This window comes from Dinghuibacter silviterrae (assembly GCF_004366355.1).
Classification (GTDB): domain Bacteria; phylum Bacteroidota; class Bacteroidia; order Chitinophagales; family Chitinophagaceae; genus Dinghuibacter; species Dinghuibacter silviterrae.
In genome coordinates this window covers 2586016-2643686 of the sequence record NZ_SODV01000001.1, presented here as the reverse complement: position 1 = coordinate 2643686, position 57671 = coordinate 2586016, and the positions used below count along the sequence as shown (strand labels likewise).

42 protein-coding genes (2 of these 42 only partly in view) are annotated in these 57671 nt (G+C 57.8%); 25 read left to right on the top strand and 17 right to left on the bottom strand.

Going from position 1 to position 57671, the window contains the following annotated elements; translation table 11 throughout:
* The 6 genes from EDB95_RS11595 to EDB95_RS11570 form a co-directional block, all read left to right on the top strand.
* Nucleotides 1-135: the 3' portion of an outer membrane beta-barrel family protein gene (locus EDB95_RS11595; protein WP_133993746.1), read on the top strand. It extends 2037 nt beyond the left edge of the window; the window shows 135 of its 2172 coding nt (coding positions 2038-2172); its start codon lies off the left edge, out of view; its stop codon occupies nucleotides 133-135.
* 63 nt (nucleotides 136-198) lie between these two features.
* The gene (locus EDB95_RS11590) at nucleotides 199-2628 is read left to right on the top strand and encodes a TonB-dependent receptor domain-containing protein (protein WP_133993744.1); all 2430 of its coding nucleotides are present in this window, start codon (nucleotides 199-201) and stop codon (nucleotides 2626-2628) included.
* A 46-nt stretch (nucleotides 2629-2674) separates the two neighbouring features.
* The gene (modA, locus tag EDB95_RS11585; RefSeq protein WP_133993742.1) at nucleotides 2675-3424 is read left to right on the top strand and encodes a molybdate ABC transporter substrate-binding protein; all 750 of its coding nucleotides are present in this window, start codon (nucleotides 2675-2677) and stop codon (nucleotides 3422-3424) included.
* A 5-nt stretch (nucleotides 3425-3429) separates the two neighbouring features.
* A complete protein-coding gene (gene modB, locus EDB95_RS11580) occupies nucleotides 3430-4107 on the top strand; it encodes a molybdate ABC transporter permease subunit (RefSeq protein WP_133993739.1) in 678 nt (225 codons plus the stop codon).
* Complete coding sequence (locus EDB95_RS11575; protein ID WP_133993737.1) at nucleotides 4104-4760, top strand: ABC transporter ATP-binding protein; 657 nt, start codon at nucleotides 4104-4106, stop codon at nucleotides 4758-4760. The genes modB and EDB95_RS11575 overlap by 4 nt, the downstream gene beginning before the upstream one ends.
* Nucleotides 4761-4936: 176 nt before the next feature.
* Nucleotides 4937-7318 carry a bifunctional YncE family protein/alkaline phosphatase family protein gene (locus tag EDB95_RS11570; protein WP_133993735.1) on the top strand — a complete coding sequence of 794 codons (2382 nt, stop codon included), beginning with the start codon at nucleotides 4937-4939 and terminating at the stop codon, nucleotides 7316-7318.
* On the opposite strand, the gene EDB95_RS11565 is transcribed toward EDB95_RS11570, so the two are convergent.
* The 3 genes from EDB95_RS11565 to EDB95_RS11555 all read right to left on the bottom strand — a co-directional run bounded on the left by EDB95_RS11565 (nucleotide 7315) and on the right by EDB95_RS11555 (nucleotide 13624).
* Nucleotides 7315-9591: a glycoside hydrolase family 3 N-terminal domain-containing protein gene (locus EDB95_RS11565; RefSeq protein WP_162852559.1), complete on the bottom strand. Its 2277-nt coding sequence runs from the start codon at nucleotides 9589-9591 to the stop codon at nucleotides 7315-7317. The genes EDB95_RS11570 and EDB95_RS11565 overlap by 4 nt on opposite strands.
* A gap of 122 nt (nucleotides 9592-9713) precedes the next feature.
* Nucleotides 9714-10877: a right-handed parallel beta-helix repeat-containing protein gene (locus EDB95_RS11560; protein WP_133993731.1), complete on the bottom strand. Its 1164-nt coding sequence runs from the start codon at nucleotides 10875-10877 to the stop codon at nucleotides 9714-9716.
* A 14-nt stretch (nucleotides 10878-10891) separates the two neighbouring features.
* Nucleotides 10892-13624, bottom strand: coding sequence for a TonB-dependent receptor (locus EDB95_RS11555; RefSeq protein ID WP_133993729.1), 2733 nt, complete (start codon nucleotides 13622-13624; stop codon nucleotides 10892-10894).
* 282 nt (nucleotides 13625-13906) lie between these two features.
* Between EDB95_RS11555 and EDB95_RS11550 the strand changes: the two genes are divergently transcribed.
* Nucleotides 13907-16327, top strand: coding sequence for an ABC transporter permease (locus EDB95_RS11550; protein WP_162852558.1), 2421 nt, complete (start codon nucleotides 13907-13909; stop codon nucleotides 16325-16327).
* A gap of 94 nt (nucleotides 16328-16421) precedes the next feature.
* Here EDB95_RS11550 and EDB95_RS11545 read toward each other — a convergent pair whose 3' ends face one another.
* Nucleotides 16422-17819: an RtcB family protein gene (locus EDB95_RS11545; RefSeq protein ID WP_133993725.1), complete on the bottom strand. Its 1398-nt coding sequence runs from the start codon at nucleotides 17817-17819 to the stop codon at nucleotides 16422-16424.
* Between the two features lie 10 nt (nucleotides 17820-17829).
* Nucleotides 17830-18903, bottom strand: coding sequence for an AAA family ATPase (locus EDB95_RS11540; RefSeq protein ID WP_133993723.1), 1074 nt, complete (start codon nucleotides 18901-18903; stop codon nucleotides 17830-17832).
* Nucleotides 18904-19156: 253 nt separating this feature from the next.
* Between EDB95_RS11540 and EDB95_RS11535 the strand changes: the two genes are divergently transcribed.
* The 3 genes from EDB95_RS11535 (at nucleotide 19157) to EDB95_RS11525 (ending at nucleotide 21764) form a co-directional block, all read left to right on the top strand.
* Nucleotides 19157-19936 (top strand): DUF2092 domain-containing protein, encoded by a 780-nt coding sequence (locus tag EDB95_RS11535; protein ID WP_162852557.1) that lies wholly within the window; start codon nucleotides 19157-19159, stop codon nucleotides 19934-19936.
* A gap of 27 nt (nucleotides 19937-19963) precedes the next feature.
* Nucleotides 19964-20875, top strand: a complete 912-nt coding sequence (locus EDB95_RS11530; protein WP_133993719.1) for a DUF6515 family protein — start codon at nucleotides 19964-19966, stop codon at nucleotides 20873-20875.
* 79 nt (nucleotides 20876-20954) lie between these two features.
* Nucleotides 20955-21764: a hypothetical protein gene (locus EDB95_RS11525; RefSeq protein ID WP_133993717.1), complete on the top strand. Its 810-nt coding sequence runs from the start codon at nucleotides 20955-20957 to the stop codon at nucleotides 21762-21764.
* On the opposite strand, the gene EDB95_RS11520 is transcribed toward EDB95_RS11525, so the two are convergent.
* The 10 genes from EDB95_RS11520 to EDB95_RS11475 form a co-directional block, all read right to left on the bottom strand.
* The gene (locus EDB95_RS11520) at nucleotides 21761-22825 is read right to left on the bottom strand and encodes a fatty acid desaturase family protein (protein ID WP_133993715.1); all 1065 of its coding nucleotides are present in this window, start codon (nucleotides 22823-22825) and stop codon (nucleotides 21761-21763) included. The two genes, EDB95_RS11525 and EDB95_RS11520, sit on opposite strands and share 4 nt — an antisense overlap.
* 81 nt (nucleotides 22826-22906) lie before the next feature.
* Nucleotides 22907-23863, bottom strand: coding sequence for a family 43 glycosylhydrolase (locus EDB95_RS11515; RefSeq protein ID WP_133993713.1), 957 nt, complete (start codon nucleotides 23861-23863; stop codon nucleotides 22907-22909).
* The gene (locus EDB95_RS11510; protein WP_211352084.1) at nucleotides 23842-25323 is read right to left on the bottom strand and encodes an arabinan endo-1,5-alpha-L-arabinosidase; all 1482 of its coding nucleotides are present in this window, start codon (nucleotides 25321-25323) and stop codon (nucleotides 23842-23844) included. The genes EDB95_RS11515 and EDB95_RS11510 overlap by 22 nt, the downstream gene beginning before the upstream one ends.
* On the bottom strand, nucleotides 25320-26858 hold the full coding sequence (locus tag EDB95_RS11505) for a RagB/SusD family nutrient uptake outer membrane protein (RefSeq protein ID WP_133993709.1): 1539 nt from the start codon (nucleotides 26856-26858) through the stop codon (nucleotides 25320-25322). Before EDB95_RS11505 ends, EDB95_RS11510 begins: the two co-directional genes overlap by 4 nt.
* A gap of 17 nt (nucleotides 26859-26875) precedes the next feature.
* Nucleotides 26876-29959: a SusC/RagA family TonB-linked outer membrane protein gene (locus EDB95_RS11500; RefSeq protein ID WP_162852556.1), complete on the bottom strand. Its 3084-nt coding sequence runs from the start codon at nucleotides 29957-29959 to the stop codon at nucleotides 26876-26878.
* Nucleotides 29960-30030: 71 nt separating this feature from the next.
* Nucleotides 30031-31005, bottom strand: a complete 975-nt coding sequence (locus EDB95_RS11495) for a FecR family protein (RefSeq protein ID WP_133993705.1) — start codon at nucleotides 31003-31005, stop codon at nucleotides 30031-30033.
* 45 nt (nucleotides 31006-31050) lie between these two features.
* Nucleotides 31051-31596 (bottom strand): RNA polymerase sigma-70 factor, encoded by a 546-nt coding sequence (locus EDB95_RS11490; protein ID WP_133993703.1) that lies wholly within the window; start codon nucleotides 31594-31596, stop codon nucleotides 31051-31053.
* Between the two features lie 71 nt (nucleotides 31597-31667).
* Nucleotides 31668-34445 (bottom strand): bifunctional YncE family protein/alkaline phosphatase family protein, encoded by a 2778-nt coding sequence (locus tag EDB95_RS11485; protein WP_211352083.1) that lies wholly within the window; start codon nucleotides 34443-34445, stop codon nucleotides 31668-31670.
* Nucleotides 34446-34495: 50 nt separating this feature from the next.
* On the bottom strand, nucleotides 34496-34786 hold the full coding sequence (locus EDB95_RS11480; RefSeq protein WP_133993701.1) for a chaperone modulator CbpM: 291 nt from the start codon (nucleotides 34784-34786) through the stop codon (nucleotides 34496-34498).
* A 79-nt stretch (nucleotides 34787-34865) separates the two neighbouring features.
* Nucleotides 34866-35852 carry a DnaJ C-terminal domain-containing protein gene (locus EDB95_RS11475; protein WP_133993699.1) on the bottom strand — a complete coding sequence of 329 codons (987 nt, stop codon included), beginning with the start codon at nucleotides 35850-35852 and terminating at the stop codon, nucleotides 34866-34868.
* A 3-nt stretch (nucleotides 35853-35855) separates the two neighbouring features.
* On the opposite strand from EDB95_RS11475, the gene EDB95_RS11470 reads away from it, so the two are divergent.
* On the top strand, nucleotides 35856-36389 hold the full coding sequence (locus EDB95_RS11470) for a hypothetical protein (RefSeq protein WP_133993697.1): 534 nt from the start codon (nucleotides 35856-35858) through the stop codon (nucleotides 36387-36389).
* Nucleotides 36390-36539: 150 nt separating this feature from the next.
* Here EDB95_RS11470 and EDB95_RS11465 read toward each other — a convergent pair whose 3' ends face one another.
* The gene (locus EDB95_RS11465; RefSeq protein WP_133993695.1) at nucleotides 36540-37160 is read right to left on the bottom strand and encodes a hypothetical protein; all 621 of its coding nucleotides are present in this window, start codon (nucleotides 37158-37160) and stop codon (nucleotides 36540-36542) included.
* 28 nt (nucleotides 37161-37188) lie between these two features.
* Here EDB95_RS11465 and EDB95_RS11460 point away from each other — a divergent pair, with 28 nt between their 5' ends.
* Entirely contained in the window at nucleotides 37189-39024 is a 1836-nt protein-coding gene (locus EDB95_RS11460) for an ABC transporter ATP-binding protein (protein WP_133993693.1), read from the top strand.
* A 49-nt stretch (nucleotides 39025-39073) separates the two neighbouring features.
* Here the strand turns inward: EDB95_RS11460 and EDB95_RS11455 are convergent, their stop codons facing one another.
* Complete coding sequence (locus EDB95_RS11455) at nucleotides 39074-41176, bottom strand: glycosyl hydrolase family 18 protein (protein ID WP_133993691.1); 2103 nt, start codon at nucleotides 41174-41176, stop codon at nucleotides 39074-39076.
* 234 nt (nucleotides 41177-41410) lie between these two features.
* Between EDB95_RS11455 and EDB95_RS11450 the strand changes: the two genes are divergently transcribed.
* The 13 genes in view from EDB95_RS11450 to EDB95_RS11395 are tightly spaced (at most 20 nt apart) and all read left to right on the top strand, a layout consistent with a single transcriptional unit that may run on beyond the window.
* Nucleotides 41411-41959 (top strand): DUF4255 domain-containing protein, encoded by a 549-nt coding sequence (locus EDB95_RS11450; RefSeq protein WP_133993688.1) that lies wholly within the window; start codon nucleotides 41411-41413, stop codon nucleotides 41957-41959.
* Nucleotides 41956-42675 (top strand): hypothetical protein, encoded by a 720-nt coding sequence (locus EDB95_RS11445; protein ID WP_133993686.1) that lies wholly within the window; start codon nucleotides 41956-41958, stop codon nucleotides 42673-42675. The genes EDB95_RS11450 and EDB95_RS11445 overlap by 4 nt, the downstream gene beginning before the upstream one ends.
* A gap of 18 nt (nucleotides 42676-42693) precedes the next feature.
* Nucleotides 42694-44199, top strand: a complete 1506-nt coding sequence (locus EDB95_RS11440) for a phage tail sheath family protein (RefSeq protein WP_133993684.1) — start codon at nucleotides 42694-42696, stop codon at nucleotides 44197-44199.
* A gap of 20 nt (nucleotides 44200-44219) precedes the next feature.
* Nucleotides 44220-44675, top strand: coding sequence for a phage tail protein (locus EDB95_RS11435; protein ID WP_133993682.1), 456 nt, complete (start codon nucleotides 44220-44222; stop codon nucleotides 44673-44675).
* A gap of 1 nt (nucleotide 44676) precedes the next feature.
* Nucleotides 44677-45138 carry a phage tail protein gene (locus tag EDB95_RS11430; RefSeq protein ID WP_133993680.1) on the top strand — a complete coding sequence of 154 codons (462 nt, stop codon included), beginning with the start codon at nucleotides 44677-44679 and terminating at the stop codon, nucleotides 45136-45138.
* A gap of 5 nt (nucleotides 45139-45143) precedes the next feature.
* Nucleotides 45144-45308 (top strand): DUF5908 family protein, encoded by a 165-nt coding sequence (locus EDB95_RS27270; RefSeq protein WP_162852555.1) that lies wholly within the window; start codon nucleotides 45144-45146, stop codon nucleotides 45306-45308.
* Nucleotides 45305-45976, top strand: coding sequence for a CIS tube protein (locus EDB95_RS11425; protein WP_133993677.1), 672 nt, complete (start codon nucleotides 45305-45307; stop codon nucleotides 45974-45976). The genes EDB95_RS27270 and EDB95_RS11425 overlap by 4 nt, the downstream gene beginning before the upstream one ends.
* Before the next feature lie 12 nt (nucleotides 45977-45988).
* Nucleotides 45989-47794, top strand: a complete 1806-nt coding sequence (locus EDB95_RS11420) for a phage baseplate assembly protein V (RefSeq protein WP_133993675.1) — start codon at nucleotides 45989-45991, stop codon at nucleotides 47792-47794.
* A gap of 6 nt (nucleotides 47795-47800) precedes the next feature.
* On the top strand, nucleotides 47801-48247 hold the full coding sequence (locus tag EDB95_RS11415; protein ID WP_133993673.1) for a GPW/gp25 family protein: 447 nt from the start codon (nucleotides 47801-47803) through the stop codon (nucleotides 48245-48247).
* Nucleotides 48244-51918 carry a baseplate J/gp47 family protein gene (locus EDB95_RS11410; RefSeq protein WP_133993672.1) on the top strand — a complete coding sequence of 1225 codons (3675 nt, stop codon included), beginning with the start codon at nucleotides 48244-48246 and terminating at the stop codon, nucleotides 51916-51918. The genes EDB95_RS11415 and EDB95_RS11410 overlap by 4 nt, the downstream gene beginning before the upstream one ends.
* Nucleotides 51915-52769 carry a hypothetical protein gene (locus EDB95_RS11405; protein WP_133993671.1) on the top strand — a complete coding sequence of 285 codons (855 nt, stop codon included), beginning with the start codon at nucleotides 51915-51917 and terminating at the stop codon, nucleotides 52767-52769. Before EDB95_RS11410 ends, EDB95_RS11405 begins: the two co-directional genes overlap by 4 nt.
* Nucleotides 52762-55740, top strand: a complete 2979-nt coding sequence (locus EDB95_RS11400; RefSeq protein WP_133993670.1) for a hypothetical protein — start codon at nucleotides 52762-52764, stop codon at nucleotides 55738-55740. Before EDB95_RS11405 ends, EDB95_RS11400 begins: the two co-directional genes overlap by 8 nt.
* A protein-coding gene (locus EDB95_RS11395) for a contractile injection system tape measure protein (protein WP_133993669.1) crosses the window boundary here: on the top strand, nucleotides 55737-57671 show its 5' portion. 1542 nt of this gene lie beyond the right edge of the window; 1935 of the gene's 3477 nt are visible here — the first part of the coding sequence; its start codon is at nucleotides 55737-55739; its stop codon lies beyond the right edge, outside the window. The genes EDB95_RS11400 and EDB95_RS11395 overlap by 4 nt, the downstream gene beginning before the upstream one ends.

Below are 57671 nucleotides of genomic sequence, written 5' to 3'. Positions count from 1 at the left end.
TCCCAATTCAGCGTGTCCGGTTTTTACACCCGTTCGGTGTCGCTGACCGCCACCTACCGGTTTGGGTCCGGGAAAGCCACTCATAGTGACGTACGGTCGAGTGCGGAGGAGGAGCGGCGCCGGGCGGGAGGGTAAAGGGCGCTCCCGGCGCCTCAACTACAAATTGTCGACAGAATGTCCGGCTAATTTGCACCCTTTATGAAGCAACTGTTCACGTTTTTCGTCCTGCTGATCGGTACTCGTGCAGCCATGGCCCAGGACCCTGCTACTCACCTCACCGGGCGTATTGTCGACTCCGTTACCGGGCAACCCCTGGAATACGCCACGATATCCGTCTTCCGTCAAAAAGGCGCCAAACCCGCTACCGGGGCGATCACCGGGAATAAGGGCACGTTTTCCCTGGATGGCCTTGCCCCTGGAAAATATACGCTTACCCTGGAGTGCATCGGGTATGAGACAAAGGTCGTCGGTCCCTTCGACCTGGCCGACAAAACCGCTCTGGGGGACCTGGTGCTTTCCAAAAAGGTGGTCGAGGTACAAGGCGTCACCATCCGGGCCCCGGGGCTTGTCGAAAACAAGCTGGATAAGTTGGTGTATAACGTGGAAAAGGACGTGACTTCGATTGGCGGGGTGGCCACGGATGTCCTCAAAAAGGTACCCATGGTGTCCGTGGACATCGATGGGAACGTGGACATCATGGGCAATTCCAATATACTTTTCCTGATCAATGGAAAACCGTCGAGTATTTTCGGCAACAACCTGGCGGACGCGCTGCAAACCATCCCGGCGAGCCAGATCAAAAGCATAGAAGTGATCACCAGCCCCGGCGCCAAGTATGACGCCGAGGGAACCGGTGGCATCATCAATATCATTCTGAAGGACAACAAACTCAAAGGGATCAACGGAAACATAAGCCTGACGGGCGGGTCCCGGTTGGAAAACGGGTCCTTTAACCTGAACGCCCGGACGGGACATTTCGGGATGAACGCGTTTTTTAGCGGGAATGCACAGCTGGCGTCTACCACGCTCAACTCCTCGACCCGGACGTCGTATGACTCGACCGGCAACGTGATCGGTACCCTGACCCAAAACGGCAGCAGCAGCTTTTACAGAAACGGCTTTGAGTCCGGCGTGGGCGCGGAATGGGACATCAACAAGCGCAATACGCTCAATGCCAGCCTGGGTTTTGACAATTTTGGAAACCACAACAACGGGCCCTATATACAGGGGCAAAACGACACCCTGAGCCTGGTCAACTCGGTCAGCCAGTTCCGGGCGCATTCCGTGGACTGGCAACTGTCGTATAAGAAGACTTTTGCCCGGGATGAACAGGAGCTGGACATTTCCGCGGACGGAAGCGAGGGGAACAACAAGTCATCCTATACACAGTCTCAAAGCCTTCCTTCGGGTGACTCGACCTTTGCGGGGTCCCAGGGGGTCAGCACCGGTCAGGACCATGAGGCCAACCTCCGCGTCGACTATACGCAACCGTTAACCGATAAGATAAAGCTGGAAACCGGCGGCCGGATACAGCTTCGCCGGATCACGAGCAATTCCCCGGTGTATACCTTCGACCCGACCTCTCACCTCTATCCCTACGATACATCCCAGTCCAATTCCCTGACGTACGACCGGCGCGTATACGCCGGGTATGTGTCCATGAACTTTCCCCTTTTCCACTGGCTGGACGTCAAGTCCGGGCTGAGGTATGAGCGCACCGAAACGGATGCCACCTTTTCCCAGGCGCCGGGGACGAACATCCCCGGGTATAATACCTGGGCGCCTTCGATCATCATCAGCCATACTTTTGCCGGCGAACAGACGCTCAAACTGGGATACAGCAAACGGATCGAACGCCCGGGGTACCGCTCCCTCAACCCTTATGTCAACGCCAGCGACCCCAAGAACCTTACCCGGGGGAACCCTTTCCTCCAACCGGAGATTGGCAACAACTTCGACCTCACGTACAGCAAGTCTTTTACCTCCGGTGGAGAACTGAATGTCGCCCTGTTCTACCGGCGGAGCGACCACGACATCCAGCCGTTTATCGTCTACTACCCCAGCTTCGTCCTGGGGGACTCCACGTATACCGATGTATCCGTCAGCACTCCTGAGAATGTCGGTTCCGAAAACAACTATGGCGTGAACATCTTCGGATCCGCACCCATCACAAAAAAACTCAACCTGCGGAGCAACATCTCCTCCTTCTATCGCTACATCACCACGGGAACCCTCGGAGGAGAAGCGATCCGGAGCTTTAACTACCGCATCAACATCAACGCCACTTACCAGGTAGCGCCTACGCTGGTCATGGAGTTCTTTGGCAACTTCAACTCCGCCCGCAACGAAATCCAGGGCCGGTATCCGTCCTTTATCAGCTACAACTTCGCCGCCCGGAAACAATTCTGGAACAAAAAGGCCAGCATCGCCATCACCACCACCAACCCCTTTGAAAAATATGTCAACCAGGCGACGGTGGTCAGCGGCTCGAACTTTACGCTCAACAGCCTCCGGCAGGTGCCCTACCGCTCGTTTGGGTTGAACTTTACGTATAAGTTCGGGAAGCTGGAGTTTAAGAAGGACAAGGAGCAGAATCAGGATAACGGCGGGCAGGACCTGGGGCAGTAACGGGCCCACGCGGGGCTCAGCCCGCGATTTCGTATCTTCGGCGGGTATGATCCTCGCCTTACTCGTTCACGTACTAACGGCCGGTGTCGCGCAGCCGGGCCATCCCGCCGCGCAGCAGCCCGTCCTGGTGGCCGCCGCCGCCGACCTCCGCTACGCCATGGACACCCTGGTGGCCACGTATGAACGCGCCCATCCGGGCGCGCAGATCCAGGTCAGCTATGGTTCCTCCGGAAATTTCTATGAACAGATCCGCAACGGTGGGCCCTTCGACCTGTTTTTTTCCGCCGATATGGACTACGTCCGTCACCTCAAGGACGACGGCAAGGTCTCCGGGGACGTAAGGCGCTACGCGCTCGGGCACCTCGTACTGTGGAGCCTCCGGCTGGATCCTTCCGTCAAAAAGATGGCGCTGCTCACGGACCCCTCGGTGAAAAAGATCGCCATAGCCAACCCGGCCCATGCGCCCTATGGCAAACGCGCCGTGGAAAGCCTCCAATATTACAAAGTGTATGACCAGGTGCAGGACAAACTGGTGATGGGGGAAAACATCTCCCAGACCGCGCAGTTTGCCGCCACGGGGTCCGCGGACGTGGGGCTGATCGCGTTGTCGCTGGCGCTGTCCCCCACGATGAAGGACGGGCATTACTGGGAGGTGCCGGCCGAGAGCCATGGGCTTCTCGAACAGGGGTACGCCCTCCTGGACCATGGCAAAGACAACGCCACAGCCCGAGATTTTGCGGCCTTTATGGAAACGCCGGCCGCCAAGACCGTCTTGAAACGTTTTGGATTTCAATAAACCCCATGATCGATTTCCAACCCTTATGGCTCACCCTGGAACTGGCCCTGATCACGACCGTTATCCTGCTGGTCGTGGGGATCCCCCTGGCATGGTGGCTCGCTACGAGCCGTTTCCGGGGGAGGGCGGTGATCGACGCGGTGGTCAGCCTGCCCCTGGTCCTGCCCCCCACGGTGCTGGGGTTTTACCTGCTCCTGGCCTTTAGTCCCGAGCATGCTTTCGGGCGGGCGTTGGAGCGGTGGTTTGACATACGGCTGGCGTTTACTTTTCCCGGTATCGTACTGGCTTCGCTGGTCTATAGCCTTCCTTTTATGGTGCATCCCATCCGGTCGGGGCTGCGGAACCTTTCGCCTTCGATCAGGGAAGCGGCCTATACGCTGGGGCTTTCACCTTTTGCCACTCTTATCCGGGTGCTTCTCCCTTGCATCCGGGCCTCGGTGCTGACCGGTGTGGTGTTGAGCTTTGCGCATACCATCGGCGAGTTTGGCGTGGTCCTGATGGTCGGGGGCAATATACCGGGGGTGACCAAGGTCGTATCCCTTGCCCTGTATGATGAGGTGCAGTCTCTGAATTATCACGAGGCCAATGTGTATGCGGGCATTCTGCTGGGGTTTTCTTTTCTTGTGCTTCTGGGGGTCTACCTCATACGCCCACCTTTTGATAAAGACGACCTGACTGCATGATCCGGATAAAAGCACATACACCGATCCTGGATCTGTCCCTGGAGGTGGCTTCCCGGAGTCTGGTGGTTCTTTATGGGCCATCCGGGTCCGGCAAGACAACGCTGCTCCGGATGGTCGCCGGGCTGGCACGCTCCGGCTTTTACCTCGAAGTCGACGGCGAAGTCTGGGACGATCCTCTCTTAAAGATCCACCGCCCGCCCCAGCAACGGGGGATTGGTATGGTGTTCCAGGACTACGCCCTTTTCCCGCACCTGAGTGTCCGGGAGAACCTGGCGCTGGCAAATGGATCGGATGCCAAACGAATCGATTACCTGATCGACGCTCTTAATCTGGCGCCGTTAGCGGACCGGAAGCCCGCCCGGCTCTCCGGTGGCCAGCAGCAACGCGCCGCCCTGGCCCGCGCCCTGGCACGACGGCCCCGGTTGCTCCTGCTCGACGAACCGTTGTCGGCCCAGGACGACGTTCTAAGGGCGCGGTTGCAGGGCTTTTTGCTTGACATACACCGGACCGAGGGGCTGACCACCCTTCTTGTTACCCACGACCGGCAGGAAGCGGCGCGGCTGGCCGACACCGTTGTGTCCATGGCGGACGGGCGTGTCACGGGGCAGGGGGCGCCCAGGGAGGTATGGGGGGGACGGGGGGAGATTTATTAAAAATGATTTATTGATGGTAATCAATACTTTAAACACAAAACCAGGGCAATTTCCTCCGTTTTATGACACAAAACCAGGGCAATTTCCTGCGATTTTTGATATAGAATTAGGGTAATTCACGTCGAGTTAATGATAACTTTAGATGGCCATTCTCGTGACTTCGTTACCTTTCTGGCATGAAAATCAGGCTCTTCCTCCTCCTTGCCACAACCGCCGCCGCTACGGCCACCGCCCAAACCCCCGGCCCCGCCGGCCCCCGCACCCTGCTCCCCACCGGCTGGTACCTGAGTCCCGCGGGGACGGCTACGCCCCTGAGCAGCGACCTGCCGCTGAACCTGGCTGTGGCCCCGGACGGGGTGCACGCCGCGGTGACCGACAACGGGAACGGGCGGCAGTGCATCGACCTGCTGGATCTCAAAAGCCGGAAGGTCATCAATACGGTAACGATCGGCAAAGCCTGGCTGGGATTAGCCTACTCGAAGAAGTACCTCTTCGCCTCCGGAGGCAACGACAACATTGTCATCCGCTATACCCAGGACCTAAAAAAACAAGATACCCTGACGCTGGGCCCGCGTAGGACGATGATCAGCCCGACCGGGCTGGCGGTGGATGGGCAAATGCTTTATGTCGTCACCAAAGAGGACGATGCATTGTATGTATGTGACGCGGAAAAACTGCAAACACTAAAGCGGATCGCGTTAAGCGCCGAAGCGTATACCTGTCTGCTCAACCCGCACAAAAACGAACTCTACATCAGCGCCTGGGGTGGGAAAAAGGTCTGGATCTACGACACGAAGGCAGGCATCCTCACAGACTCGGTGGAAACGGAAGACCACCCCAACGACATGGCGCTTAGCAAGGACGGCGCCTGGCTCTACGTGGCCAACGCCAACGCGAATTCGGTGAGCGTCATCGATACAAAAGCGCGGAAAGCGGTCGAGACGCTGAACACAGCCATAGCCCCCGACGCGCCAACCGGGTCCACGACCAACAGCGTGGCCATCGAGGGCAAAACCTTATATGTCGCCAACGCGGACAACAACTACCTGGCGGTCTTTGACGTGTCGGAACCTGGACACAGCCGTTCTCTGGGTTTTATACCGGTGGGCTGGTATCCGACCTGCGTACGGACGTGGAAGGGCGGGCTGCTGGTGACCGACGGCAAAGGGCTGACCTCCATGGCCGATCCGGATGCGCACGGGCCGTATGGGCATGTGCAATCATATAAAACGTCTCACCACGAGACGCAATACATCGGGAGCATGTTTACGGGCGCGGTGTCCTTTATCCCCTGGCCCACGCCGGATCAGATGACAGCATATACACAACAGGTGTATGCCAACACGCCTTACAATAAGGCCATAGAAGCCCAAGCCGATGGGGAAGCCGGTAACCCGGTTCCGCGGAGCGCAAAAGACACGACGCCGATCAAATACGTCTTTTATATCCTCAAGGAAAACCGCACCTACGACCAGGTCCTCGGCGACCTCCCCCAGGGCAACGGGGATACCAGTCTTTGCTTGTTCGGCAGAACCGTCACCCCCAATGCCCACGCACTCTCGGAGGACTTTGTCCTGCTGGACAACTTTTATGTGAACGCGGAGGTCAGCGCGGACGGGCACAACTGGTCGATGGCGGGATATGCCACGGACTTTGTGGAGAAGAACTGGCCGACGAACTACAGCGGCCGGGGCGGTCATTACGACTTCGACGGGAGCCGGCCCGCGGCAAACCCTACCAACGGATTTATCTGGGACTACTGCGCCCGGGCGGGGGTTTCCTTCCGCAACTATGGAGAGTTTGAGGACAACGGTCCCCCCACCCTGCCGGTGCTCAAAGAACCGGCGCACTATTGTAAGGCCTACCCGGGCTGGAACCTGGACATACAAGACATCTACCGGGAAAAAATCTTTGAACACGACTTTGACAGCCTGGTACAGGCGGGCACTGTTCCCCACTTCAACACGATCTACCTGCCCAACGACCATACGAGCGGGATGTATAAGGGGGCTTATACACCGATGGCCCACGTGGCGGACAACGACCTCGCCCTGGGGCAACTGGTGGACCATATATCGCATAGTCCTATTTGGGCGCACGCAGCCATCTTTGTCCTCGAAGACGACGCACAGGACGGACCGGACCATGTGGATGCCCACCGGTCTGTGGCGTATGTGATCAGTCCTTATATCCGCAGGCATACGGTCAACCACACGTTGTACTCCACCGCGGCGATGCTCCGGACGATGGAGCTTATCGTCGGCCTCCCGCCCATGAGCCAGTACGACGCGGCGGCGACGCCCATGTATGGTTGCTTTACGGCTACCCCTGATACGACAGCCTATACCTTCCGGCCGGCGCTCACGGACATCAACGCGCGGAATGCCGCGCGCACGGCGTCTGCGATGCTGTCCGAGGGGTTTGACCTGACGCGGGCCGACGCGGTACCGGACGGACTCCTCAACGAAGTGATCTGGAAGTCCGTGAAGGGGGAGCAAGGGTCCATGCCGGCGCCGAAGCGGAGCGCCTTTGTGCTGGTAGCTAAAGACAACGACTAATCCACCCGTAAGTCCACCTCCTTCCAGTCAACGGAAGACGCGCCGACCATAATCTGAAAGGCCCCCGCATCGACAGCATAATGCATGTCCTTGTTCCAGTAGGCGAGCTTGGTGGCGTCGACCGTGAAGGTGACGGTTTGCGTTTGCCCGGGCTCCAGGTGGATCCGGGAAAAATCCTTGAGTTCCCGGACCGGGCGGGTCACGCTGCTCACCTTTTGGTGAATATAGAGCTGGACCACCTCGTCCCCCGGCACGGCACCCGCATTGGTGACGTCTACACTGACCTGGACGGAGCCGTTCCGCGACATGGCCGCCGAAGAAAGGCGGGGCGCCGAATAGCGAAACGTCGTATAACTCAACCCATACCCGAAGGGATAAAGCGGTTTGTTGGACTCCGTCACATAAGGCATGAATTGGGCGCTGGGTTTGTGGTTGTAGTAAACGGGAAGCTGGCCGACACTCCGGGGGATGCTGATGGTCAGCTTCCCGCTGGGGTTGACGTCCCCGAAAAGAATGGCGGCGGCAGCGTCCCCGGCCTCTTCCCCGGTGAACCAGCCGTCCAGCACCGCACCGGCCCCGGCAGCGATGGCACCGATGGACCGCGGTCTGCCGTGGGCCAGGTACAGGACAACAGGTTTCCCGGTGGCCTCCAGGGCTCTGACCAAAGAATCCTGGTCGGACGGCAGGCCGAGGGTGGAGGCGTCCCCGTAGTGGTGGGGCTCCTCGGCTTCCCTGGTGAACTGTTCGTTTTCGCCAACCGCGCAGATCACGAGGTCGGCCTCCCGGGCTACGGCTACCGCGGAATCGATCATGGCGTAATTATGCTCGTGGCTGGGGAGCACCAGGGTATCGATGTACTGGAAGTTGTTCAGGCTAAGGGTGTCGCCGTTTAGGCTCAGGTCGACGCCTTTGGCATAAGAAACCTGGCCATAACGGTGCCGGATACCGTCCAGTAAGGAGACGTTGTGCGCGGGTGCCCCGGAATAATCCCCGGTATAGTTGGTCGCGGCACAGGGGCCGATGACGGCGATCTTTTTGTACCGGCCCGATGCCAGGGGCAGAAGGCCGTTGTCGTTTTTCAGGAGCACCATGGACTCTTCCGCGGCCTTGAGCGCCAGGGCGCTGCCCTCGGGGCGGCCGATGGCTGCGTTCACGTCGTCCATAGAGAGGGTGATGGAATGGTCGAACAAACCCAGCTTGAATTTCAATGCCAATACATATCCCACCGCTTCGTCAAGATCCTGTGGGGCAACACCCGCCAGACGGGCGTAATTGGTCCCCATCGGCAAATCAACGGTCACGCCGCCTTCGAAGGCCATGCGCGCCGCCTCCGGTCTGTCCGGGGCGACGAGGTGTTTTTGGTACAACTGATCGATCCCCCACCAATCCGAGACCACCACGCCCCCAAAACCCCATTCTTTCCGGAGCACGTCTTTGAGCAGCCAGGAATTGGCATGACAGGGCACACCGTCGACCTCCACGTATGCGGCCATGATGCCTGCGGGGTGCGCCCTGCCGATCGCCAACCGGAAAGGCTCCATGTGGAAGGTCCTCAGCACCCGGACCGGATAATCGGCCGGGCCCTGGTTGACACCGCCTTCCGGTTGCCCGTGCCCGGTGAAATGTTTTAGGGTGGTGGCGACATGACCGGGCGCGATGGATCCGTCGCTGCTGCCCTGGAAACCCCGGACCACCGCGCTCCCCATGAGGCCGCAGAGGTAGGGGTCTTCCCCAAAGGTCTCCCCTACTCTTCCCCAGCGGGGATCCCGGGTCACGTCCACCACGGGCGCCAGGACCATATTGGCGCCCCGGCCGGCCACCTGCCGCCCGACATAGTCATAGACGCGTTGGACCAGCAAGGTGTCCCAGGAACAGCCCAGGCCGATACTGGTGGGGAAAACATCTGTCCTTAAGGCCAGCAACCCATGGTGGGCTTCGTCCAGGAAGATGGCGGGGATACCCAGCCGGGTCTTGGTCCTCAGGTAGGTGTTGATCGCGTTGCGGAAACGAACGGTTTGTTCGGGGGTATTGTCAAAATCGGGGTTGATCATCCCGATCCCCTGGCCAAACAGGGAGTCCATGACCCTCGGATTGTTCAAAAGGGCCTCGTTGATCCGGGGATGGGCGGACCAGGTGCTGCGCAACTGGGCCACCTTTTCCTCCACCGTCATCCGGGACAAGAGGTCTTTCACCCGCTGACCGACCGGCAGGGAGGGATCTTTATAAGACTGGGCGTGGACCGGCAGGCATGACCCGGCCCATAACAGAAGCATTCCGATTCTATACACGGCAACATATTTAATGTCTAACGGACTGCTACGCCGGACGCTGCGCAGGCATAAAAAAAAGGGAGGACAATTTGTCCTCCCCCTAAGATAAAGCATTTGCCTGCTTACTAGTGTTTATTCCCTTGCCCGTCGGACGTATACGCACCGATGTCGGCGTTATAGGTGGTGTTCCCCTTCCCGATGCAGGGAGAGCCTGCCTTCAGGTGGAAGTCGAAGGAAGAAGGCATAACCCTCGTCGTGTCGTTGATCAGGGAATAGTTGACAAACATGGGATCGTTCACGCCGGTACCGGTGGACACGATGTCGCTGGTCTGAACGACACCCTGGGAGCCCGCGGGGTAAAAGTACTTGCGGCAGGAGTCGATCGTCGTGTAAAAGAAGTTGTTCCCGTACTTGGTGTGCGCGTAGTCGGCGGAAGCGGTGATGTCCAGGCCATAGTAGTTGTCCACCAGCAGGTTGTTGTAGTAGAGCCCTGCGGAGAAGGCGTCCACCAGGATGCCGCGGCCGGGTTCGTTAAAGCCCCTGCGGAAACCGTTGAACACGCAGGTGTTGTTGTATACCGTACAGACCGTTTGCGGGATCTGAACCGTAGAGCTGGTGAAGATTTTGATACCGCTTCCGGCACCACCCCAGATACAGTTGTAGGCAACGGTCCCGGTGACGCCGGCGTGGAAGTCGATGCCTTCCCCGTCGTTGGTCCCTTCACCCTCGATGGTGTTGCGGAGGATGGTCACCGTGGCAGCGCCATAGACACCGACACCGTTGTCCTGGCCACCGATCAGCCAGCAGTCTTCCACGTCTACGTTGATCGGGGAAGAAACGGAGATGGTCTGACGGGTGCTGCCGGTGGAGTCCGGACCACCGGCCCAAAGGATCTTGGCCCATTTAAAGGTAACGGCCTTGGCGCTGTCGCACTGGAAACCGCCCCATTGGCCGGGCTGTTGGAGAGGAGAGGTGAAAACAGCGGGTTGTTGCTGGGTACCTTCCACGTCGATGACCCCCTGGATATAAAAGGCGTGGTTGCCCGGGATGATGATGGTCGCGCCGGGTTGCACTTTCAGGGTATCCCCTTTCAATACGGTCAGGTCACCGTTCACCGTATAGGTCGAATCGGTCAACATGACCCCCTTTACGTTCCCCCCGTTCAGGGTGGTGGTCGTAATGGCTTCCGCAGGCAGGACGGGTCCGGTGCTCACGGTACTTTTGCTTTTGGTACAAGCCGTGAACACCAAAGCAGCGCCGGCCGTAACGGTCAATAATGCATGTTTCATATTCGAGATTGGGTTTAATGTGCGTATCGTAAGCCTATGCTATAAGTCGCTTTATATATATCGCTCGTCGCCAGGATATAGCTCGTCACGTACTGTTTGTTGGGCGTATTCAGCAGGTTGTTGAATTTGCCAAATACCGTAAAGTGTTTGTTGATGTCTTTTTCCAGGGAAAAAGCAAGCATATTCATAGGCTTCTGATAGTAATCCGAGTTGTAATAGATATAGGTCTTCGCCAGGGTGTTGCCCTGGTACTCGTAGGCGAGCTGGGCAAAAAAGCCGTGCCGGTTGTCCTTATACAAAAGGGATACGTTGGCAATGTGGTCCGTTTGCCCTTGCAGGGGCCGCTTGACCTGGACATGCAACGAATCCAGCTGTTTCAGGTTGGGATCGTGGTTGGCCTTGTAATACAGCAACTGGGAGGCGGTCACCTCGGAATGGGTATACGTGTAGTTCCCGGTGATCCCGAATTTGCCCCAGAACTTGGTAAAGGCCACCTCCGCACCATAGTTGTGCGCAGTACCCGGGTTGGTCAGCGTATAGGTCTCTATTCCCCCGCTTGCGGACTGCAACTGGGTTTCGATGGGGTTGTCGATCACCTTGTAAAAAACGCCCGCAAACAATTGCTCCTCTTCTTTGGGGTACCATTCAAACCGGAGGTCGAGGTTGTTGGCCACAGAGTGTTGCAGGTAGGAATTCCCCTGCGTAAAAAAGTCAATCCCCGGCGTAATGGCATCGACGATCTCGTAATAATTGGGTCTCGAAATGGATTTGAAATAGGACAGGTGCAGATTTTTGTTATAGGCAAACTTGTATTTCAGGTAGGCACTGGGGAGCACATCCTGGTATATCTGGCTGCCCGCGCTGGGTTGGGTCGGGCTACGTACCCTGTCGGCCCATTCATTATCGGTATTTTCCACCCGGACGCCACCGCCTCCTTCCCAGCGGGTGGAGCGGTATTGCGCCATGGCGTATTCCGCAAAAATGGTTTCTGTCACTTTATAGTTTTGCGGGTTGTACACATTGGTACCCGCTGTGTTGAACACGTCGTATTGGGCATTATAAATGCCTGTCCATACGGGCCGCCCGCCCGTGCCACCGGCGGAATTGGTGGTCGTCGGCTGTAGGGTATAATCGTCCTCGCTGTTGTACCTCGTCTTCGTATTGTATAACCCGCCGGCCTTTATTTCCCACTTCCGGAGTTTGTATATGAGGTTTAACAAACCGGTGAATTCATGGTCGTCGTTCCGTTGCCAGTTCCGGGTGATGGCGTCCAGGGTGCTGGGGTTCTTGGTATAATTGGGGTTGATCAGGAAAAGCGTCGTCACGTCGGCCTGGTCCGGGAAACGGCTGGCTGCTTCCTGGCGTACGGCGGCCCAGTTCAGGGTGAACCGGTGGGTTAACTCGTGAACACCGGAAATCTTCAGGTTTTCGACGTGCATGTGCTGGGTCTCCGACACACTGTCCACAAAAACCTGACCGGTGCCGGGGCCGACGCGCCCTGTACCCACCAGGGTCGTGTCCATGCTAAAGCGAGAGGCGGCCAGGTAGCTGTAGAGATAAAAGTTGTCGACGCTGATCCGGTGATGCTGGTTAAACTCGTAGTCGACGTGCGCCACCACGCCGTTGTTCAGCTGTTGCGTGAACCCGTTATAGTTGGTGAGGTTGGTCACATACAAAGAGTCGGACGTCATCATGTCGATGGGCGACACGGTCGCCCGGGTGCTGATGTTGCCGTAGTACTGGTTTTGAAAGTTGTCCGCCAGGACAAGACCGACCTTATTGTGAAAAAACCGGTGGGTGAAAGAGAAGCCCAGGGTGCCCGTCGGGGGCGCCTGCTCTTGAGAGAAAGAAAGGTTCGACCTGGAGAAATCGCCGGGTTGGGTTACATAGCCGGGCGGGTTCCGTTGGATAGGGCTGTGCGCTTGGATGTCCGACTTGCCAAAGGTGACGTACCGCTGATCGAAATAGAGCTGGCTGTAGCCGATGCTGCCGATGGCCTTAAAGCTGGTTTTTTGAGGCGCGTCCTTGACGACTAAGTTGACGGTCCCGCCGATAGCGTCGCCTTCCATATCCGGTAACAGCGATTTGCTGATTTCGATCGCGGACAGGATGTCGGAAGGGATGATGTCCAACTGGACAAACCTGTTTTTTGAATCCGGGCTGGCGATCTTGATCCCGTTGAGCAAGGTATTGTTATACCGGGGCTCCATCCCGCGGATAACCGCGTAGGCTTCGTCGCCCCCGCTGGACCGCTGGACCGTGATCCCGCTCATGCGTTGCAACACGTTGGCCGCGTTGATGTCCGGGGAGCGGACCATCGCCTGGGACGAGATCATATTGGTGATATTGCCCGCCACCCGCTCCCGGTTGCGGACACCCGCTTCTTCTTCCCGGTTGAAATTGCCGATGACTTTTACTTCCCCGAGGTTCTTGGTGTCCACGGCAAGGCCTTCATATACACGAACGACCTCTCCCGCTTTCACACTATAATGCCGGGTAATCGTCAAATAGCCAACGCTTTCGATGACGATGTCGTATTCTCCGGGGGGAACGTTTTTGATTTCGAAAGCACCCCGCTCGTCCGCCAGTTTCCTGACGTTGATCTTGCCGATGGTGATCAGGGCTCCCGACACCGCGTCCTTGGACACGCCATCATAGATAGAACCTTTGATGGTGGCCGTTTGAGACAAAGCGAGTTGGGAGATAAGCAGGGAAATGGTGATGAGGGTGATGCCCTTAAGAGACATAAGTCGGAATAGGTTTATGCCGCAAAACTATTCCGTGGGATACCGCAATAACGAGCCTTCAGTTTGTTTTAATGATTCTATAAACATCTCTTATCGGTTTTTTAACCTGGGCTTCAGTCTTCCTCCAGCTTCTTCAAATTCTCCAGATTTGCGTTCGTACCCGAAACAGCGGGGTGTTCGGATCCGATACAGATGCAGGCACTTTCTTTTCCATAAAATATTATACATCAATATATTATAAGCTTGGCGTTGTTTTAGATGTGGTTGGACAAACCCGCGTATATGCTGCTCAACTATTGTAAGACCGCCCTGAGAAATTGTCGAAAACAAAAAGCCTTTTCAGCACTGAACCTGCTGGGGCTCACCGTCGGTCTCGCCACCTGTTTGCTGATCACGATGTTTGTAGCCAGCGAGTTGAGTTATGATCGCTACAATAAGAATGCCGCCGACATCTATCGCGTCAACGCCCATTTCCGGATCTCGGGGGAAAACCTAAACGAGCGTTTGTCCCCGGCAGACCTGGGTCCTGCGATCGTGCGGGATTTTTCTTCCGTAAAGGCTTTTGTCCGTTTTCATGATGAGGGCCGGGTGGTCGTGCGCAAAGGCAACGTCCTGACGACGGAGCCCCGCACCATTGCTGCGGATTCTTCTTTGTTTGGCGTCTTTACGCTCCCGTTGCTCGAAGGCGATCCCCGTACGGCGCTTACCCAACCGCATACGGTGGTGCTGAACCGCACGACGGCGCTCAAGTATTTTGGCCGGGCGACGGGTGTGGTGGGTCAAACGCTGGAGATCGGGGACACCACGCCCTACACGGTCACCGGCGTGATGGAGGACATGCCCCTGTTGTCCCACCTCCACTTCGACCTTATCCGTTCTCTTTGCGGGGAATCGGACAGCAGGGAGGTGAACTGGGTCAACAATGACTATGTCACGTATCTCCTGGCAAAGCCGGGTGTAACCCCACAAGTCATCGAGCGGGACATCGCCCTGGCGACGACCCGGTACGCGGAACCCATCCTCCGGCAACAGATGAGCACGACCTTCGCGGAGATGGCAAAGAAGGGGGATTTTTACCGGTATGAGCTGATCCCCCTGACGCGCATCCACCTCTATTCGGAACTCGCCCGTGAAGCCGAACCCTCGGGAAGCGCCACGTATGTACGCATCTTTGGACTCATCGCCGCTCTTATCCTTCTGCTCGCCTGCGTCAACTTCATGAACCTGTCGACCGCACGGTCCGCGGGTCGCAGCCGGGAAGTAGGCGTAAGAAAAGTATTAGGATCCCACCGCGGCGACCTCGTTTTTCAATTCCTTACCGAGTCGGTGTTGTTCAGCCTGGCCGCCACGCTGCTGGCACTTCTTATGGCTTACCTGCTCCTGCCCTTCTTTAATGAGCTGACGGGGCAACAGCTAAGCTTTACCGCCATACCCTGGCCCCGGCTGGCCGCCTGGGTGGCCCTGGGCGCCTTGTTCGTGGGACTCCTGGCGGGCAGTTACCCGGCCTTTTTCCTTTCCGCCTTTCAACCCATACAGGTCCTCAAGGGGCGGCTGGCCAAGGGTTTCAAGGGCAGCCGGCTGCGCAATGTGCTGGTGGTTTTCCAGTTCACCATCGCCATCGCGCTAATCATCGGCACCCTCGTCATTTACCGTCAACTCAACTATATCCGCAACAAACGCCTGGGGTATGACCGGGAGCAGGTGCTGCTGATCAAAAACACGAACGCGCTCGGTGAACACGTCATCGCTTTCAAGGCGGCCGTGCTACAACTCCCCGGGGTCACCGCTGTTACCATCGCCAATTCTTTCCCTACGAGCAACCAGACGCAGGCGGACCTCTTTTTCCAGGATGCGGCCAAAACCAAGGCCCTGGGCCCCGAACACTGGTTTGTGGATGCAGACTACATCCGTGCCATGGGAATGACCATGGCGCGGGGCAGGGCCTTTTCCCCTTCTTTATCCACCGACTCCGGCGCCGTGCTGATCAACGAAACCACGGCCGCGATGCTGGGGTACAAAAACCCCCTTGGAGAAAAACTGTACAAGGACCCTCATACGGTTCCGTTCTACCGGATCATCGGCGTCGTCAAAGACTTCAACTCCGGCTCGCTCCGCCAGAAAACCCCACCCATAGTCATGACCCTGGGGTATGACGATGGCGGCATGGTCACTGCGATCCGGTTTTCAACGACGGGTGTTTCTTCTTTGATCGACCGGGTGCGTACGCTATATCTTGCCATGGCTATGCAGAACCACGCTTCCTTTGACTTTTCCTTTATGGATGAAGACTACGATCACCTGTACACCGCCGAGACGCGGATGGGCACGATTTTTACCATCTTCACCCTCCTGGCCGTTTTCGTGGCCTGCCTTGGTCTTTTCGGCCTGGTCACCTTTGCCGCCGAACAACGCACCAAGGAAATGAGCATCCGCAAGGTGCTGGGTGCGGGCATGCACCATATCGTCGGGTTGCTCACCCGGGACTTCCTTTTGCTCATCGCCCTGTCCTTCCTGATCGCCTTCCCCCTCGCCTGGTGGGGCATGCACCGCTGGCTGGAGGGCTTCGCCTACCGGACCACCGTGAGTGTGTGGACGTTTGTGCTGGCGGGGGGTGCCACGCTGGCGGCGATTGTCGTGACCGTAGGGTATCAGGCGATCAAGGCCGCTGGGCGGAATCCGGCGGATAGTCTAAAAACCGAATAGCGGCCGTGGAACGGCCGCCTCGGCTGCGCCGCGGGACAGCGCAAAAAAGGCCGCCTGTAGGGCGGCCCTTTTTCGTGTGCGCCCTCGCGGGCCCCTATCCATCCATCCGCACGATCCGCGGCCGGAACGTCCCCACCACGTCGACGAGCCCCTGCTGGGCCCGCATCACGGTCTCGATGTCCTTATAGGCAAAGGGCGCTTCGTCCAGGCCGCCGCCGATCAGGCGCACCCCGCTTTTGGCGAGCTCCTCTTTAAAGGCGTGCTCGCTGATGGAGGCCATGGCTTGTGACCGGCTCATCCGGCGACCCGCGCCATGGGCCGCGGAGCTGATCGAGGCCGGCACGCCCCGCCCCTTGACGATAAACCCGGGAGCCGTCATGGAACCGGGGATGATCCCCAGGACGTCCTTGCCCGCGGGGGTCGCCCCCTTGCGATGCACGATCACCGCTTTGCCTTCGTGGATTTCCCTCCAGGCGAAGTTGTGGTGGTTCTCCACCGTGCGCATCGGCTTCCGGCCCAGGCTCGACGCAATCCGGGTATGGATGACCTCGTGACAGGCGCTGGCATAGTCCCCCGCCAGGTTCATGGCCGTCCAGTATTCCATCCCTTCTTCTTCGTCCAGGCTCAGCCAGGCGAGGTGGTTTACTTCCTGCGGCAGCCGTCTTTTCGACCGCGCCAGCCGGGTATAATAGTTGGCGATGTTGGCGCCCAGGCTCCGGGAGCCTGAATGGCTCAACAGCCCGACATAACATCCCGGGTCCAGTTTTAACACCGGGTCCCATTGGTTTACCTCCACCCACCCGAACTCCACAAAATGGTTCCCGCTCCCGCTGGTCCCCAGTTGCTTCCACGCCCTCGCATGGAGGGACCGCAACAGCCGTATCTCCTGGAAGGTTTTCCGGTCCATGATGGGATGGTCTTCCGCCTCCTTGAACTGGGCGCCGCTTCCAAAAAGGGTCGCCGCCTCCAGTTCCCTGGTGAATAAGGATTCCTTCCTGTCCAGGTCCCCTGCCGGGATGTCAAAAACGCTCAGACACATCCGGCAACCGATGTCCACCCCCACCCCGTACGGGATGACGGCATTGTCCGTCGCCAGCACGCCTCCTATCGGCAACCCGTAACCGGAGTGTGCGTCGGGCATGAGTGCGCCCGCCACCGCCACCGGCAGCTTGGCCGCGAGGTACATCTGGTGAAGCGCGCCTTCCCCGATATCGCCCGCGCCAAAGATCGAAAAGGGGACGCCGTCCCTGTTCAGGGAATATTCCACGCCTTCTTCCTTTTCGGGGAGAAAGGCCTTGGCAACTTTTCCCAGCACGGGGTCCTCCAGGTAATCCGCCGGGGTGAGCATGATGTCCTTTAGGATTTGGAGGGCGGCTTCCAGGGAGTGCCGTTTATAATACTGTTCCATAACCCCTATTGCTACGCTAACCACGGGGGTCTCGGGATAGCCGATCTTTCGTAGATCTTTTCCTCTGATCTGCAGCTTTGCCATAAGTGTTGTTTTAGTTCTCTATGGCTTCCCTTCGGAAGCCGGTGATAATGTTGTTTTTTTCTTTGCGCGGTGTATCGTGCGGCTGCCCGATCTCCGCAAGCGTCATGGGCTTTGTGATCGTCCGCCCGAAACCCAGGTGGTCGCTCAACCGTTGCGCCTTTGCGACACCCAGCCGGCCAAATTCATATTGCGCGATCAGCCGTCCTTTGCGAAGCAACGCCGCGTCGATCCAGGTCAACTCACTGTTAAACGTGCAGATGAGTTGCACATTCAGGAAGTCCGATAAAAGACCGTCGGAAATGTTCAAAAGGTTCGACACCGCGGAACTTTGGTTCGCTTTCCGGTCCATGATGATGTTCTCCGCGTCCTCGATGATGACAACCGAGTCCGGGTTGTCGACCAACAGGTCGATAAATCCAGGGTCCATCAGGTTGGCTGCGATCGTAGGGGATAAGAAAAGGACCGGTTTCCGGATCTTTCCGACAAGGTATCTCAGGTACGATGTCTTCCCGGTACCGGGCAATCCATGTAACAAGACAATCCCCTTGTCTTTTTTCCGGTTCAGCCTTTTGCGGATGAGCTCATCCACTTCCTTGAAGTCATCCTCGTAAAAAAGGTCGACGTCCAGTTTTGTCCTTTTGACCTCCATGCCTTTCAGCTCGAAACCACTACGGCCTTGGCTGATGAGATTGATCTCCAGGGGCTTCCTTTGAGTCCTCCCCTTATGGACATGGGCGAGCGCCATGACCTTGTCCATAAATTCGGGCTGCCCTCCATCGTGAAGTATGTTGCAATAGGTCTCACCGCAAACCAATACGCACCGGTTTGCAAAGACCAGCAACGTCTTCCCGAAGTCAAGTTTTTTCCCTTTGTGCACGTAATCGCGATACTGAAACTCGTGCAATAAAAGGTGGGGAAATTCTTCCCGGATCGCCTGGTATAGTTTTTCTCCCTTTAGCTGGTAGATATCACATATACTGGGTATGGTATCGAAATAGGAATAATATACTCTTCGCTCGTCCACGAACCAGTTGTCGAAAACATAAGGCGCGCCAGTGGCCTTGCCTGTAGCTGTGTTGTTCATTTTTCTTGTTTTGAAAGTGAACCTGCGGAGCTAAAGGGGGCGCGTATGGCCAATAAAAAACCCCGCAGGCTATTGCGGGGCTTTTTTCATGCTGTATATTAGTTACCTAAAAGATCGTGTGCAGCATGCCCCGCTCGGAGAAATCCAGCCAGGTGGCTTTCATTCCGTCGCTGTTGAAGTATGTGCAAGTGCGGGACATAGTTTGTTATATTTGTGCAGCGAAGATATAAAAATTTCTGAAATTGCGCCAACTATGAATAAAAAAATCCTACTGTTCGTGCTCCTGTCCACGGGCGCCTGGGTCGGCACACAAGCCCAGTCCCGCAGGATCGACACCGTCGCGGTGGCCATCCTGGACAAAATGAGCGCTACCATCGGGGACCTCGGTTCCTGCAGCGTCAACGTCAACGCGAACTATGACGTCGTCAGCCGGGAACTCGGCCTGATCAAGCATTCCGACGAGGAACAGGTCTACCTGCATGGACCCAACAAGCTCCTTGTCCGTTCCGAAGGAGACAAGGGTACGCGCTCGTTTTTTTACGACGGCACGGCCCTGACCTATTATTCGATGGACAAAAACCAGTACGGGCAGATACCCTTATCCGTGGGTGTCGTCGAAATGATGGACACGGTCAACAAGCGGTATGGGATCGACTTCCCGGTGGCGGATTTTTTCTACCCGACATTTGTGGACGACATCCTTTCCGATGCCAAAAGCCTGGTATACCTGGGGATGACCAAGGTAGGCAACGAGGAATGTTTTCACATCGCCGGGGTGGCCAAGGACAAAACGTTTCAGTTCTGGATCCGTCACGACGCCTTTTTCCTCCCTGCCAAAGTCGTGATCGTGTACACGGAAGGCGGCCAGAATCGCCAGTTCGAGGCGACGCTGAACGACTGGCAGGTCAACCCCAACCTACCGGACGCGATCTTTTCGTTCACGCCCCCGCCCTCCGCGTCGAAAATCGCGCTGGTCGCGTTGGGTAACCGCGCGCCCCGCAAGGTGTCAAGGACAGGTACGGGTAAAAAATAATGTTCATCCTTCAAGCGTTTACACACTATGAGCTCTTCCACTTCTTATATACGTATGGCTGCCGGGGCGGTGCTCCTGCTCCTGGCCTGCCTGCCCCGATATACACAGGCCCAGCGTTTCGGGCACAGCAACTTTGGCGGCGGCGGCGGACGTCCTGCGCCCGCGCCTGCTCCGGCCTATCATCCGGCGCCGGCGCCTGCTTACCGCCCGGCTCCTGCACAACAGCAGCCACAGCAGCAGCGGCCCGTTGAACCCGCCGGCCGCCCGAACGGTAACCCGGAAGTCAATCGCGGAAACCCGCAACCGGAAGCCCGTTCGATCAACGGCGGTGCCTGGAATGTCGGCAACCATGACTATGGCCGCGGCAATGCCCCTACCGACAATCGCCCGGCCCCCCGGCCCGTCGTTCCCCCTACCCGTGGTGGGTATACGAACGAACACGTCAATGTGTACCATACGGGCGGTTACCGAAGCGTACATCCTTATTTTTACCATCCTTACCGGCCCTTCTACTGGGGACCCCGCTGGCACCCGGTTGGCTTTTTCCTGGGCGCGATGATGGCGGATGCCTTTTATTTCTCGTTTGGCGGCCAGCCCTATTACTATGACCAGGGTGTCTATTACCAGCCGGACAACGGCGGTTATGTCGCGGTAGCGCCTCCCGTCGGCGCTATCGTCAACGCGTTGCCGGAAGGATACGAGACCACCCAGGTGGGTGACCAGACCTACTATTACTTCGGGGGCGCGTTTTATGTGTACACCGATCAGGGATACCAGGTGGTCGACGCTCCCCCCGGCGCGGTCATCACCGAACTGCCCACGGGCGCGGTCCAGCAGGACATCGACGGGCAAACCTTCCTGGTGTACAACAACGTGTACTACGAACCGATCTCCCAGGATGGGTCGGACGCATACGAAGTTGTTCAGATGGGTAACTAGCCTCGGCTGATTTACCGATTTTATAGCATATTTCGCCGACGGACGTTAAACGGTCCGGGGGCGGCAAAGTCCCTTCTACATGAAGGGACTTTTTGCTTTTGCCGCAGCCGTAGCGCTGTTGTGTGCGTGCGCCAGGGGAACCGCCCCCCAGGGTCACTATCAATCTACACCTGTCGTGGCGGACGGGCAGGCCGGCGACTGGTCGCAACCGCTCCGGTTTACCAATCCGAGACATACGCTGTCCTTTAACGTCACCAACGACGCCAGGAACCTCTATATCGTTGTCATGACCAGGGACGACCGGATGCAGCGCCGCATCCTGAGGGCGGGCATGGATGTCTTTTTCGATCCCAAAGGCAAGATGGATAAAACGATCGACCTTTCATACCCTGAAAGCAACAGCACCGATCCCCTGACGTTTAACCAGGACAGCCTGTACAGCAAGAACGCCCTTTTAGCCGCGGCGTCCGTATACAACACCTCCGGATTCCACAACGTCGAAAACGGGCAGTACAACCCGGGGGACAAACATTCCCCCATACAGGTCGCCCTGGCATTTCACGGGGACAGTCTCCTGGTCTATGAAGCCATCGTTCCGCTGTATACCGTACTGAAGCGGGGCGGTCTGGATACAAAAACACTCCGCCGCGACTTTAGCGTGGGGATCGTCATCGGGAACCTGCCCGATCAACGGAGCGCCAACCGCAACCAGGGGAATGGCGGAAACGGCTTCCGGCCGCACATGGGCTTTGGCATGGGCATGGGCGGTATGGGGATGGGCATGGGAATGGGCGGAGGGGGCCGCGGTGGACAGCAGCGGCCGCAAGCTTCTCAAAATGAGTCCGACTGGTATACGTTCAAGTTCGCGCAGCCAGGGGCGCCCTCTTAAGGCCGCCGGCCCATCTTCTTCAAATGGGATACGTGGGAAGCCAGGGCGAGCGACATCCGGCGGTGCTCGATATACGGAATCCCCAGGTCCTTGCACGTCTGCCGGATGATCCGTCCGATGGCGGGATAATGGACGTGGGAGATCTTCGGGAACAGGTGGTGTTCTATCTGAAAATTAAGCCCGCCGAGACACCAGGTGACCAGGCGGTTCTTCGTTGCAAAGTTGGCGGTCGACTTCAACTGGGTAAGGACCCATTCGTCTTCAATACGGTTCGAGGGTTGGGCGGCGACGGGGAAGGCTGTCTCTTCCACGGTATGCGCCAGTTGGAATACGGTACTGAGGGTAAAACCCGCCACGCAGGCGACGATCAGGTAACCGACCAACCAGGGGATTACCCCGCAACAATACATCGGAAGAAGGATATAGACAAACGGATAAAGCAACTTGAAACCCCAGAAGAGAAGGTGGTCCTTCCACCGGAGCGGCTTTAGCGGAACGACACCCACCTTGCGGGTAAAATATTTCTTATAGTCCGTAAAGAAGATCCAGAAGAAATACAACAACGCATACAACGCCCAGAAATACAGGTGCTGATACCGGTGCAGGCGAAGGCGCTTTTGGGTGTCGCACAGCCTCAGGAAGGGCCGGGCGTTGATGTCGTCGTCGACGCCGTCCACATTCGTATAGGCATGGTGCACCATATTGTGCTTGACGTTCCACATAAAGCTGCTCGCACCCAATACATCCAGGCTCAAGGCAGCCAGCCGGTTGACCCACGGATGCCGGCTGAAACTCCCGTGCGCCCCGTCGTGCATGACGTTAAATCCGATAAAGGCCGTCAACAACCCCAGCAACACGCATTCCCCAATGGCCAGGAAGGCAACGGGCGTAAAGAAAACAAGGTGGATATACAGGCCAAGATAAGCGCCTAAGAGCAAGGCACACTTGAGGTAAAGGGAGAAGTTACCCGTCGGCTTTACGTGCCGGAGTTCGAAATAGTCATTTACATTTTTTTTCAGGATCGCCTGAAGGGACGGAGTACCATATTTGGGGGGGAGCATGATCGGCTTTTTAAGCCGGGCATGAATTGCGGGGCTCCCACGAAGGTACACCGAGTCCGTCGAATCCCGACGCCCGGGGGATTATTTAACAAAAGGATGTGGCCAATCGTCATTATCCCAGTCCAGCCGGTCTATGCGGAGCTTGGCAATCCCCCGGTCGGTCGCGTCATATCCATGATAAATGATATAATCCACCCCGTCAAAGGTGCATACCGCGTTGTGACCTACCCCATGCCAGCGGGCATCCCCTTGTAAGACCACCGTGCCGCCGCCCGCGATCATGGGCGTTCCGTCCCGGTCGACGTACGGACCATACACCTGTCGCGCGCGCCCCACCATGACCCGGTAGTTGCTGGCCGCTCCCCGGCAACAATAGTCGAAGGACACGAACAGGTAATACCAGCCGGCATGCCGGAATATAAACGGTGCCTCGATGGCCCCATCCCCTGCCAGGGTATCGGCGAGGCCAAAAGCACGCGGCCGGGTGGCCAGCGTATACCATTGTTCGGGATCCGAAGGTCCGCTAAGATCCGGCCGCAGCCGGACGAGCTTTATCCCTTCCCAGAATGAACCGAAGGCCAGCCAAGGCACGCCCGTGCTATCCAGGATAAGGTTGGGATCGATGGCGTTCCAAAGATCCCGGCCGGGGATGGAATGCAGGACCATGCCCCTGTCCACAAAACGCTCATGCAGGGAGCTACTGACGGCGAGACCGATACAGGAATTATTTTTTCCAAAAGTAGATACCGCGTAGAACAGACAATATTTCCCCTGGTATAAGGAAATGTCCGGCGCCCAGATATGCCCCCTAAACCCGGGCACCAACTGCACGGCCCAGGCGGGTGGTTGCGCAAACACCGGACTTTCCTTATGCCAGTGGGCCCGGTCCGTGGAGGACCAGACGGCAATGCCCATGCCGGTGCAAAATACGAAATATTCGCTATCCTGACGAATCATGACGGGGTCGTGGACGGGGATGTCCTGTCCGAAGACGCGACCGACGAGGAACAACAATACTATTGTGATTTTTTCCCCCATACTGCGGTCCCCGAATTATTCAACCCCGTAAAAATGATCGTATTGGTCTTTTTCTCCCAATCCCTCCCCGCCTGTACAAACAGCGTGTCGCTCCGCCCGCTTTGCCAGTGCAGCGTCAGCCAGGGTCCGGTATAGGCCCAGGTGCCTCCCCCGAAGGTCCCGTCCGAAGACAGCGTCAGCGGCACCGACGTCTGAAAGTCCGGCGAGACCTGCTGGGCCTGGTACCCCGGGACCACCTGGTAGTTCAGGTCGATTTGCTCGTAGGTCCCTATGAGCTGGGCCACGGGGACGGTGTCGTTTTTCTCCCAGGCATAGCGCTCGGGGGAGGCGACGGGCCAGCCGCCGGGTGTCCAGAAAAGCTTGCGGACGTGGAGGTCCATGTAATAAAAGTCCACACCCGGGCGACCCTGGTGGGCGATAAAGTATTGGCCGTTGCCGTCGTCAAAGACGGTACAATGTGCCGTCCCCTGCCAGCCGCCATGGCCGTTGAACTGATAAGGGGCAATGATCATCGGGGTGTGGTCCACGTTGGTGTTGATGTCCTGGCCGGTGATGTCGTAAAACGGGCCCTGCGGGTTGAGTCCCCAGGCGGCGCGGACGTTGTACTTTGTCTCCAGCCAGTCGTAGGAGATAAAGAGGTAGTACCTTTTTAACCCCGGGTGATAGATGATTTCCGCGCCTTCGATGTTTCCGTTGTACTGGCCGTTTGTAAACCCGCGGTTGGCGATGCGTTTGCCTTTGTCACCGGGGGTCAGCGCCAGACCGGTGGTGGGATCGAGCTGTAGGGCATAGATCCCGTCAAAGGCCGAGCCATAGTACATCCATTCGTCCCCGGTGGGGGTGACCACCACGGTCGGGTCGATGGCGTTGGTGATGGAGAGGGAAGTGGTGGAACCCACCACCACTCCCCTTTCCTGCCAGGGCCCTTCGGGGGAGGATGCTACCGCCAGCCCGATGACGCTCAGCTTTGTGGTTCCGGAGGCTAATGAATAATATAACCGGTATTCGCTCCCGACCTGGATGATGTAGGGCGCCCACAAGGCCTGGTTGGGCGTACCCCCGTTCTGGGTGATGTAGGCGGCGCCTAAGGGGGGCAGCGCGTCAAACACCCAGCCCACAAAGGTCCACTGCACCAGGTCCGGGGACTTCCGCACCTGGATGCCCAGGCGGGGCGTAAATCCGTACGCCACGTCGGTCGAGTAACAGTAGTAGGTATTCCCAAACTTTTTGATGGACGGGTCGTGGACGTTGTACGGTCCCCAGGACGGGTAGTCGGAAAACGGCGCCACGTCGGCGTAGGTGTCCTCGATGGTGTTGATGTCAAAGGGCTTGGAGCCCGACGAGCCCGTGGTGTCGGTCGAAGACGTTGTCCCCGGCGTGGCGCCTTTGCGGCTACACGCGGCGACCAGCACGCTGCACGCGACAAGCAGCGCCAGCGCCGGCAGAAGTAACTTTCTCACCACCCTTTATTTTGTATTACCCCCGGATTTGCTTCTATCTCCGCCAGCGGAATAGGCATATATTCCCTCCCCGTCGTATACGTTTTAAACTCCGGATCCCGCGCCTGGAGCCAGGCGAGCTTGGTGGGGTCCTGAAGCCAGCCCCATCGCCGGATGTCGTCGAAACGCTTTCCCTCCAGCCCAAACTCCAGGAAGCGTTCGTGGGCAATCTGGTCGCGCATCTGGGCCTGGGTCAGGTTGGGTTTTACCGTGGCCAGGTCGGCCAGCCCCACCCTCGCGCGGACCTGTTGGATATAAGGATACGCCTGGGCGGTGTTGCCTTCCTCGTTGAGACACTCGGCATACATCAGCAATACATCGGCGTACCGCATCAGGCGGGAATTGATCCCGGAGGCAAACTGCCAGACGAATTCAGAAGCGACAAAGCCGTCGTTCTCGTACTTACGGCAAAACACTTCCGAATCGGCCACCCCGAAGGTTGCCTGGAAGCTTTGGCCATACACTTTCATAGTGGGGGTATTGTAAAACATCGTGGCGTACAAACGCGGATCCACCTGGTTCGCGGCGGTGGGTTCCTGGAGGAATTCGTAATACAGCGCCTTTGTGGGTTGCACGTCGCAATAGGCAAAATTGCGCGGGCCGAAGGTGATGGCCCTGGCCTCATACTTTGCCCAGTTGGATTGGGGATCGCCCGGTCCCCACCCTTGCGTGGTACCACCAACGCTACGGGAGAATTGTACCTCGAAGATCGACTCCGGGTTGTTTTCGTCCTGTTCGGTAAAGTTGTCGTGGTAATTGGGCACCAGGGAATAGACCCCGAGGTTGATGACCGCCTGGAATTGGGCGGCCGCCGCGGCGTATTGTTTGGTGAACAAAAGCGTCTTCCCTAAGTAAGCAAGGGCGGCGCCCTTGGTGGCCCGGCCAAACTGGTTGGCGTCAAGACCCGTGACGTCGGCGTAGGACACCGGCAGGAGCGTCGCCGCCTTGGTAAAGTCGGAGATCACCTGCATCCAGACCGTGTCCTGGGACACCTGCCGGGCATAGTAGTCGCTGGAGGACTGGGCGATGGTGAGCGGCATCGGCACGTTCTGATAAATGTCGGCCAGGTGGAAATAATACAATCCCCTTAGGAAATAGGCCTGTCCAAGGACACGGTTCTTCAGGGCCGTATCCATGACGATCGGGGGGACCGATTCGATGACCTGGTTGGCACGGAAGACGCCCTGGTAATAGGCGGTAAAAGGCGCCGAGGCGGCAAAGCCGTCGACGTTCAGGGCAAACTTGCCGCAGTTGTAGATCTGGTCCCAGGGACTGTTGGACGTGGCGTCGTCTCCGCGGGTATTGAGGACGACGTGGGTAAAGCGCATATACGACCCGTCCAGCATCAGGCTGCCGTACACCGAGTTGACGCCGTCCACGGCGTCAGTGGCCGTTTTCCAAAAGGTTTGGGCGGTTTGCTGGTTGGGGTTGGTTTGCGTGAGCTGTTTGGTACAGCCGGTCAACAGCACCGCGAGTATGATGAAATAACGTTTCATTGTTCAATGTTTTGATGTTAAAAACCCACCTGCACGCCGAACATCACCGTCCGGGGATTGGGGAAGGAACCATAGTCAAAGCCCCGGCTGAAAAGACCGTCGCTGATGATGTCGGGGTCATACCCGCGGTACTTGGTCAGCGTCCACAGGTTCTGACCGGACACGTACAAGCGCGCCGTCTTCACGACATGGGTCCGCGCCAGCATCCCCTGGGGAACAGTATAGCCCAACTGGGTATTTTGCAACCGCACATAAGAACCGTTTTCCACCCAGCGATCCGACGCCCGGTCGTTTCCGTTAGGATCACCGATGATGGGCCGGGGAATATTGGTATTGGTATGGGTGGGCGTCCAGTAGTTCAGTTCGTCGATATAGTGGTTGGTATACTGGCCGGCCATCAGGGTTTGGTACAACCCGTTGACGATCTTGTTGCCCTCGTTGCCCTGGAAAAATATGGAAAAGTCAACATTCTTCCAGCTCGCGCCGACATTCAACCCATAGTAGAGCTTGGGGATGGCGCTGCCCAGGTATTGCTGGTCGTTGGCGTCGATCACCCCGTCTCCGTTGAGGTCTTTGAATTTTATATCCCCGGGCGCGGCGTTGGGTTGGGTGGCGTGTTTGGCAATGTCCGATGCGTTCTGGAAAATGCCCTGCGTGACATAGCCGTAGATTTCTCCCACCTCGTGACCGACCTCGGTCTTGCTTTCCGCTCCATAGATCGGGTCGTTGGTGCCCCCCAGTTTGAGAACCTTGTTGTGTAAAGTGTGGGCGTTACCCGTGACCGAAAGATCTACGGCGCCTACCCTTTTCTTATAGGTCAGGGTGAACTCCAGCCCCGAGTTGCGCAACGAAGCGGCATTGACATAGGGCGTATTGGTCGCGCCCACGGACAGCGGTATGGGAGGCTGGGCGATCAGGTCCTTGGAGGTGTTTATAAAATACTCGGCGGTAAATTCCATGTTGTGGAAAAGACCCAGGTCGAGCCCCACGGAAGACGTCACTTTCGTTTCCCATTTGATCGTGGGGTCGGCGACCTGTGTCTGGATCGAACCGGACGCCAGTACCTGGTCGGGGCCGGCATTGGGCACGGTTGCAAAGAGGTAGTTCGCATTGGAATTGATATACGCGGTAAACGCGTAGTTCGACGGGAAATTCTGGTTCCCCGTCGTACCCGTCCCACCCCGGAGTTTGGCATAGTTGATAAACTTGGGCAGGTGTATAAACTTCTCGTTGGAAATATTCCAGGCGCCCGCGACGGAGGCAAAGTTCCCCCAGCGGTTGTCGGGGCTGAACTTGGACGAACCGTCCCGGCGGAAGTTCACCGTGACGAGGTAGCGCTGGTCGAAGTTATAGTTCAACCGGCCCAGCCAGGCCGACAGGGTGGCCGTCTGTTCTCCGCTCTGGACCGAAGCCGTGGTTGGATCACCCGTGCCAAAGGAATAAAAATACGGCGGCTTGAAACCGGATTCGATGCCCTCCAGGAACTGTTCGTCGTCTTTTTCAAAGGACTGCCCCGCCAGGAGGTCCAGCGTGTGGCGGCCGGTCTCCAGGTGATAGGTCAAGAGGTTTTCGATCAGACCGGTGTACTGGCTACCCCGGGTATCCGTCATATACGCGATGGTGTTGAGGTAATACCAGCCCAGGTCGTACTGCGGCTCGAAAAAGAAGTCCCGCGTGTCCGTCCAGTCATACACCAGGTTCATTTTATACTTCAGGTTGTGCAAGGGTTCGACTTCCACCCAGGCATTGCCCAGGAACCGGTTGCGGTTGCTGTAGTTGTCCAGGAGGTTGTTCATCCCGATGATGTTGAGCACGATCGCCTTTTGGGTGATCTGGTTGGTGCCCCCAAAGCCCCCCAAACGGCTGGTGTCGTACACCGGCACCGTGGGGATCGCGCGGTCCAGGTCGACGATCTCGTTCCCGATGTTGGGATGCAGGTGCGGATACGTCAGGTCCTGTTTGTGCGACTGGGTATAGCTGGCGCGGGCCCCGAAGGAAATGATCCCTGCCTTGCTTTGGATATTGGCGTTGAAGTTGTACCGGTTGTACTTTGGTTCCCCGGGACCGCCCCTGACCGTGGCCGTTTGGTCGAAATAGTTCAGGGATACGTTGTACGTCGTGTTCAGCCCGCCCCCCGAAAAGTTCAGGTCGTGGTTTTGGATGATCCCCGTTTTAAACGCAGCATCCTGCCAGTTGGTATTGACGTTGCTGATGTATTGCGGTGACGTCGGGTCGTTCGCCGGCGCCAGGGGCAGCCCCGCGTTGGTTTCCGCGGCATCGGTGATCTGCTGATACTGCACCCGGTCCGTCAGGGGCAGCTTCTTGGGGATGTTCTGGACACCATAGTAGGCATTATAGTGTAGCTGCATGGGCCCGCTTTTCCCCTTTTTGGTCGTGATGATGATCACCCCCGCGGCGGCCCTGGACCCATAGATGGCGCCCGCAGACGCGTCCTTCAGGACCTGTATGCTTTCGATGTCGTCGATCGGAAAGTCATAAGGCGCTTCGTTGATGATGGGCACCCCGTCGATCACAAAAAGCGGGTTGTTGTCGTTCAGACTGCTCACGCCCCGGATCTTGATGTTGACAAAGCTGCCGGGTTCCCCCGATCCCTGTACGCTCACCCCGGCTACCTGCCCTTGAAGGCTTCGGGCGATGTCGTAGGTCGCGGTTTTTTTGACGTCGTCCGGGTTGGCGATGCCCACCGAACCCGTAAGGTCTCTTTTACGCACCGCCACATACCCCACCACGACAAGGTCGTTCAGGCTTTGGACGGTTTGCAGGAGCTTCACCACCAGCGACACCGTTGTCCCCGGTTTGAGGCGGTAACCCGAAAGGGTCTGCGACTCGTACCCCACGTTGGAAAAGGAGAAACTGTATTCTCCGCCGGAGGGAAGTTTGGGAAAAGTAAAAACACCGCCGGCGTCGGTTTGCGCTCCCGCCGAAAAACTATTGCGGGTATTATGGGCGATGACGCTGACACCCTGTAGGGGATCACCCTTGTCGTTTTGGACGATACCCTTGACCTCGGTCAGCTTGTCCTGGGCCTTTACGGACAGCAAAACAAGCAGGGTCAGCAGCAAGCATGACAATCGTTTCATATGCAAGTCGTGTTTGGATACGGGCATAGGCATCCCGCCCTGGCTCAGGGAAGTCTTCCTACCCGTGTTATTTAATGGATTTTCTTTCTAACGATATAGGTATTCTCCTGTTTATGGATCGCGAGCCCGTTGAGGAGTGCGATGTCATTCATGATCTCTTCGAGCGAATCCGCCTTGTCAAACCGGGCGATAAAATACAAGCCCTTCAGGTCGCTTTCGTTATACTGGATCTTTACGTCGTAGATTTCACTCAGTTGGTCAAACACCTGCGCCAGGGACTGGTTGTTGAACATGTACCAGTCGGGGACGCCCGCTGCATTTTTCGGCGGCGTCAGCTCCCGCTTTTTGGGCTGGTGTACCGTCGCCAGTCTGGTGTTCTTATCGTACCAAAGCTCCTGTCCGGGCAACAGGTCCACATTCGATACCCGCACGCGTCCTGTATGCAGCAGTACCTTTATAAAGGGTGCCTGGTCAAACGCTTCTATCCTGAAATTCGTCCCCAACACGAGGGTCTGCAAAACGCCACTATAAACCGACATGGGGTGAACCGGGTCTTTGGCCGCATCAAAGGTGGCGCCGCCATTCAGGTAGACGATCCTTCGCCCTCCCTTTGCAAAGGGCACCTGGTAACGGATCTCGCTCCCCGGTTCCAGGTCGACGGTGGACCCGTCTTCCATGAAATACCGCACTGTTTTCTGCGAACCATTGAACTGACGGCGCAGGGTATCGGTTTGCGCGATCTGTTGCTTTATGGGCTTCTCCGTTCTGCTCCACCACAGCGCCGCACCCGCTATCGCCGCCACCATCGCTGCGGCAGCCAGCCATTTCCAGTTTCTTGCTTTTGTTTCGCCCCTGATCACCTTCCACCACCGCTCCGGTGCACCCTCCGCGGGTTGCACCGAAGGCTCGAACGCCTCCCAATCCTCCAGTGTCAAATACCTGTCCCATTCTTCCGGATGGGTCGTGAAGTATTCCTTCAGGCGCGCCTTCTCTTCTTCCGTACACGTGCCGTGGAGGAACCTTCTGACTAATTCCGGTGTGATCATGACAATAAGATTACGTTTGAGGAGGAGGTGATCCCCTAGTCGCCGTTAAAAAAAAGGGATATTATGGCGCAATTGTTTGAGCGCCTGTGCAATATGATTTTCGACCGTCCGCACGGAGATGGACAGGGCGTCCGCGATCTCCTTATAGGACATTCCTTTGAAACGGCTCATGGCAAAGACGCGCTGCCGGACGCCCGGCATACTCCGGACTACCTGCTGGATACGTTCGGCCAGTTCCTTTTCCTCCAGGCGCTTTAGCGCGTTTTCCGTGGGGCTTTCGCTCTGCGCCGTCCCCTTCGCCTCTCCCTGTGTCAGGAGCCGGCTGCGCACCGCCTCCTTGCGCAGCTGGTCGATCAGGGTCGTTTTTGCGACGCGGAAAACCTGGGCCGAGAGCGACACTTCCGGATCAAGGCTCTCCCTGTAGTGCCATAATTTAATGAAAGCGAGTTGCACGACCTCCTCGGCCATATACGCCGAATGGGTCTTTTGCAGGATGTACCCGTACACCTTCGGGTGAAAGGCATGAAAAACAGCCTCAAAGGCAAACTGGTTGCCCATCCTCAAAGCAGCAATCGTAGGTTGGTCCGACACGGGGTAGTTAAAATCATTACCAAATTAGCAATAATTTCATTTTCCCCACAGAATTATTGTCTAATAAACACTTATTTGTGCCCCTGGTAAAATTCCGCGCGCTGGTCATCCTCGTCGTCGAGCAACGCGCCCTGGTGCACTTTTTTCCAGTCGAAGGTCCGGTGATAGCGGTCCAGCGCCTTTTGGGGGTCGAAGACCCTGGTGTCGGAAGGCACCGCCATATAGGGTGTCAAGTCGGGTGTGGGCGTAAAGAAGTCCGACAGCAACGAGGCGGTCAGGTCGTATTGATTGACGTAGCCCGCGCCGGTGATGTTGTAAATGACCTTTAGCAAACTCCCGAAGTTGGCGTGGGTGTGGGATACATACCCGTGCCTCACATAGGGGCCGATGAGCAACAGGTCTGAGCGGTGGGCATCGATGTGGTCGGCCCCGCCCTGGGCGTCGTCTTCGGTGACGATGACCAGCATGTGTTTCCAATAAGGGGTATGCGACAGGAACTGGATGATCCGTCCAAGGGCCAGGTCGTTGTCGGCCTCGTAGGATTGCAGGAAAGGATAGCCGTCCTTTGGCCGGGGGCTTGAGCCGTGGTCGTTGGGCAACTGCATGACCAGCAGGCGGGGTAATGGTTCTGACCCTTTGAGCCAGCGCAGGGTAAACTCTCGTTCGAACTGGTCCACCCGCAACTGGTCCGGGATATTGGTATTAAAACCCGCATAAGTGCGGCTGGTCCTGTCGTAGAGCGCTTTGGGCAGGGGGAACACCACGGGTTGCATGGAACCGAACTTCGTCTCGTTCCATTCTTCCCAGACACCGGTATATTCGTTTGCTTCCCCGAAGTTGTAAAAGGGGATGTGGTGCCGGTCCATATTTTCCCACAACCCACCTATCTCGTTATAATCCTCCGGGTCCATCCCCCCGGTCGACCCCGGGAAGCGCCGCCCGGGTGCGCTGGAAAAAGCATTAAACGACCCACCCTCCGCGGAGTTCACCTCCACGTATTCATTGGGAATGGTGCCCACCATCCAGTGGTGGCCATGGATCGACGCATCGCTGTCGCAATAAAAATTGTCGGAAAAAGCAAAAGCCTTTGCCAGCCGGAGGTGGTTCGGCATCACCAGCGCATCCTGTACCGCCACCGTTTTGCTATAGGCCTGGTTCACCGGCACGTGGATTCCAAAACGCGACAGGGTAGAGTCCCCCTTTCCACCTTCGAGCTGACCCATGACCTCGTCGTAGGTCCGGTTCTCCTTAGTGATGTACATGATGTAACGGATCGGGCTTTCGCGAAGACCCGGCAGGGGCGGTAAAGGGTTGGCGCCGTCGTCCGTTGCGATTGTTTTGGCGTAGGTGTTGTGCAGGACCTGGGCGGTGTATTGTTGTAATGCTGCCGCGTCGGGCACGGGCACCTTTTGAAAAGTACTCAACTGGATGTCGCCGATGTACGTCCCTTGCGGCGGCTTTACAAAACCTTTGCCCCCGTTGGGTCCTGCGCCATAGCCACGGGCGGAGGTGATGAACAGGTTTTGCTGATCCGCGGACAAAACGACCCGTGTCGTCCCCCACCCCGTGGGGATCAGCCCGCGGGTTTCCCCACTCTTGGTATCCACCACGGCCACCGCATTCAACCCCAGCAACGCCACGTACAGCGTCGATTCATCCTTGCTCAGACAAAGCCCGAAGGGCATCAGCCCCCGGTAGTGGTCCAGCGCGGGATCCACCGACAGGTGGATGTCCGGCAACATCTTGTGTGCTTTATAATCGATGACGGAGATGATGTCGTCCGTCGCATTCGAGACATACGCTCGTCCGGTGCCTACCGCAATCGAGTTCGGGCTCGCCCCACCCACGATCTCCGCCCCCTCCAGCATCTGACCGATCTGGAAACCCGTCTTGAATTTGTCGACGACCTGGTTGGTGTTTAAATCAATGGTAAAAACGCTCATGGCATCCGGTACATGCGGACTACCCAGCCCCGGGATCTTCCGCCCGTCTATGGTCACCCCTTCTTCCGACGCCTTGGTCACCACCCCATACGGCGGAAAGTCCAGCATCATCGTATCCTTGTTGTGCGGCGTTACACCCGGCACCAACGGGTAGGCATACAACCCCACGTTCGCCACCAACGCCGTCTGTCCATCGGGGCTCAGGGCAACGCCAAACGGGATCCGGCCTACTTTGACGGAGGCCGTGATCTTTTTTGTCGCCAGGTCGATCCGGACCATCCGGAAGTTCCCCCTGTCCAGGACCAACAATTCGTTCCTGCTGCTGTCCAGGAGAAGGTCGGACGTATAGCTGTCTTCGTAATGAACACCGTCAAACTCCCCGTTCAGCGGGATCTCCCCCACTTTCTTCCGGGTGGCCAGGTCCAACAGGACGACATTGCCCCGGTCCCCCCCGCTCAGGTAAGCCGTTTTGGAATCCGGGGAGATCGCCGCCCCTAAGAAGGAGGCGCCATTCAGGATGGATGGAATGGTATGGTCATAGCTGGGGATACGCGTCACGTCCTGGATGTTGTCCGTGCGGATCAGGCTCACCACGCCGTTGTGCAGCACCAGCGCCGTTTGCCCGTCCGGGCTGAGGGCGATGCTAAAGGCGCTCCGCGTGATGCGGACCGTCTCCCCTGCGGGGGTGACCAGGCGGCCGCTCGGGAGGACGGTTTCGCCCTGGGGGTCGATGTGACAATAGGCTGCCCCGGCGGGGACCTGGAGGGTCGTCAGCGACGCGGCTTTTTGCGCCCCCGCGCCTTGCGCGCTTGTTTGCGCCTGCGCGCCGCTTTGGGGCGTTTGCGCCACTGCGCCCTGGCCGGCCACGCACAGCCCTGCCAGGCATATCAACAGCTTTGTGTTCATGCGCTGAAGATAACACGCCCAGGTAAACAAAAAGTTAAGTAACAGTAAACTTATTCGTAGGCTTTCAAACGGGCCTTCAGGATCCGGACCTCGTGTTGGAGGGAACGCACCCGCTCCAGGAGGAAGCTAATGGCCTCGATGCCCTCCAGGTTAATCCCCAGGTCGCCGTAAAGCCGCAGCACCCGTTCCAGGTCCGCCAGCCCGTCCGTGGAAATCAGGACCTGCCCCTCCGATAGGCTGATGTCCACCAGCCCATAATCCCCGATGGCCTGAACCAGCGACAATTCTATATGGTGGTGCGTACAAAAGACCTCGGCCGGGATCCATTCTTGCTGATCCATAAGTTATCTTTTAAGGTTAGCCAATTGTGTGGCGCCAACCCGGTACTGCAAATTTACCGGGTCGGCGCCACACCGCTAATTATTTTGCCCTTCGGGCGGCGGCGATGTTCGCCGCCTGGCGAAAAAGTTCTTTTTCCTGCTCACTCAGCCCCGTCGGAATCTGCACCTCGTAGGTAATAAAAAGGTCCCCGAACTCCCCTTCCTTTTTGTACACCGGGAAACCCTTCCCCTTCAACCGGGTCTTCGTCCCGTTCTGGGTCTCGGGTTTGACCTTCAACTTCACCTTCCCGCCCAGGGTGTCCACCGTGAGGTCCCCCCCCAACACCGCCGTATAAAGATCCAACCGTATCTTCATGTTCAGGTCATTCCCTGCCCGTTGAAAACGCGGGTCTTCCGCGATCACAAAGGTCGCATACAGGTCCCCGTTGGGTCCCCCGTTCACCCCCGGCGCACCATACCCTTTCAACTTGATCACCTGCCCGTTCTCCACCCCCGCGGGGATGGTCAGGCGAACGTCCTTCCCGTCAATATTGATGATGCGCTTGTGCGTGGTATACGCTTCTTCCAGCGTGAGGTGCAATTCCGCCTGGTAGTCGCCGCCCCGGAAACGGGCCTGGCCCGATGAACGGCCGCGGGTGCCGGCGCTCGCGCCACCGCCACCGAAAAGCGATTCAAAGAAATCCGAAAAACCGCTCCCGCCGGCGCTGCCAAACATATCGTTTGGATCGAAGTCTCCGCCACCGGCACCGCCGCCAAAACCGCCGGCCCCAGCCCCTGCCCCGCCATTAAATCCGCCCGGTCGCCCGCCCCGTTGCCTTGCCGCTTCTTCGTACGCATCCGCATGTACCCAGTCCTTCCCATACTGGTCATACTTTTTCCGCTTCTCCGGGTCGCTCAGCACCTCGTTCGCCTCGTTGATCTGCTGAAATCGTTTATTGGCCTCCTTGTCGTTGGGGTTCAGGTCGGGATGATTTTTCCGGGCCAGCTTTCGGTATGCCTTCTTTATATCTTCCTGGCTGGCGGTCTTGTCCACGCCGAGGATTTTGTAGTAATCGATGAATTCCATGGTATGCTAAAGTACAAAATTTCCGGGCCGCCGACACAACAGCGACCTTATGAAGCTAGAACCGGAAAAAGCTTTGAGACGAGGCTTCGTTTTGTCATAAAGGAGGAAATAAATAAGACGCGCAAAAAAGACGGCTGGCTTTTTAATTGGAAGACAGAATACCTTGTTCCCGGACACCAAGTCTACAAGTTGACTATTGAAAATGATGACGAGATACAAGGTCTTATCAGTATTGAACCCATCAAAAATCAACAGTATATTGAAATGCATCTGATAGAAGTTGCCCCGTCTAATTTCGGTTCTGGCAAACGTTTCTCGGGAGTCGCTGGCAATCTTGTTGCATTTGCCTGCAAAACAAGTTTCGACATGGGATTTGACGGATTTGTGGCATTTACAGCGAAGACGAAACTAATCAACCACTACATCCAAACGCTTGGCGCTCAACCCATTTACAACCGAGACCGGATGGGGATTTTTACGCCGGAAGCAAAAAAATTGGTAAATTCGTATTACAAAAGCTATTTCGATGTCCGATAAAAATAAATACTACCCCTTAGACGACGTCCGGATCGTCGGAAAGCAGGATAAAAAATCAGCGCTGGCTCAGAAGCAAGATGAACGCAAGACAGGCGCCATCTTCCGCGCTGCCCGCTCCAAGGCAGCCACACCTCGCCCAAAAGCCCCCGCTCACTGATTCACCCGCTCATACAGTTTATCCAAATCAACCGGCGCCCCCGACAACCGGAGCGACCTTGCCGCGCGCGACAGCAGCGCATTGCACGTCGCAAAGGTATCGGCACGCCGCAGCAACGGCGTATTCAGGTCGAGCACCTGGTCAAACACCACGGTGGAATAGTATACCTGCCCACGGGGCTGGTTTAATCCCGGCGCCACGCTGAAAAACCAGCGCAGGAACAGGTGGCCGCCGAGCATGACATAGGACGACTGCAAGTTCAACACCTTCGTGTGCATGGAACCCGAAAAATACTTAAGCTCCGAAGCAAGGTACCCCTTGAGCACCGCCCGCTGCTGTGGGAGCGTAAGCGTATCGATGGGCTGATCCAGCGGGATGGGGATCAGCGCCGTTTGAAAAAGCACCCCGTCGAGTTCCATAAAATCGGATTGATCGAGTGAACGGATGCTGTCGGCGCGTAGTTGGAGCAAAAACCCGCGGGTATTGCTGTTGTACACAACAAGGGCGCCGGTTTTGGTTTTCAAAAGGGCTTTGGTAAACTCCTGGGCGCGCGCCGCAAAAGGCTGGGCCGCAAAAGCAAAAGGCAGGAGGAAACACAAACGGACGAATCGCATGGGCGTGAAAATAAGTAAATTGCACAAGATGAAACGACCCTCTCCCCCCGGATCCGCAGAACAAGTCACCTGGAAACAAAGACTTAGGGCCCTTGGCAACCTGCCGGCGTTTTTCCGGCTCGTCTGGCAGACGAGTCCCTGGATGACGGCCGCGGACCTGGGGTTGCGTGTGCTCCGGTCGGCGATACCGGTGAGTGTGTTGTATGTGGGCAAATTGATCATCGACCTGGTGGTGCAGGCGAGCCGGCACCCGGGTTCGGTCCCGACGGAGCGGATCTGGGAATTGGTGGCTTTGGAATTTGGGCTGGCGATCGCCTCGGACGGGTTGGGGCGGCTGACGAACCTGTTGGACAGCTTGCTGGGGGACCTTTTTGCCAACCATACCACGGTGCTGATCATGGAGCACGCGGCGACGCTGGACCTGGACCAGTTTGAGGACTCGGAGTTCTATGACAAACTGGAACGGGCGCGGCAACAAACGACGGGGAGAACCATTCTTTTGTCCCAAATCCTTAGCCAACTGCAGGACCTCATCACGATGGGTTTTCTGGCGGTGGGGTTGATGACATTTAATATCTGGCTGATCCTGCTGTTGTTGCTGGCGGTCATCCCGGCCTTTTTGGGGGAGTCCTATTTCAACGACAAGACGTACCTGCTGATGCGGGAACAAACGATGGGGCGGCGGGAAATGGATTATGTCCGTTATTTGGGCGCGAGCGACGAGACGGCGAAAGAGGTGAAGCTGTTCGACCTGTCGGGGTTTCTCATACAGATTTACCGGGACATGTCTCACCGGTATTATTTGGAGTACAAACGGCTGGTCACCCGGCGCTCGGTCTGGGGGACGGTTTTTTCGCTGATCGGGAGCGCGGGCTATTATGCGGCTTATGTCTGGATCATCGGCCGGACATTGACGGGCAAACTGTCCATCGGCGACCTGACCTTTCTGGCGGGTTCTTTCCGGCAGTTGAGGGCGCTCCTGGACGGCATCCTGACGCGTTTCACAAGCGTATCCCAGGGCGCCATCTACCTGAGCGACCTGTTTGATTTTTTCCAGATCAAACCGCGGATCCGGCCGGCGGAACGTCCATTACCCTTTCCGAATCCTATAAAAACCGGTTTTGTATTTGAAGACGTGGGTTTCCAGTATACGTATTCGGAACGTTGGGCAAACCGCCACCTGAACTTTACCCTCCACGCGGGGGAGAAGCTGGCCCTTGTCGGTGAAAACGGAGCGGGCAAGACGACGCTGGTCAAACTCCTTGCGCGGTTGTACGACCCGACGGAGGGACGCATCCTTCTGGACGGGGTGGACCTCAAGGAATACGACATGGCCGATCTGCGGCGCAACATCGGGATTATCTTCCAGGATTTTATCCGTTACCAAATGACGCTGAACAACAACATCGTCGTGGGGAACATCGAACAAAAGGAATCGCAGGACCGTGTCGAGCGCGCGGCCATGCAAAGCCTCGCGGGCGAGCTCGTGGAGAAACTCCCGAAGCGGTATGACCAGCCCCTGGGACGGCGCTTTAACAACGGCGTGGAGCTCTCGGGGGGCGAATGGCAGAAGGTGGCCCTGGCGCGGGCGTACATGCGGGATGCACAGCTCCTGATCCTGGACGAACCCACGGCGGCCCTGGATGCCCGGGCGGAGCACGAGGTTTTTCAACGTTTTGCCGACCTTACCCGGGGGAAGATGGCGGTGCTGATCTCGCACCGGTTTTCGACGGTACGGATGGCGGACCGGATCCTCGTCCTGGAGAACGGGCAACTGCTGGAAATCGGGAGCCACGAAGAGCTGCTGGCGCTGGGCGGAAGATACGCGGAGCTGTTCCACCTGCAGGCGGCGGGGTACCGCTAAGCGGCGGGGCCACAGACGGCGCGAGACAGCCGGTGGCGGCGGGAAAAAGCTATGGAATATGATCCTTCTTTATAAGCGGAAACACGAGATACCGCGTAATCACCCCCCCAATCAACAACCCCACCACGATAAACCAGAAAAGCGTCGACAACGGAAAATCATAACACTCCTGTGGTTCCGAACTCGTCCCGAACCCTCCGATGCTTCTGGTAACAAAGGCCCACATAAAAGCAGACACCGTCACCAGCACCGCGACCAGGACCATGATCGCCATACAGGGTTTCCGGAAGACCCAACGGGGCTTTCTCCGGATCTGGTAGGCAAAAAGCAACAGCAGTCCCCCGAATACGAGAAAGAAAAATAGCGTCAGGATCCCAAAACTACGACGACACTCGTCCTCTACGGAGTTCCTGTCGAGGTCGTCGATCCCCATCCGGCTCCAGCGTTTACGCAGGACCTTGGGAAAATCGATGACGCAGGGATAGCTGAAAAGGAATTCGTATTGTTCATATTTGGCCTGAAGGTAGGGCAACGTCCATTTCCAGCCTGTAAAAGGAATCAACGGTCTGGATACCTTACGTATATCGGCAATATAGGTCGTGTCGGCCACCACAAATTTATCCATGAGGGCTTCCTGGAGCTCGCCATACGGGGCGTCGTCGCCCATCAGGCGGATGGCCACGCCCCCGAGCCCCGCGCTCAGCACATAGTCGTACTTTTTGGAAAGGGTCCTGGCGTCGTCAAACCAGATGCGCGCGCGTCCGGGTGTATCGAGGAAAGCGGTCCCGGTGGCGTCGTCGTACCGGGGCTCTGCGGCGTACAGGCTTCGGATACGGCCATACGTAATGTACCGGGGCGTACCGGGGGTGTCGATGATCCCATAGTAGGGCAACACCAGGAAAAAGTGCGAAGGCGGCAAACCGGTAGCGAGGTAGCGCGACATACAGGACTGGACGTCGTTGTTGACCATCCCCTGGAGCGGTGCCAGGGGTCCCCGGCGGTCGCCTTCCACGTGGGTAAAGTCAACGAGGAACCGGTCCACATCCTGGCCGAGGGCTTCGAGGTTGAATTGACGGGCGGGGTCCACCCGCGGTAACACCAGGTTGACCTTGAAAAGAAAGGGGGACGCGTGCAGGCTGTCCGAAAGGTCGTCCATAAATTGGGTAAAGCGTTCCGAGTTGACCGCCCCGGCGGGTAGCTTTTCAAAAAAAATCGTCACGCCTTCGGCGTTGTGGTAGGACAGCAGGCTGCGGAGGTGTAAGATCAGGTTGAACTGCGCGGAGCGGCTACGGAGCAGCGTATCCACCGCACCCGGGCGCTGGCAGAACAGGGTCAGCGACAGGTTGGCGCCCGCCGCTTTTGCATTCTGGATGACGGCGGCGGTGTCCCAGCCGTGCATGTCCAGGTTGCCCGTTGACGGCTGGAAGGTGGCCCCGTAATAATCCACGTTGTTGATCACCTCATACGTCTGCCGCGGAAAACCGGGCCGGGACCAGTAGGGATAAAAACCGCGGACCTCGCGCGTATGCACGGTGCCGATCCGGATGCTTTTGGAGAGCGTATCGTTGATCTTGATCGTGTCCTCTTCGAGGGGTGGGCGCGCGAGCAGGCGTTGGATCATGGCGACGTGTACCGCGGACGCCTTTTGCGCGGCGGCGTCGGAAGGGCCGCCCTGGAGCATCGGCACGACCTGGCTCACCAGGTCCTGGAAGGAACCCGCACCACCGGGCATGTCTACCGTATCCCCGGGAAGCGGCTTCCCCGGAGAAGGGGCCGGAACGGGCAGGGGTTTTTTGAGCGAATCCAGGCTTTTCGCCAGGTCATTGATCAGGCCAACGATCTGGGTTTCCTGGGCCGTCGCCGCCTTGCCCTGGGCGGTCACCTGGCTTTGAATGGAATCCACGGCCTTTTGTAAACCCGTTGAATCGATAATAGCCAGCACGCGCTTTTGCTGTGCGGCGATAAAGTTCTTCTTGAAGTGCAGAAAGGCGATGATCCGCTTCAACAAACCCGCTTCTTTTTGCACCGGCGTACTATCCCCCACCGCAAACACAGCAGGGGCAAGGAGTCCAGGGCGGGCCGGGGCCGCCGTGGCTCCTTTTGTGATGCACAAAAAAGTCAGAAGTATAGCGAGGGTAAAAAAGCATCTCATAAAAAACCGTGTAAGACGTCCTAATATTAATCTTTTTTTTGAACACGAATGCGCTTTGAAATTTCCAAAAGAATAGCTAATCTTGTACCGAATCGCCTTTATTCCGATTAGCTATAACCCCGGCCAGATAAGCCTTTCAGGAATTTAGGAGCCCATTAAAAAATCATTCACCCGTTTTTCTACCTACCCCGTCCAGGTGTTTCTACCTGGTCGAGGGCAAGGTTGTTTTTGACCATGATCTACGAAGCCCTGTCTTGCCTGACCAGTGAAATGAACGACTACCTCAAGCTAAAGCTATCGGCCACCGAGGACAAGATCGTTTTGTCCGGTCTCGTCAACCCTGACGGGTCGATGGCTGTCCAGGGAGAAAACAAGGTGTTGCTCACGTTGGTGAACCTCGAAAAGGAAACGGCCACTCGTAAAACTACGATCCCCAACAAAGCGACGGACATGAACATCAACATGTATGTGTTGTTCTCCGCGTACTTCGGGAGCTCCAACTATGCCGAAGCCCTGCGCTTCCTATCGTTCGTTGTCGGCTTCCTGCAACAGAAAAACGTCTTTACCCGCACCAATACACCCCGGCTGGACAAAAACATCCAAAAGCTGATCGTCGAGATGGAAAGCCTGACCTCCGAACGCCTCAACAACCTTTGGGGAACGCTCGGGGCCAAGTACATCCCTTCCGTCCTTTACAAGGTCAGGATGCTGACGTATGACGAAGCAGTCCTAAGGGAATTCAGACCGGAAATCACAGGTGTCGGTGTTAACGAACCATCATGAGTACGAGTGCTTATACCTCCCTTGTCGTTGTCGATTTCACCCACGAATACTGGGGTACCCAGCCGTTCCGGGCATTGAGGGCAACACCCCTGCAAACCGAAGCCGGGTTGCTTTTCCGGGACCGGCCGGGCGGTTTTGCCCTGTATTTCGACACAAACTTCAGCGGACGCACCCGCTCCCGGGCGGACGTCCTTCAAGAAGGGATCACCCTGACCTTCCGGCTGGACATGACCGACCCGTATTTTTACAACTATACCGACCTGCCGCTGAATACCTATTGTTTCTGGAACGAAACGGGCGCACAGGACCTCCACCAGGAAGCCTCCGGAGAGACACGCCCTTTTTTCGGTCTTTTGGAATTGACGATCGACAAGGACTTGCAGGCCAACTATACCGCAAGGTTTGCGGCAAAGGCTACCCTCTGGCGGTACATCCTCGTCGGAGAGCCGCTGGTCCGGCTCGAAAACCCCAGCGTCGTGGATACCCAAACCAAAGAAACCTTTGACGGACCCAGCACGGTTACCCTCCGGGACAACCGTTCCGCCGTCGCCTTTACGTCCAGGAATCCAATCGCGCTGGCCGACCCCATGGCCAGGCGATTCCAGCTCCTGGAACAGGGGCGGGTGGTCATGGGCCTCCTGCCCGGACCCGACGTCCGGTTTATATCCAGCGCGATCGCGGGCGCGACCATTGCTTCGGAAATCTTACTGTACTAAATCAATAAACCATCGATTATGCCAACAACGTTAATGACCCCAGGCGTTTATATCGAAGAGAAGAATGCCTTCCCCAGCTCCGCCGTCGCGGTGGAGACCGCGGTCCCGGTCTTTATCGGCTACACCCAGACAGCCGTGTGGAACGGGAAGTCCCTGGTGAACAAGCCGACAAGGATCAGTTCCTTTGCCGAGTACGTGGAGAGCTTTGGCGGCGCCTTTGTGCCGAAGTTCACCATCGCCGCCCCGGATCCAAAGGTTCCGGCCGAGACCTTTCTCGTCAACGGCCAGCCCATGGTGGTGACCCAGAACAAGGACAACGCGGCTTTCTTTTTCAACAGCATCCGTCTTTTCTACGCCAACGGAGGCAGCAATTGCTACATCCTGTCCGTGGGAACGTATGGGGACAAACCGGGTGGTTTTACCATCCAGGCTTCTGATTTCATCGGGTCTACCGACAACCCCGTGAGCGTGTTTTCCATCCTGGAGAAGGAGTTCGAGCCCACCATGCTTGTTTTCCCTGACATCATCGCCCTGGGCAAGGACGCCTACACCGAGGTCTATACCCAGGCGCTGATCCATTGCAACAACGTCCAAAGCCGGGTGTGTCTTTTCGACCTGCGGTTTCAAGGGGTGGGCGAAAAAACCGACGATGTCGTGGGCGAATTCCGCACGGCCATCGGGACCAACTTCCTCAACTACGGCGCGGCCTATTATCCCTGGCTGAACACGTCCATCGTACAGCCGTCGGAAGTGGACTTCCAAAACCTGGACGCCTCGGTGGACCTGGAAAAACTGCTTCCTGAAGCCACCGCCCAGAAGGTCGTCGCCGCCTTTAAAGCCGCCAACCCGACCGACGACGCTTCTAAAAAGAACTACCACCAATCCCTCCAGGCCTCCAGCCCTACCTATTCGTCCATCCTCGACGAAGTCCGTGCCAGGTTGAACACGCTGCCGCCCAGCGGCGCCATGGCGGGGATCTACACCCTCGTCGACAACAGCCGGGGCGTATGGAAGGCACCGGCCAACGTGTCGCTGAGCATGGTCAATTCCCCGGTCGTCAATATCTCCAACGCCGAACAGGAAGGCCTGAACGTGGACGTAATGGCCGGCAAGTCCATCAACGTCATCCGTCCTTTCCCCGGCATCGGAACCCTCATCTGGGGCGCCCGCACGCTTGACGGGAACAGCCAGGACTGGCGGTACATCAATGTCCGCAGAACCCTGATCATGATCGAACAAAGCCTGAAACTGGCCACCCGGACGTATGTGTTCGAGTCCAACGACGGCAACACGTGGGTCACGGTAAAAGGGATGATGGTCAACTTCCTGACCAACCTCTGGAAACAGGGCGCCCTGGCGGGAGCCGTGCCTGAGCAGGCTTTTGACGTACAGATCGGTCTCGGTGCCACCATGACGCCCAACGACATCCTCGACGGCATCATGCGCATCACCGTGAAAGTGGCCATCGTCCACCCGGCTGAATTCATCGTGATCACCTTCCAGCAACAACAACAATTATCTTAATACTTTAAAAACGACGCACCATGGCAGATGACGGATCAAGCCAATCGCAAACGATATGGCCATTAGTCAAATTTTCATTCCAGGTGAAATGGGATGACAAGGAACTGGTGTTTCAGGAAGTAACGGGTCTCTCTTCCGAAACACAGGTCATAGAGTACCGCGGGGGGAACAGCAAGGTCTATTCCACCGTAAAGATGCCCGGCATCCAGAAGTTCGGGAACGTGACCCTTAAAAAGGGCACCTTCAAGGGCGACAAGGATCTCTGGGACAAGTACAACGAGATCAAGATGAATACCTTCAAAAGGTCTACCATTACGATCAACCTTTTGGACGAGTCCAACGCGGTCGCCATGACATGGACGCTCACCAACGCCTTCCCGGCCAAGATTACGGTCACCGACATGAAGTCGGACGCCAACGAAGTCGCCGTGGAGACCATGGAACTGGCGCACGAAGGCCTGAAATTGAGCTCATAGTATGGCGGACGACAGCTCCACTGGTTTTTATCCCCCGTTGGGCTTCTACTTCCAGGTGAACATCCCCGGGATCCAAGGGATCAACGAGGGCAGTTTCCAGGAGGTCAGCGGCCTGAACATCAAGCTGGGGAAGGAAGACATCAAAGAGGGCGGGGAGAACCGGTTTGTACACCGGCTACCTTCCCGCCCCCAATATGAGAACCTTGTCCTGAAAAGGGGGATGGTGACGGGCTCCGGGCTGCTGGATTGGATCAAGGCGGCCGCGGAGGAGTTCACCTTTACGCCCAAAAACGTCATGGTCATCCTGATGGATAACATGAGCGGCAGCCAGCTGGTCAGCTGGCAGTTCAACAACGCCTACCCGGTTTCTTACCAGGTGTCCCCTTTCAAATCGCAGGAGGGCGCCATCGTGGTGGAAACGGTGGAGTTGTGCTATGACTATTTTCAACGAATGCCAAGCTAACAACCATGGCTTTAGAGATCAGAGAGCTGGTGGTCAAGGTGACCGTGCAGGAGGAAACGAAAGCTTCTCTTTTGGAAGACCCGAAGGTCCTGGAAGACCTCCGGCGCACCCTCTTACGGGAATGCGTAGCCGAAGTCATGCGCCAGCTGGAAAAAATGAATGAACGATGACGACAAGTACCCTGGCCAAACTAAAAATCCAAGCCTGTTCGGACCCCCAGGGCAACAGTCCCACGGATTCGATCGACGCCTCCATTAACCCGGACAGCTATTCGCTCTCCTACGGGGTCAGCTATAAAGGATCCCAGGAAAAGCTCAGCAATGCCGTTACCCAGATTTTCCAGGGCATGTCGGATACGAGCCTAAGCCTGGATATTGTGGTCGACGGCACCGGACTGGTGCCTTTGCCGTCCGGTGTCTCGGATGTAGACGGCTATCTGAAAAAACTCAAAGACATCGTGTATACCTACCAGGGGACCTATCACCGGCCCAACTACCTGAAGATTACCTGGGGCAACCTTATATTTTTAGGTGTATGCGATTCCATGTCGACCAAATACACCCTTTTTAACCCGTCAGGGGCTGCACTCAGGGCGACCGTCTCCCTGAAGTTCAAACAGAACACCGACTTCGAGACAAAGCTCAAGCTCGCCCAGGCCAGCTCACCGGACCTGACACACGTGCGTACGGTCAAAGCCGGGGACACCCTCCCCCTGATGGCCTACCGGATCTATGGGGACAGCGCCTATTACACCTTGGTGGCCAGGGCCAACAACCTTGATCATTTTGCCTCGATCCGCCCGGGGGACGAGCTGTACTTCCCACCGTTAACCAGTTAAACCGTCTGCAGGATGAGCGCGAAATCACCCAACGAGATCCAGGACCCCACCCTCCTGGTCAATTTGTACGTCGGCGGCTCCCCCCTCCAGGACCTGCCCGTCGATAAAATCGAGGTGGTGCACGAGGTCAACAAGATTTCCACGGCGGAGGTCACCATCATCTATAAGCCAAAAGACGGTACCGGCGAAGACCCCACCCAGGACAACCCGTTTGAATCCGGGAAAACGCTGGAGGTCAAAGCCGGGTATGGCCACCAGGCCTCCAATGCCGCCACCATTTTCAAGGGCGTCATGGTCCGTGAAAGGATCGAGCACAAACCCGACGGCACGTTCCAGCAAAACATTACGTGCAAACACGGGGCGGTGGAAATGACCAACGACACCACCGCCAAGGATTTCTACAACCAGACGGATTCGGACATTCTCTCCAGCCTCATCAAGCAGTGCAAAAACAGCCTGACGTCTAGTGTGGACTCCACCACTACGTCGCTCCCCTATCTTCCCAAGCAGGAAGGAACCTCCGACTGGGACTTCCTGCTGGCCAGGGCGGAGTTTAACGGATTCATGGTCACCTCAGGTCCCGACAGCCTAAAGGTCTCTAAACCGGACCTGACCAGTAATCCCGTGCTGTCGATCGCGATGGGCGTGTCCATCATCTCCTTTCACGTCGAAACCCATACGGAAAAGCAACCCACCACGGCCACCGCCCAGGCCTGGGACGTCAAAAACCAGGTGCTCCTGTCGGTAGATGCGGTGGAACCCACCCTCACCGGTCCCCTTAAAACAGCCATTGACGCCTCTTCTTCCATGCAGACCGAAGCGTTTATCCTAAAGTCCAACACCGCCCTCACCAAGGACGAGCTCCAGTCCTGGGCCAGTGGACGGCTTTTCCGCATCCGGCTCAGCGCCCTCCGCGGGTCGCTCGGTTTTATCGGCAACGCCGACATCCAGCCCGGCAACATGATCGAGCTGGCCGGCGTAACGGGCGTCTACAACGGCAACATCTTCGTCTCCCAGGTCAAACACAGCATCGACCAGGGCAACTGGCTGACGACCGTCCAACTGGGGCTGGAGGATACGTCTGTAACGGAAAAAAAGAAATTCGCCCCGCCCCCTGCCGGCGGCCAGATACCCCCCATCCAGGGACTACAGGTGGGCACGGTCAAAAAGATCTTTGAGGACCCAGACTCCGAATACCGTATCCTGGTCACCCTCCCCTCGAAGGCCCAGACCCAGGAAGGCGTCTGGGCAAGGGTCTCCAATTTTTATGCGACCTCCGCAGCGGGCTCGGTCTTTCTCCCGGAAATCGGTGATGAAGTCGTCCTGGGTTTCCTGGAAACCGACCCCCGTTTCCCCATCGTCCTGGGTTCGCTCTACAGCAGCACCAAGGCGCCCCCCCAAACAGCATCCGACAACAACAACTATATAAAGTCGCTGGTCACCAAAAGCAAGCTTAAGGTGAGCTTTGACGACCAGAACACCGTCCTCACCCTGTCGACCCCCGGGGGCAGTTCGATCACGCTGAGCGACCAGGATGGATCCATCACGGTCAAGGACAAGAACGGCAACACGGCCACGTTCAACTCCTCCGGCATCGTCCTCGATTCCAAGGCGGATATAAAGCTCAAGGCCACGGGCAATATCGAGCTCAACGCTACGGGCAAGGTCAGCATCACCGCCACGCAGGACGTAGCCGTGAGCGGCATGAACGTCAACCATACGGCCAACGTTGGTTTTTCCGCAAAGGGCAACGCCACCGCGGAACTGTCCGCGTCGGCGCAGACCACGGTAAAAGGTGGCATTGTTATGATAAACTAACCGGACATGGCGAAAAACAAACAATCCTTTTTAGGCACCGGCTGGAGTTTCCCCGTCTGTTTCGACCCGATCGGGCTTCGCCTCCGGATGGCCTCCGACCAGGAGGACATAGAGGAAAGCATCCGCATCATCCTCAGTACGACGCCGGGGGAACGGATCATGCAACCCACCTTTGGCTGCAACCTCCATCGCTTTGTCTTTGAAAAAATCGACGCGGCCCTCGTCGCCGAGCTCAACCACGTCATCTTTAACGCCCTTCTGGACTTCGAACCCCGGGTCAACTTCCTGGGAGCGGAGGTCATCCAACAGGACGAGCTTGACGGCGTGCTGCACCTACGGATCGACTATTCGATCATCATCACCAATACCCGGCACAACATGGTCTATCCCTTCTACTACACCGAAGGGACCAATGTGTCTTCCGTTTACAAACAAGGGAGGACCCTGCCATGACCAGTAGCCTGAGCCAGCGGGAACGTCTGAAAGCCGCCCTGATCCCGGACAACCTGGAGATAGAGGAAAGGACACTGGAGGACTGGCTCCTCCTGGTGGCCAGCCTCTCCAGGGAGTTCGCGCTGTATGGCTTCGACGACAAACCCGTGGGCGACTGGGAACCGTTTTTTACCGGCGACCTCCACTTCTGGAGCGCCGTCTTTTCCAAAATGCCGGTCCTGGAGCTGGGCACGGTGTACGAACGCCTGCTCAAGTCCCTCCAGGCGGCGGGGGGCGGGGCCGAAGGTATTTTCCGTTCCATGGTGCAGATGGTCGAGCACACCACGGACCAACTGGCGGGCGCTTCCGAAAAGATCGGTATCCTGCCTACACAAGACGCGCTGGGAGACATGGCGCGTTTTCTTTCCACCAACCGCACCGAGATCCTCCAGGGTTTGCAATCCGAGGCGGGCTCCCCTGACCAGGAACGCGTCCTGGAACAGCTCCACCAACTGTTTACCGAGATCCTCACCCAGTTCAACCTGCTCCGGGAAACGGCGCTTCAATACCTGGAGACCCATCCCATCCTGGAAGGGACGTATTCTCCCCACCTGGGTTTGCTCCTCGCTTTCCTGCATGTTTTCCGGCACCTGCGTACACAGATCAACCACCTGACCAGGGAACACCTGGATTTTTATTACCGGGACGTCCTGGGGATTGTCTCCCTGCAGGAAGTCCCCGATAAGGTCCACGTGCTGTTCGAACCCGACCTAAACATGGGGCGTATCTTACTACCCGGTGGAACGGGGCTGCTGGCCAAAATCCCGGGCGTCAAAGACCCGGTGCCCTATACACTCGCGGAGGACCTCATGGTGAACAAGTGTACGGTGGCTTCGCTCAAAACGGTTTGTATCAGCGAAAACCCGGTATTTTTTGACGACACCCATCAACCGGTCCTAAGCAACTTCCAGGTCTACCAGGGCGATTATCCCGTGTTGTCCCCCGCACAATACCTCAAAAGCACGGTACTGCCGCCCACCTGGCCTGTCTTTGGAGAAGGACAGGAAAACCTCGGGGAAGACCAGCGCACCATGACCATGGCCACCCTTGGCCTGATGCTGGGCTCACCGCTGTTCTACCTCCCCGAGGGCAAACGCGAGATCCACCTGACCTTTTATTTCGAGAGCGCGTCCTTTAAAAGCCTGCTCGACTATCTCCACCAGTTCTCCGTGTCCGCGGGCAAAACGGTCGAGGCGGTCCTGGGCGAGGTCATGACCCACGCCTGGACGATTGCCTACACCGGGCCCACTGGCTGGGTCACCCTGGATGATTACACGGTGCAACTACCCGAGTCTCCGGAGGACAGCTGGCTGCTCTTGTGTATGTACCTTGCGCCCGATGCCCCGGCGATGATGTGCTACAACCCGGCCCTTCATACGGGTACCTACCAAACCCATCACCCCCTTTTACGGTTGCTCGCCAACCCGGAGAATTCGCACAACGCGTATTCCTTTTTCAAGGGCCTCGTGATGGAAAGGATCCAGATCCGGTCCTGCGTGGAAGGCTTCCGGGACGTGCAGCTCCAGAACGCCAATGGCAACCTGAGCCCCCAAAGCCCGTTCCAACCTTTTGGCCCGCTGCCTTTTGTGGGCAGCTACCTGGACATCCGCAACTCCAACGTCTTTAACCGTTATACGAGCAAAATCCACCTGACGTTCCAGTGGCTGGAGCTCCCCAAGGTCCCGGGCGGTTTTGCCACCTACTACGACGCTTATGGCACCAAGGTCCGCAACAGCGACTTCCGCGTCAGCATAGGCGCCCTTTCCGAAGGACAATGCCGGCCCCAGGCTTCGCGCAGACAGGAGATGTCCCTTTTTGCCGTCAACAACGAAGAACAAGACATCCTGGAGGACGAAAACACCCTCGAACCCCTGGATACGAAACGCCTGGAAATGGTCAACATCCCGCTCCAGGAAAAAGACGCGTTGGGTACCGACGCCTTTTTCCGGAACGGCGCCATCCGCCTGGAGTTGCTGGGGCCGCCCGATGCTTTTGGGCACGCCCTTTTTCCCCGCGTATTCCCGGAAATCATCCAACACAACGTCCGCTACAAACACGACAAATTACCGTTGCCCAATCCGCCCTATACCCCGAAGGTGAAAACCATCACCATCGACTACAACCTCGAATACGCCGAGGCTTTTAAGGAAGGCAGCAAGGAAGCCAACGGGTCCGGCGGCCTGGACGTCTTCCACCTCTACCCCTTTGGGTTCCGGAAGGTCTACCCCGTACGGGAGCAGCAGGTCCTGTCCTTTATCCCGACCATCGACAGCGCCGGGAACCTGTATATCGGTTTGAACGCCGTGGCGAAAGAAGGCGAATTGTCCCTGCTTTTCCAACTGGAGGAAAGCAACTTCCACCACACCCTTCATACCACCGAAGTCCCCTCCTGGAGCTACCTGCGCGACAATACCTGGGTACCCTTCCCCGGCATGTACGTCCTCACGGACACGACCAACCGCTTTATCAATTCGGGTCAGGTAAAAATAAGGATACCGAACGACATCAACACGAAGCATACCGCCATGCCCACCGGACTTTTCTGGCTTCGGGTCTCCGTACAGGGGAAGACCGATATCCGCTCCAGGGTGGTCGGCATCTATACCCAGGCGGCCCTGGCCCAGCGCGTCCTGGACGGCACCACACCTCCCCTCGACCGCGACTTCCGCCTGCCCCCCGGCTCCATCCAGGAATTTGCCCACAAGGTGAGGGGCATCCAGCAGATCTACCAGGTCTTTCCCAGCTTCGGGGGGCAACCCGCCGAGACCCACCACCAGTATTATACCCGAGTGAGCGAACGCCTCCGGCACAAGGAACGCCCGCTCACCGCCCTCGACATCGAACAATGGGTCCTCCAGCGTTTCCCGTCCCTGTCCGTCGTGAAGTGTTTTGGCGCCGGCCCCACCAACCCCGGGGTCTATCCCGGTGTCAACCTCCAGGTCATCGTCATCCCAGCGCCCGGTCCGGACCTCGCAGGGCGGAGCGACCGGCCCCAGGCCAGCCTCGCCACCCTGCTCGCCATCAAAAACGCCCTGATCGGGGTGCTCTCCCCCTTTGTCCAGGTCGAGGTGGGCAATCCCATTTACGAACGAGTCAAGGTCGTGTGCAGCGTCCGTTTTTCCCAGGCCGGCGGCCCTGCCTTTGCCGACCGCGGCTCGTTCCTCAAAAAGCTCCACGACGACCTCAAACAACACATCTGTCCCTGGCTCTTCGAGGCCGACGCCGCCAGCCAGATCGGTGCCGATCTCTATCTTTCGGAGCTCATGGCATTTATCAAAAAACGGCCATACATCCAGGAAGTCACCGGTTTTTCATTGGTTCATTTTTTTGAGGAAAAAAACAACATTACCGGCGAACTGTCCGCGGTCTGCGTTGACACGGCCCGCACCCCTACCAGCCGGTTGAGGGGATCGGTCCGCGAAGCCATCCTGGTCCCCTCGGAACAACACCTGATCACGGTGCTGGACGAACCCGCCTTCGAAGAACCCCGGGGTTCCGGCATCGGCGACTTCATCCTCGGCCGGGAGCTCCTCGTATCGGAGCCAAGGCCCCTGCCGGTGTTCCCGCCCCCGTCCGAACGTATGGAAGACCCTGAAGAATATATAGACCTCACCCTCAACCCCATCGTATGAATACAAACAGCGTCAAAAGCCACGGACGAGCCGAGTTGAAAAAGCTCTTCAGGAACGGGAGCATCCCTTCCGAGAAAAACTTCGAAGACCTCATCGACTCCATGGTCAACAAGGAAGACGACGGCTTCGCCAAAGACGACGTGAGCGGCCTCCACCTCAGCTCTCCCCAAACCGCTCCGCGACTGGTCACCTTTTACAAAGGGATAGACGAACTCTCGCCGCTTTTTTATATCGACAAGGATTTCGGCAACACCGGGATCAAGATCCGCTCCGCGGCGCCTATCCCCAAGGAACAACCCGAAGAGGAAAGCTGCTTTTTCTTCCAATCCGAAGGCAAGCTCGGCATCGGCAAACAAAGCGACGACCGCTTCAAGCTCGACGTCAAGGGATGGGTCGGCATGGAAGGCCGTATGGGTACCTTCAAGCCCAACCCCGAACCCTGGATGCCCCCCAATACCGATCCCAACCCCCTGCCCGGCCCCCGTTTCATCCCCGCCGACGGGAAATGGTATCCCATCGTCGAAGGACTCGACAACTGCCAGGCCTTCGAAGTCATTGCCCGGGCCGGCAAACGCGGTTCCGGCAAGTTCGCCATCCTCCATGCCATCGCCCTGAGCGCCTACGGCCGCTCCCACAGCAGTATCCGCAAGACCTCAGCCCACTATGGCTTCTTCTGGAACAAGCTGTCCCTGCGCTGGAGGGGCGACACCCACAACTACCGGCTGGAGCTCCGCACCAACAACAACTTTGGAGACGGCGTCCGCATCTACTACGCCATCACCCGGCTTTGGGACGACGCGGACGTTAACCTCCCGGAACAATATTTCTATTCCTCCAAAACCGATGAATAGACCGTTTCCAGACTTCTCCTCTCTCCGGCAGGAAGCCGTAGCCCTCGTCCAGACCCTTTCCGGCGACACCTGGACAGACTACAACCTGCACGACCCGGGTGTCACCATCCTGGAAGCGCTCTGCTATGCCCTGACCGACCTCGCCTACCGTACCGATTTTCCCATCACCGACCTCCTCGCCGACGACACCGGCGTGATCCACCCCGAGGCCAACGCCTTTTTCCAAAAGTCCGAGATCCTCGTCAGCAACCCCGTCACCGTCAACGACTACAGGAAGGTGCTCCTCGACAGGATCCCCGAACTCTACAACGTCTGGCTCGAACCCGTCACTTGCGGCGGCATCACCGAAAGCCTCCGCGGTTTGTACCAGGTCACCGTCCAGGTCCGCAAAGACCTCGCCCCCGGTTTGCTTACGGACGCTACACTCGCCCAGTCCGTCACCGAATCCGTCCGGAAAACCATCGTTACCCACCGCAATGTCTGCGAAGACGTCGCCGACACCATCCTCATCCTGAAACCCGTCACCATCCGGGTCAAAGCCGACATCGAGATCGCCGCCGCCGCCGTCCCCGAAGGCACCCTGTCCAACATTTATTCCGCCATCGAGGACGCCCTCAATCCGCCCATCGCCTATTCCACCGAAGACGCATTGATCCGGAAAGGGTATGCGGTCGAAAACTTATACGCCGGCCCTTACCTCAGCCGCGGCTTTATCCCCGACGACGCCCTTCTCGAAAGGCGCCGGCTCGTCGATCCTTCGGAGATCATCAAGGCGATCTCGCAGGTAGCCGGGGTGCGGTATGTGCGGCGCATTAATGTGGAGGCGGCGGAGTTGGAAGAGCCTTCGGGTGCGGCAGCCCCCGGCACGCTTTCCGGGCCGGCTACGCCGGGGCCGGCTGCAACTGGCTCTGGCGCCTCCGGCCCGGCCGTTCCCGGTGCGTCTTCTAGCGCGCCTTCTGGCGCGCCCGGCGCCGCCTCCGGGGAGCCCGACAAGCTCCCCATGGACAGCTTCCCGTATTTCGACGACAGCCGGAGCGCGTCCCCTATCAGGCTTTTCCGCGACGGTTACGAGGTCCAGATAACGGAAGCCATTTTCAACGACTACCACCTCGTCAAACAAGGCACCCTCCGTCGCACCCAGACGCCCGGCGCGCAGACGCCGCCCGTCCTCACGGGTGTCTACCGTCACCTGTCCAGCTATTATTCGATACAACATCTTTTCCCCTCGATCTACGCGCTCACCGAAACCCAATTCCCGAAGGGTACCCCGGCCGCGTTCAAGGGACAGGTCAAACAACTGAAAGGATACCTCCTGTTTTTCGAACAGGTCATGGCCAACTACCTCGCGCAACTCGGCCAGGTACGCCGGATGTTCTCGCCGTTCATCCCCCCGAACGACACGACCCACGCCTACCAGCCCCTCACGACCGTGCCCGGCATCGAGGACCTGCTCCTGCAACCCGATCGCTACCAGGCGTCTCTGGCCCGCTATTCCGAAACTCCCGAGCAATACAGGGCCCGCAAGCACAAGATCCTGGATCACCTGCTTGCCCGCTTTAACGAGGAGGTCAGCAACTATCCGGCCCTTCAGGCGGAGCAGTTGTACGGGAAGGCGCCGGGCGCGCCGTACAGCGGGCCGTCCACCTACTCGGGGGCGGCGCCTATGGCGCCTGGAGGGACAACGCCCTCGCTTGTCGGTGGCGCGGCGGTGCCGCCCGGCGCGGCCCTTTTCACCGGCGACGCGGCTGTGCCCCCCGGCGCCCCGCCATCCGGCCCCGCGCCCCTCGCGCCCGGCGAAGCCCCCGCGGTCGACGAAGCGCTTGTCTGGAAGGCCCGTTTGCTCCAGGGTATCGCCCGTACCGGGCGCGACCGCAACAAAGGCTTCGACTACCTCGGCAGGGAAGGCGGTCTTAGCTCGGGGCTTGGGAAAAAAGTCGCCGACCTCCTCGACATCAAATTCAACCGCGTCCACAACCTAACCGCGGCCTTCCACGAAACCGACATCGTCGTGCGCGGCGACGCCACGGGAGAAACCGGCGCGACCGATGATGGCGCATCCCACCGTTTTCTCCGTCAGAAAATGTCCTTTTTCCTGACCGGCATACAGCAGGAGAACTATAAGATCAACCCCTTGCCGGGCGGCCGTTTTGAAGTGGTTTTCCAACCACCCGGAGAAGACCCCGGGCAACCCCTCGGCCAATACGCCGACGAGGCCGGTGCCCGGCGCGCCATCCAGGGCATGGTCGGCGCCCTGCAACAGATCAACCTCAACTCCGAAGGCTTTCACGTCGTCGAGCACATCCTCCTCAGGCCACCGCTCGATTCCGCTTCCTATGGTTTTCGTTTCTACGACCTCGAACAACGCGTCCTGCTGCAACACCTCGACTGGATGACCTTCGACCAGCGTTCCCGGATCATCACGGAGCTGCTGCAAACCGCGTCCTCCGGCCTTTCCGCGGCTGATGGCCTTGCCCGGTGGAAAGGGAAATGCCGGATGCTGCTCGACCAATACAAAACCTCCGGCTGGCTCGTCGACCCCGGGACCCTAAGCCCTAAAGACCTCCAGGACGCTGATGCCGCATACGCCCATATATGCAAGACACTCCTCCAGTTCACCGCGCGCAGCGTCCAGTCCTATCCCCGGTTCAACATGCTCGTCAAAGGACCCGGCGACCAGCTCCTCGAAGAGACCTTCCTCAACTTCACCATGACGATCGTCCTTCCGGCCTGGCCCGCCCGTTTCCAGGATCGCAACTTCAAGAACTTCGCCGAAAACCTTTTCCGTGACAATACACCCGCACACATCCGGCTCCGTTTCCTTTGGACCAACATCTCCCGGATGACCGTATTTGAACAACTTTACGGCAAGTGGACCGATGCCCTGCGCAACCCCGCGGACGCCGACACCAGGAACGAATGGGCCCAACGGCTGATCAGCTTTTTATTAGGCAACCAATCCCGTTCCGTATGAGCCAGCCGTATGTCATCCAACGCTACATCTGGGACATTGCCTACTCCTCCAGGGAAAAAGCCTACGTCCTTCAAACCCGCTTTAGCCGTCTTTTCGAACAGGAAGCCGTCCCCCTCATGGAAACCGTCTTCGAGGCCTGCATCCCACCCCATCAGGTGCTCCGTCTCGATACCCTGGAGCTCGACCTCGGCATCCTCGATGTTGACCACATCGAAAGAGACTTTCCCGATCGGTTCCGGGTGGCCCTCGAAAGGGCCATTCTGGAGCGGCTGGGCGCGGTGGCCGGCGCGCCGTCTGTCAGCGACCCACGTCAGGGCCCCTTCGGGCCCGACACCCTGCCGCCCGGTGCCAACCCCGGCGACCCACCACGATCCGCCGAACTCCTGGAATATTTTCTCCTCGAAGGTATCCTCCCCTGGTGGGCCTCACACCAGCCGGAGGACGCACCCCAGCACCTCCTCGAACGCCTGTATGCGACAGCGCCCGGCCAATTGCTCCCAGTGTTGTTGCGCACCGGCCAACTCGCCTACGTCCGCCGGCGCCTCGCCTACCAGTTCCCCGATCCGGCGCTCCACGCTGTCGTAAGCCTGCTCGCGCCCGGCGAGGGACCCTTTATATCCGGTTACCACGACACCCTTGTCCGTACCCAACAGGAAACCCGTTGGGTACCGGAAGAAACCAACCCTTTTTCCCGCGAAATATGGTTGTTCATCCTGACGTTCCTGCTCAAGGACATGGCCGGCCAATTCAACCGAAGGGCCTTTGCCCGGCAAACGCTGATGGACATTGCCGGACACTACAACGTCAGCTACTCAGAACTCCTGGCGCTTTTTTCCAACGCCCTCGCCCAAACGGCCAGCCGTTTCCAGGACCAGGATGCGCTCCAAAAAATCCTGCGCGAACTCATCCTCGAAGACGAAGGCGATGAACCGGAAACCGAAGCCACCGACACGTTCCGCTGGGACGTCCTCGACCTTGAGGCACAGTTGGATTGGCTTCGCCACTACCTGCTCGACCTTGATCAGCCGCCGGTGATGACAGCCTCGACCCGGCAGCTACCGGCGGCACCCGCTGCCACGCGGCCCGACAAACCCCTGCCCGTCGTCCTTTCTACACTATTTACCCGTTTACCCTCTTCGCTCCGCCGGACCCTCGCGGACCTCGGTCAGGCCACCGCCGTCCGGGAGCGCGTCGTGGACTCCTTTGGCGATGCCGGCCTGAAAATCGTCGTGCGTCTCGAAGAACCCACCCATGCCGAATTCATCCTGGATTACGCCACCCGCATACAAACCGCCCGGCGCCCCCAAACCGGACCCGGGGCGTTTAGAAGGGTCGTATGGACCATCATCCTGGGCTATCTGTGGACAGAAAAGGGTTCCGTCTTCAATACCCGCATGTTCCTCGAAAGACAACTGTCCGGGTTGGCAAGCCACTACCGCCTTTCCTACCACGCGCTCCTCTCCCTCCTCGTAGGAGAACATGGCGCGGGCGCTCCTCCTGACCTGGAGGGCGAGACTGCCGGCTGGGGGGTACTGGAGCCAAGTTCGCTTTTCCGCTTGCTATTGGATATATGGAAGGAATCCGTACAACAAAGCCCCGGCGTACCGTCTTCTGTAGCGCCCGGGACCACGCCCGCCGCAACCAGCGCTGCTGCAGCGGCGGCTCTTGCCGGCAATACGCCGACGGCTGCCTCGACAGAAGAAGGGGTCCCGCCACTTCGCGACGTCGCGGGCCTTGCCGAGGGGAAGGCGTTGACTGGCGAGAGCGCGGGCCTTGCCGAACGGGGGGCGCAGCCGGGCGACACCGCGACTTCTGCGAAAGGCGACACGCAGCTCCCTGCGGGAATGCCCCCGGCCGAAGGCGATACCCCGGCGTCCAGCGCCTTTTTTGCGCCGGAAGCTGCCGACCTTTTCCGGGCATTGCTGCGCCTC

What these genes read in the sequence shown, in the direction of transcription:
- EDB95_RS11535 (WP_162852557.1), top strand. Translation starts at nt 19,157, where the DNA reads ATGAATAAAAAAATCCTACTGTTCGTGCTCCTGTCCACGGGCGCCTGG.
- EDB95_RS11500 (WP_162852556.1), bottom strand. Translation starts at nt 29,959, where the DNA reads ATGAAACGATTGTCATGCTTGCTGCTGACCCTGCTTGTTTTGCTGTCC.
- modA (WP_133993742.1), top strand. Translation starts at nt 2,675, where the DNA reads ATGATCCTCGCCTTACTCGTTCACGTACTAACGGCCGGTGTCGCGCAG.
- EDB95_RS11485 (WP_211352083.1), bottom strand. Translation starts at nt 34,445, where the DNA reads ATGAACACAAAGCTGTTGATATGCCTGGCAGGGCTGTGCGTGGCCGGC.
- EDB95_RS11440 (WP_133993684.1), top strand. Translation starts at nt 42,694, where the DNA reads ATGCCAACAACGTTAATGACCCCAGGCGTTTATATCGAAGAGAAGAAT.
- EDB95_RS11430 (WP_133993680.1), top strand. Translation starts at nt 44,677, where the DNA reads ATGGCGGACGACAGCTCCACTGGTTTTTATCCCCCGTTGGGCTTCTAC.
- EDB95_RS11565 (WP_162852559.1), bottom strand. Translation starts at nt 9,591, where the DNA reads ATGCTTCTGTTATGGGCCGGGTCATGCCTGCCGGTCCACGCCCAGTCT.
- EDB95_RS11570 (WP_133993735.1), top strand. Translation starts at nt 4,937, where the DNA reads ATGAAAATCAGGCTCTTCCTCCTCCTTGCCACAACCGCCGCCGCTACG.
- EDB95_RS11545 (WP_133993725.1), bottom strand. Translation starts at nt 17,819, where the DNA reads ATGGCAAAGCTGCAGATCAGAGGAAAAGATCTACGAAAGATCGGCTAT.
- EDB95_RS11575 (WP_133993737.1), top strand. Translation starts at nt 4,104, where the DNA reads ATGATCCGGATAAAAGCACATACACCGATCCTGGATCTGTCCCTGGAG.
- EDB95_RS11550 (WP_162852558.1), top strand. Translation starts at nt 13,907, where the DNA reads ATGCTGCTCAACTATTGTAAGACCGCCCTGAGAAATTGTCGAAAACAA.
- EDB95_RS11420 (WP_133993675.1), top strand. Translation starts at nt 45,989, where the DNA reads ATGAGCGCGAAATCACCCAACGAGATCCAGGACCCCACCCTCCTGGTC.
- EDB95_RS11480 (WP_133993701.1), bottom strand. Translation starts at nt 34,786, where the DNA reads ATGGATCAGCAAGAATGGATCCCGGCCGAGGTCTTTTGTACGCACCAC.
- EDB95_RS11530 (WP_133993719.1), top strand. Translation starts at nt 19,964, where the DNA reads ATGAGCTCTTCCACTTCTTATATACGTATGGCTGCCGGGGCGGTGCTC.
- EDB95_RS11495 (WP_133993705.1), bottom strand. Translation starts at nt 31,005, where the DNA reads ATGATCACACCGGAATTAGTCAGAAGGTTCCTCCACGGCACGTGTACG.
- EDB95_RS11515 (WP_133993713.1), bottom strand. Translation starts at nt 23,863, where the DNA reads ATGGGGGAAAAAATCACAATAGTATTGTTGTTCCTCGTCGGTCGCGTC.
- EDB95_RS11455 (WP_133993691.1), bottom strand. Translation starts at nt 41,176, where the DNA reads ATGAGATGCTTTTTTACCCTCGCTATACTTCTGACTTTTTTGTGCATC.
- EDB95_RS11540 (WP_133993723.1), bottom strand. Translation starts at nt 18,903, where the DNA reads ATGAACAACACAGCTACAGGCAAGGCCACTGGCGCGCCTTATGTTTTC.
- EDB95_RS11415 (WP_133993673.1), top strand. Translation starts at nt 47,801, where the DNA reads ATGGCGAAAAACAAACAATCCTTTTTAGGCACCGGCTGGAGTTTCCCC.
- EDB95_RS11435 (WP_133993682.1), top strand. Translation starts at nt 44,220, where the DNA reads ATGGCAGATGACGGATCAAGCCAATCGCAAACGATATGGCCATTAGTC.
- EDB95_RS11470 (WP_133993697.1), top strand. Translation starts at nt 35,856, where the DNA reads ATGCTAAAGTACAAAATTTCCGGGCCGCCGACACAACAGCGACCTTAT.
- EDB95_RS11460 (WP_133993693.1), top strand. Translation starts at nt 37,189, where the DNA reads ATGAAACGACCCTCTCCCCCCGGATCCGCAGAACAAGTCACCTGGAAA.
- modB (WP_133993739.1), top strand. Translation starts at nt 3,430, where the DNA reads ATGATCGATTTCCAACCCTTATGGCTCACCCTGGAACTGGCCCTGATC.
- EDB95_RS11590 (WP_133993744.1), top strand. Translation starts at nt 199, where the DNA reads ATGAAGCAACTGTTCACGTTTTTCGTCCTGCTGATCGGTACTCGTGCA.
- EDB95_RS11560 (WP_133993731.1), bottom strand. Translation starts at nt 10,877, where the DNA reads ATGAAACATGCATTATTGACCGTTACGGCCGGCGCTGCTTTGGTGTTC.
- EDB95_RS11475 (WP_133993699.1), bottom strand. Translation starts at nt 35,852, where the DNA reads ATGGAATTCATCGATTACTACAAAATCCTCGGCGTGGACAAGACCGCC.
- EDB95_RS27270 (WP_162852555.1), top strand. Translation starts at nt 45,144, where the DNA reads ATGGCTTTAGAGATCAGAGAGCTGGTGGTCAAGGTGACCGTGCAGGAG.
- EDB95_RS11410 (WP_133993672.1), top strand. Translation starts at nt 48,244, where the DNA reads ATGACCAGTAGCCTGAGCCAGCGGGAACGTCTGAAAGCCGCCCTGATC.
- EDB95_RS11425 (WP_133993677.1), top strand. Translation starts at nt 45,305, where the DNA reads ATGACGACAAGTACCCTGGCCAAACTAAAAATCCAAGCCTGTTCGGAC.
- EDB95_RS11555 (WP_133993729.1), bottom strand. Translation starts at nt 13,624, where the DNA reads ATGTCTCTTAAGGGCATCACCCTCATCACCATTTCCCTGCTTATCTCC.
- EDB95_RS11400 (WP_133993670.1), top strand. Translation starts at nt 52,762, where the DNA reads ATGAATAGACCGTTTCCAGACTTCTCCTCTCTCCGGCAGGAAGCCGTA.
- EDB95_RS11405 (WP_133993671.1), top strand. Translation starts at nt 51,915, where the DNA reads ATGAATACAAACAGCGTCAAAAGCCACGGACGAGCCGAGTTGAAAAAG.
- EDB95_RS11465 (WP_133993695.1), bottom strand. Translation starts at nt 37,160, where the DNA reads ATGCGATTCGTCCGTTTGTGTTTCCTCCTGCCTTTTGCTTTTGCGGCC.
- EDB95_RS11520 (WP_133993715.1), bottom strand. Translation starts at nt 22,825, where the DNA reads ATGCTCCCCCCCAAATATGGTACTCCGTCCCTTCAGGCGATCCTGAAA.
- EDB95_RS11505 (WP_133993709.1), bottom strand. Translation starts at nt 26,858, where the DNA reads ATGAAACGTTATTTCATCATACTCGCGGTGCTGTTGACCGGCTGTACC.
- EDB95_RS11445 (WP_133993686.1), top strand. Translation starts at nt 41,956, where the DNA reads ATGAGTACGAGTGCTTATACCTCCCTTGTCGTTGTCGATTTCACCCAC.
- EDB95_RS11525 (WP_133993717.1), top strand. Translation starts at nt 20,955, where the DNA reads ATGAAGGGACTTTTTGCTTTTGCCGCAGCCGTAGCGCTGTTGTGTGCG.
- EDB95_RS11450 (WP_133993688.1), top strand. Translation starts at nt 41,411, where the DNA reads ATGATCTACGAAGCCCTGTCTTGCCTGACCAGTGAAATGAACGACTAC.